The sequence below is a fragment of the Marinobacter aromaticivorans genome (genome assembly GCF_002806975.1).
Lineage (GTDB): Bacteria > Pseudomonadota > Gammaproteobacteria > Pseudomonadales > Oleiphilaceae > Marinobacter > Marinobacter aromaticivorans.
Genome location: NZ_NIHD01000018.1, coordinates 1 through 53,417, shown reverse-complemented (window position 1 = coordinate 53,417; position 53,417 = coordinate 1). Strand labels below are relative to the sequence as shown.

42 protein-coding genes and 6 pseudogenes are annotated in these 53,417 nt (G+C 57.9%); 20 read left to right on the top strand and 28 right to left on the bottom strand.

Translation table 11 applies throughout. From position 1 onward, the window contains the following. Positions 1 to 87 precede the first annotated feature (87 nt). Genes CDH48_RS17645 through CDH48_RS17625 form a run of 5 tightly spaced genes read left to right on the top strand, consistent with a single transcriptional unit; the run spans position 88 to position 7,258 of the window. Positions 88 to 1,248, top strand: coding sequence for an acyl-CoA dehydrogenase family protein (locus CDH48_RS17645; RefSeq protein WP_062363169.1), 1,161 nt, complete (start codon positions 88 to 90; stop codon positions 1,246 to 1,248). Positions 1,249 to 1,281: 33 nt separating this feature from the next. After that, entirely contained in the window at positions 1,282 to 2,673 is a 1,392-nt protein-coding gene (locus tag CDH48_RS17640) for a phenylacetate--CoA ligase family protein (protein WP_100690035.1), read from the top strand. Next, positions 2,670 to 4,277 (top strand): acyl-CoA carboxylase subunit beta, encoded by a 1,608-nt coding sequence (locus tag CDH48_RS17635; protein ID WP_100690034.1) that lies wholly within the window; start codon positions 2,670 to 2,672, stop codon positions 4,275 to 4,277. Before CDH48_RS17640 ends, CDH48_RS17635 begins: the two co-directional genes overlap by 4 nt. A gap of 10 nt (positions 4,278 to 4,287) precedes the next feature. Further along, positions 4,288 to 6,294: an acetyl/propionyl/methylcrotonyl-CoA carboxylase subunit alpha gene (locus CDH48_RS17630; RefSeq protein ID WP_100690033.1), complete on the top strand. Its 2,007-nt coding sequence runs from the start codon at positions 4,288 to 4,290 to the stop codon at positions 6,292 to 6,294. 4 nt (positions 6,295 to 6,298) lie between these two features. After that, on the top strand, positions 6,299 to 7,258 hold the full coding sequence (locus CDH48_RS17625) for a hydroxymethylglutaryl-CoA lyase (RefSeq protein WP_062363157.1): 960 nt from the start codon (positions 6,299 to 6,301) through the stop codon (positions 7,256 to 7,258). A gap of 130 nt (positions 7,259 to 7,388) precedes the next feature. Here CDH48_RS17625 and CDH48_RS17620 read toward each other — a convergent pair whose 3' ends face one another. Genes CDH48_RS17620 through CDH48_RS17605 form a run of 4 tightly spaced genes read right to left on the bottom strand, consistent with a single transcriptional unit; the run spans position 7,389 to position 11,479 of the window. After that, the gene (locus CDH48_RS17620) at positions 7,389 to 8,219 is read right to left on the bottom strand and encodes an HpcH/HpaI aldolase/citrate lyase family protein (RefSeq protein WP_062363156.1); all 831 of its coding nucleotides are present in this window, start codon (positions 8,217 to 8,219) and stop codon (positions 7,389 to 7,391) included. Between the two features lie 33 nt (positions 8,220 to 8,252). Next, positions 8,253 to 9,452: a CaiB/BaiF CoA transferase family protein gene (locus CDH48_RS17615; RefSeq protein WP_100690032.1), complete on the bottom strand. Its 1,200-nt coding sequence runs from the start codon at positions 9,450 to 9,452 to the stop codon at positions 8,253 to 8,255. Positions 9,453 to 9,478: 26 nt separating this feature from the next. Further along, positions 9,479 to 10,642 (bottom strand): acyl-CoA dehydrogenase family protein, encoded by a 1,164-nt coding sequence (locus CDH48_RS17610; protein WP_062363137.1) that lies wholly within the window; start codon positions 10,640 to 10,642, stop codon positions 9,479 to 9,481. Further along, complete coding sequence (locus tag CDH48_RS17605) at positions 10,643 to 11,479, bottom strand: FAS1-like dehydratase domain-containing protein (RefSeq protein WP_100690037.1); 837 nt, start codon at positions 11,477 to 11,479, stop codon at positions 10,643 to 10,645. A gap of 163 nt (positions 11,480 to 11,642) precedes the next feature. On the opposite strand from CDH48_RS17605, the gene CDH48_RS17600 reads away from it, so the two are divergent. After that, a complete protein-coding gene (locus tag CDH48_RS17600) occupies positions 11,643 to 12,551 on the top strand; it encodes a LysR family transcriptional regulator (RefSeq protein WP_100690031.1) in 909 nt (302 codons plus the stop codon). Positions 12,552 to 12,891: 340 nt separating this feature from the next. After that, positions 12,892 to 13,575, top strand: coding sequence for a nitroreductase (locus CDH48_RS17595; protein WP_100690030.1), 684 nt, complete (start codon positions 12,892 to 12,894; stop codon positions 13,573 to 13,575). Between the two features lie 109 nt (positions 13,576 to 13,684). On the opposite strand, the gene CDH48_RS17590 is transcribed toward CDH48_RS17595, so the two are convergent. The 10 genes from CDH48_RS17590 to CDH48_RS17545 form a co-directional block, all read right to left on the bottom strand. After that, a complete protein-coding gene (locus CDH48_RS17590; RefSeq protein ID WP_100690029.1) occupies positions 13,685 to 14,467 on the bottom strand; it encodes an enoyl-CoA hydratase/isomerase family protein in 783 nt (260 codons plus the stop codon). A 17-nt stretch (positions 14,468 to 14,484) separates the two neighbouring features. Next, positions 14,485 to 15,576 carry an acyl-CoA dehydrogenase family protein gene (locus tag CDH48_RS17585; protein ID WP_062362674.1) on the bottom strand — a complete coding sequence of 364 codons (1,092 nt, stop codon included), beginning with the start codon at positions 15,574 to 15,576 and terminating at the stop codon, positions 14,485 to 14,487. A gap of 36 nt (positions 15,577 to 15,612) precedes the next feature. Beyond that, the gene (locus tag CDH48_RS17580; RefSeq protein ID WP_062362671.1) at positions 15,613 to 16,773 is read right to left on the bottom strand and encodes an acyl-CoA dehydrogenase family protein; all 1,161 of its coding nucleotides are present in this window, start codon (positions 16,771 to 16,773) and stop codon (positions 15,613 to 15,615) included. Between the two features lie 33 nt (positions 16,774 to 16,806). Beyond that, positions 16,807 to 18,033 carry a CoA transferase gene (locus CDH48_RS17575; RefSeq protein ID WP_062362668.1) on the bottom strand — a complete coding sequence of 409 codons (1,227 nt, stop codon included), beginning with the start codon at positions 18,031 to 18,033 and terminating at the stop codon, positions 16,807 to 16,809. Positions 18,034 to 18,101: 68 nt separating this feature from the next. After that, positions 18,102 to 18,959 carry a MaoC/PaaZ C-terminal domain-containing protein gene (locus CDH48_RS17570; RefSeq protein WP_062362665.1) on the bottom strand — a complete coding sequence of 286 codons (858 nt, stop codon included), beginning with the start codon at positions 18,957 to 18,959 and terminating at the stop codon, positions 18,102 to 18,104. 86 nt (positions 18,960 to 19,045) lie between these two features. After that, positions 19,046 to 19,966, bottom strand: a complete 921-nt coding sequence (locus tag CDH48_RS17565) for an SDR family NAD(P)-dependent oxidoreductase (protein ID WP_100690027.1) — start codon at positions 19,964 to 19,966, stop codon at positions 19,046 to 19,048. A 92-nt stretch (positions 19,967 to 20,058) separates the two neighbouring features. Next, positions 20,059 to 21,726, bottom strand: coding sequence for an acyl-CoA dehydrogenase family protein (locus tag CDH48_RS17560; protein WP_062362658.1), 1,668 nt, complete (start codon positions 21,724 to 21,726; stop codon positions 20,059 to 20,061). Positions 21,727 to 21,803: 77 nt separating this feature from the next. Next, positions 21,804 to 23,003 (bottom strand): acetyl-CoA acetyltransferase, encoded by a 1,200-nt coding sequence (locus tag CDH48_RS17555; protein ID WP_062362653.1) that lies wholly within the window; start codon positions 23,001 to 23,003, stop codon positions 21,804 to 21,806. Between the two features lie 28 nt (positions 23,004 to 23,031). Further along, entirely contained in the window at positions 23,032 to 24,477 is a 1,446-nt protein-coding gene (locus CDH48_RS17550) for a 3-oxoacyl-[acyl-carrier-protein] synthase III C-terminal domain-containing protein (protein WP_100690026.1), read from the bottom strand. A 73-nt stretch (positions 24,478 to 24,550) separates the two neighbouring features. Continuing rightward, complete coding sequence (locus CDH48_RS17545; protein WP_100690025.1) at positions 24,551 to 25,690, bottom strand: acyl-CoA dehydrogenase family protein; 1,140 nt, start codon at positions 25,688 to 25,690, stop codon at positions 24,551 to 24,553. A gap of 532 nt (positions 25,691 to 26,222) precedes the next feature. Here CDH48_RS17545 and CDH48_RS17540 point away from each other — a divergent pair. The 4 genes from CDH48_RS17540 (at position 26,223) to CDH48_RS17520 (ending at position 31,358) form a co-directional block, all read left to right on the top strand. Continuing rightward, entirely contained in the window at positions 26,223 to 27,227 is a 1,005-nt protein-coding gene (locus CDH48_RS17540) for a LysR family transcriptional regulator (RefSeq protein ID WP_100690024.1), read from the top strand. A 912-nt stretch (positions 27,228 to 28,139) separates the two neighbouring features. Then, positions 28,140 to 29,375 (top strand): site-specific integrase, encoded by a 1,236-nt coding sequence (locus CDH48_RS17530; protein ID WP_100690023.1) that lies wholly within the window; start codon positions 28,140 to 28,142, stop codon positions 29,373 to 29,375. Next, positions 29,372 to 30,361 (top strand): tyrosine-type recombinase/integrase, encoded by a 990-nt coding sequence (locus CDH48_RS17525; RefSeq protein ID WP_100690022.1) that lies wholly within the window; start codon positions 29,372 to 29,374, stop codon positions 30,359 to 30,361. The genes CDH48_RS17530 and CDH48_RS17525 overlap by 4 nt, the downstream gene beginning before the upstream one ends. Next, positions 30,348 to 31,358 carry a site-specific integrase gene (locus CDH48_RS17520; RefSeq protein WP_100690021.1) on the top strand — a complete coding sequence of 337 codons (1,011 nt, stop codon included), beginning with the start codon at positions 30,348 to 30,350 and terminating at the stop codon, positions 31,356 to 31,358. The genes CDH48_RS17525 and CDH48_RS17520 overlap by 14 nt, the downstream gene beginning before the upstream one ends. A 421-nt stretch (positions 31,359 to 31,779) precedes the next feature. Here CDH48_RS17520 and CDH48_RS17515 read toward each other — a convergent pair. Next, positions 31,780 to 32,973, bottom strand: a pseudogene (locus CDH48_RS17515) (IS110 family RNA-guided transposase). Positions 32,974 to 33,386: 413 nt separating this feature from the next. On the opposite strand from CDH48_RS17515, the gene CDH48_RS19750 reads away from it, so the two are divergent. After that, positions 33,387 to 33,845, top strand: coding sequence for a group II intron maturase-specific domain-containing protein (locus CDH48_RS19750; RefSeq protein ID WP_100690020.1), 459 nt, complete (start codon positions 33,387 to 33,389; stop codon positions 33,843 to 33,845). 233 nt (positions 33,846 to 34,078) lie between these two features. Here CDH48_RS19750 and CDH48_RS17505 read toward each other — a convergent pair whose 3' ends face one another. From CDH48_RS17505 to CDH48_RS17480, 8 genes and pseudogenes are all read right to left on the bottom strand, one after another. Continuing rightward, the gene (locus CDH48_RS17505; protein ID WP_100690019.1) at positions 34,079 to 34,405 is read right to left on the bottom strand and encodes a histidine triad nucleotide-binding protein; all 327 of its coding nucleotides are present in this window, start codon (positions 34,403 to 34,405) and stop codon (positions 34,079 to 34,081) included. Between the two features lie 449 nt (positions 34,406 to 34,854). Then, positions 34,855 to 35,141 (bottom strand): annotated as a pseudogene (locus CDH48_RS19270) (IS3 family transposase); the annotation flags it as partial. 158 nt (positions 35,142 to 35,299) lie between these two features. Continuing rightward, positions 35,300 to 35,440: a hypothetical protein gene (locus CDH48_RS19265; RefSeq protein WP_198515526.1), complete on the bottom strand. Its 141-nt coding sequence runs from the start codon at positions 35,438 to 35,440 to the stop codon at positions 35,300 to 35,302. Then, positions 35,437 to 35,646, bottom strand: a complete 210-nt coding sequence (locus tag CDH48_RS19745) for a TRIC cation channel family protein (protein WP_198515525.1) — start codon at positions 35,644 to 35,646, stop codon at positions 35,437 to 35,439. The genes CDH48_RS19265 and CDH48_RS19745 overlap by 4 nt, the downstream gene beginning before the upstream one ends. Before the next feature lie 101 nt (positions 35,647 to 35,747). After that, positions 35,748 to 36,929, bottom strand: coding sequence for an acyl-CoA dehydrogenase (locus CDH48_RS17495; RefSeq protein ID WP_100690018.1), 1,182 nt, complete (start codon positions 36,927 to 36,929; stop codon positions 35,748 to 35,750). A gap of 43 nt (positions 36,930 to 36,972) precedes the next feature. Continuing rightward, the gene (locus CDH48_RS17490; RefSeq protein ID WP_100690017.1) at positions 36,973 to 38,127 is read right to left on the bottom strand and encodes an acyl-CoA dehydrogenase family protein; all 1,155 of its coding nucleotides are present in this window, start codon (positions 38,125 to 38,127) and stop codon (positions 36,973 to 36,975) included. A 9-nt stretch (positions 38,128 to 38,136) separates the two neighbouring features. Beyond that, on the bottom strand, positions 38,137 to 39,333 hold the full coding sequence (locus CDH48_RS17485; RefSeq protein ID WP_100690016.1) for an acyl-CoA dehydrogenase family protein: 1,197 nt from the start codon (positions 39,331 to 39,333) through the stop codon (positions 38,137 to 38,139). A gap of 23 nt (positions 39,334 to 39,356) precedes the next feature. Next, positions 39,357 to 40,133: an enoyl-CoA hydratase gene (locus tag CDH48_RS17480; protein ID WP_100690036.1), complete on the bottom strand. Its 777-nt coding sequence runs from the start codon at positions 40,131 to 40,133 to the stop codon at positions 39,357 to 39,359. A gap of 219 nt (positions 40,134 to 40,352) precedes the next feature. Between CDH48_RS17480 and CDH48_RS17475 the strand changes: the two genes are divergently transcribed. The 5 genes from CDH48_RS17475 to CDH48_RS17455 all read left to right on the top strand — a co-directional run bounded on the left by CDH48_RS17475 (position 40,353) and on the right by CDH48_RS17455 (position 45,394). Further along, positions 40,353 to 42,017: an AMP-binding protein gene (locus tag CDH48_RS17475; RefSeq protein ID WP_100690015.1), complete on the top strand. Its 1,665-nt coding sequence runs from the start codon at positions 40,353 to 40,355 to the stop codon at positions 42,015 to 42,017. A 36-nt stretch (positions 42,018 to 42,053) separates the two neighbouring features. After that, on the top strand, positions 42,054 to 42,821 hold the full coding sequence (locus CDH48_RS17470; protein ID WP_100690014.1) for an SDR family NAD(P)-dependent oxidoreductase: 768 nt from the start codon (positions 42,054 to 42,056) through the stop codon (positions 42,819 to 42,821). Between the two features lie 45 nt (positions 42,822 to 42,866). Continuing rightward, on the top strand, positions 42,867 to 43,649 hold the full coding sequence (locus CDH48_RS17465) for an enoyl-CoA hydratase-related protein (protein ID WP_100690013.1): 783 nt from the start codon (positions 42,867 to 42,869) through the stop codon (positions 43,647 to 43,649). Positions 43,650 to 43,673: 24 nt separating this feature from the next. Further along, positions 43,674 to 44,813, top strand: coding sequence for a cyclohexanecarboxyl-CoA dehydrogenase (aliB, locus tag CDH48_RS17460; protein WP_100690012.1), 1,140 nt, complete (start codon positions 43,674 to 43,676; stop codon positions 44,811 to 44,813). An 83-nt stretch (positions 44,814 to 44,896) separates the two neighbouring features. After that, entirely contained in the window at positions 44,897 to 45,394 is a 498-nt protein-coding gene (locus tag CDH48_RS17455) for a MarR family winged helix-turn-helix transcriptional regulator (RefSeq protein ID WP_084354671.1), read from the top strand. A 145-nt stretch (positions 45,395 to 45,539) separates the two neighbouring features. Here the strand turns inward: CDH48_RS17455 and CDH48_RS19740 are convergent, their stop codons facing one another. The 5 genes and pseudogenes from CDH48_RS19740 to pcaF all read right to left on the bottom strand — a co-directional run bounded on the left by CDH48_RS19740 (position 45,540) and on the right by pcaF (position 50,239). Further along, the gene (locus CDH48_RS19740) at positions 45,540 to 45,758 is read right to left on the bottom strand and encodes a GGDEF domain-containing protein (RefSeq protein WP_100690011.1); all 219 of its coding nucleotides are present in this window, start codon (positions 45,756 to 45,758) and stop codon (positions 45,540 to 45,542) included. Positions 45,759 to 46,887: 1,129 nt separating this feature from the next. Continuing rightward, positions 46,888 to 47,013: a hypothetical protein gene (locus tag CDH48_RS19620; protein WP_264754779.1), complete on the bottom strand. Its 126-nt coding sequence runs from the start codon at positions 47,011 to 47,013 to the stop codon at positions 46,888 to 46,890. A gap of 330 nt (positions 47,014 to 47,343) precedes the next feature. After that, the gene (locus CDH48_RS17430; protein WP_100690009.1) at positions 47,344 to 48,273 is read right to left on the bottom strand and encodes an electron transfer flavoprotein subunit alpha/FixB family protein; all 930 of its coding nucleotides are present in this window, start codon (positions 48,271 to 48,273) and stop codon (positions 47,344 to 47,346) included. After that, entirely contained in the window at positions 48,274 to 49,023 is a 750-nt protein-coding gene (locus CDH48_RS17425; protein ID WP_100690008.1) for an electron transfer flavoprotein subunit beta/FixA family protein, read from the bottom strand. Positions 49,024 to 49,053: 30 nt separating this feature from the next. Further along, a pseudogene (pcaF, locus tag CDH48_RS17420) lies at positions 49,054 to 50,239 on the bottom strand (3-oxoadipyl-CoA thiolase). 500 nt (positions 50,240 to 50,739) lie between these two features. Between pcaF and CDH48_RS17415 the strand changes: the two are divergent. From CDH48_RS17415 to CDH48_RS17410, 3 pseudogenes are all read left to right on the top strand, one after another. Further along, positions 50,740 to 51,720, top strand: a pseudogene (locus CDH48_RS17415) (ABC transporter permease). Between the two features lie 181 nt (positions 51,721 to 51,901). Beyond that, positions 51,902 to 52,023, top strand: a pseudogene (locus tag CDH48_RS19735) (IS21 family transposase); the annotation flags it as partial. Between the two features lie 186 nt (positions 52,024 to 52,209). Next, positions 52,210 to 53,148 (top strand): annotated as a pseudogene (locus tag CDH48_RS17410) (IS5 family transposase); the annotation flags it as partial. Positions 53,149 to 53,417: the final 269 nt, after the last annotated feature.

Genomic DNA, 53,417 nt, shown 5'->3' with positions numbered 1-53,417 from the left:
CGCGCCCTACCCGGCAACGACGTTGCCGAAGGACTTGATGCTTTCGAGGACCGGCGCAAGCCGGCTTTTAAGTGCTGAGGAAGAACCATGGATTTCATACTGAACGACGAACAACGCTTGATTTACGAATACGGCGGCCAGTTGGCGCAAAAATTTGACAACGCTTACTGGCTACGGCACGCGCGCAAGCATGAATTCCCCAAGGACATGTTCCAACAAATTGCCGATGATGGATTTCTCGGCATCATGGTGCCCGAAGAATATGGCGGCGCCGGGCTTGGCATGACCGAAATGGCCCTGTTCATGGAAGGCACTGCCAATCACGGCATACCGCTTTTGATGATGGTGGTCGGCCCGACCATGTCGCTAGCCCATATCGCCCATCACGGAACCGAGTTTCAAAAGAAAGAGCTTCTTCCGGCTGCCTGCCGTGGCGATATCCAGTTCTGTTTTGCGATCACCGAGCCGGGCGCCGGATCCAACACGATGAAAACCACGACACTCGCAAAGCGCCGGGGCAACCGGTTCAGCCTGTCGGGGGAAAAGACCTTCATTACTGGCGCCGAGGTGTCGGACTACTGTCTGGTGGTAGCTCGGACCAAACCGCACACAGAGGTCAGCCGCAAGACCGACGGATTCACCCTGTTTGCTGTGGACATGAAGAAAAAGGGCGTTGAAAAACAGCGGGTGAAGATCTCGATCCCTCTCCCTGAAGAACAGTGGACCTTGTTTTTCGATGAGGTGGATCTGGGCCCCGAGGATGTGGTCGGCGAGGTGGACGAAGGGTTCTCGATCCTGTTCGATAGCCTCAACCCCGAGCGCATCATTCTGGCCGCACTGTGCTGCGGAATCGGCCGTTTTGCGCTGAACAAGGGTGTGGCCTACGCGTCCGAGCGCAATGTCTTCGGCCAGCCCATCGGCGCGCATCAGGGCGTTCAGCACCCGATGGCTAAGGCGCACACAGCGGTCGAGATGGCCAGCCTGATGACCCATCGGGCGGCATGGGAGTTTGATAACAAACTGTCTGCTGGTGCCTCGTCGAACATGGCGAAATACGCAGCGGCCGAAGCGGGGATCGAGGCTGTGGACGCCGCGCTCCAGGCGCATGGCGGATCGGGCTTTACCGAGGATACGGGGCTTTACGAGATGTATCCGTTGGTGCGGCTACTGCGCACCGCGCCCGTAAACCGCGAGCTGTGCCTTAGTTTCATCGGCGAAAAGGTCATGGGCTTGCCACGATCTTATTGATATTGATCGCCGACTTAGCATGGAGGACAGTATATGCTATTTGGAATGCGCTTCCGGCGGCAAGATGCGGCCGCCAAGGTGAACGACCCCTTCTGGCACGAGATTGAGGGCACGCCTCTCGACGAAGTGCACCGCATTCAGGAGGAGCGGCTGCGCGAGCAGATGGACTATCTCAAGGCGAACTCGACGTTCTACCAGGATAAATTTGCTGCAGCAGGTGTGAGGTTCGAGGAAATCCGCACGATCGAAGATCTGCAGAAACTGCCCTTTACCCATAAGACCGAGATCCGCGAAAGCCTCGCTGCGGAACCACCCTTTGGCAAGCATCGGGCCGCGCCGGTGGCGGACATCATCCAAATGCAGGCCTCATCAGGCACGACGGGTAGCCCGTCCTATGTCGCGCTCACCGAACCCGACGCCGAAATGTGGCACGAGATGACAGCGCGCTGCTTTTTCGCCAACGGCGTGCGGCCGGGCGACATGGTGCTGCACGCATTTTCGCTGGCAAAGGGATTCGTCGGCGGCATCCCGGTGATGCAGGGGCTGCAATACATGGGCGGGATCGACGTGCCAGTCGGGGCAGATGGTGGCGCGGAACGGCTGCTCAGGGCCTGTGCCGACACTCGCCCGCGCTGCGTGGTCGGCGCACCCAACTTCGTTCTACATCTGGCCGAAAAGGCACCCGAAGTGCTTGGTTGCAAGGCCAGTGAACTGGGCATTGAGCGAGTGATTGTCGGTGGCGAACCGGGTGGTGGCATTCCGGCGATCCGCGCCAAGATCGAAGAGGCCTGGGGCGCAAAATGCGCCGAGATGATGGGTGGCACCGATCTGGGCGTGACCTACTGGGCCGAATGCGACGCACGGTCGGGGATGCATATGGTCAACATGGACTATATCATCACCGAGCTGCTCGACCCCGAAAGCGGCCGGATCATTCCCTGGGAGAAAGGCGCCGAGGGCGAGATGGTCTACACCGCGATCGGCCGGCAGGCGAGCCCGCTCGTGCGGTTCCAATCGGGCGATTATATCGAGGTCATCGACACCGAGTGCTCCTGCGGGCGCACCGGTCCCAAGATCCGTTGCACGGGGCGGACTGACGACATGCTGATCGTGCGCGGGGCCAATGTCTTCCCTTCCGCGATAAACAGCGTGATCACCGAAATGGTACCCGAAACAAATGGTGTCATGCGAATCGTGGCGGATTTCGAAGGCCACACCACGCAAGGCGCGTTGAAGGTGATCGTCGAACGCGGTCCTGGTCGCGATCCGGCGGATGATAACACCCTAAAGAAGAGGATCGAGCAGCGCTTACGCGACTCCCTAGTGTTCAAGGCCGATGTTCATCTGGTGGCCCCCGACACCTTCGAGAAACCCGGCGCCGCCAAGGTTGCCTTCGTCCTCAGAGAGTACCCCGACCTGCCATGACTAGAATGAAATCCCTACTCGACACCGGATCCGACGACTTCCGGGAAAACGACACATGTTACCGGGAAAAAGTCGGCGAACTGCATGCCCTTCGGCGACAGCAACGCCTCGGCGGCCCCGAGAGGGCGCGGAAACGCCACGAGAAGAATAACAAGATTCTTCCGCGCGAGCGGGTCGAGAGGCTAATCGATCCGGGCACACCGTTCCTGGAGCTCGGCGAGCTTGCCGGGCTCAACAAATATGATAGCGTTCCGCCGGGTGCCGGCATCATCACCGGAATCGGTGTGATCGAGGGGCGCCAGTGCATGATCATCGCCAATGACGCCACGGTCAAAGGCGGCACCTATTTTGGCATGACCTGCCGCAAGCACGTTCGGGCGCAGAAAGTCGCCTGGAAGAACAGGCTGCCGGTGATAACCCTAGTCGATTCCGGGGGCGCTTTTTTGCCGGATCAGGAGAATATCTTCCCGGACGAAGGTCAGTTCGGCTCGATCTTCCACCACCAGGTCGGCATGTCCGGCGATGGCGTGCCGCAGATCGCCGTGGTCATGGGCCCCTGCACTGCAGGTGGTGCCTATATTCCCGCGCTCTGCGACGAGGTGGTAATCGTGCGCGGTCAGGGCTTCATGTATCTGGGCGGGCCGGAACTGACCTTCGCGGCGACCGGCGAAAAAGTCGATGCCGAGACGCTGGGCGGCGGCAAGATGCACTCCTCGGTTTCGGGTGTGACCGACCACCTCGCCGAGGATGACGCGCACGCGCTGGCCATCACCCGCGAAATCGTCAGACACCTGGGCGAAAAGCCTCTGCCTCGCAAGACGCCGAAGCCACCACTCCCCCCGGCCTACCCGGTGGAAGAGATCTACGGCATCGTCAGCCGTGACCCCAAGGTGCCGACTGACAACCGCGAGATCGTCGCACGTCTGCTGGACGACAGCGATTTTCACGAGTTCAAGCCGCTTTACGGCGACACCATGATGACCGGCTGGGGCCGCATCCATGGCCATGAAGTTGGCATTCTCGCCAATACCGGCGTGCTCTTCGTCGAGGCCGCGCTGAAGGCCACGCATTTCATCAATCTCTGCGTCCAGCGCGATATCCCGCTGCTGTTCCTGGCGGATGTGAACGGTTTCATGGTCGGCCGGGAGGTCGAGCAGATGGGCATCGCCAAGGCCGGCGCGAAAATGATCACCGCCATGTCCTCGGCACGAGTGCCGAAGTTCACGATCATCACCGGCGGCTCCTACGGCGCGGGGTACCTGGCCATGCTCGGCCGTCCGTTCCAACCGGACGCAATGTTCGCCTGGCCTACGGGGCGATCGGCAATCATGGGACCCGAACAGGCCGCCAGCGTGCTGGCCCAGGTCCGTGCCCAGATCAATGAACGCGACGGCAAAAGCTGGACGCCCGAGGAGGAGGAAGCCTTCAAGGCCCCCATCCGTAAGGAATACGAGAATTTCCAGGGCGCCTACAATTTCGCCTCGAACCTTTGGATCGATAGTGTGATCGAACCATGCGAAACCCGCGATGTCATGGCGCTCCTGCTGGACGTGACTTCACGCAGGCCCAGAGACAAAACCCATTTCGGCGTGTTCAGGATGTGAGGGGCCAGCCATGAAAATAAAAACACTTCTCATCGCCAATCGCGGCGAAATCGCCTGCCGGATTGCGCGCACCGCGCGGGCCTGCGGCATCACACCCATCGGGGTCCATTCCGATGCCGACAGCAACGCCTTGCATGTCCGGGAGATCGGCCAATCTATCCGCCTGGGTGCTGGTCCCGCATCCGAGAGTTACCTGAAGGTCGATGCCGTCATCGCTGCCGCCAGATCCGTCGGCGCCGATGCGATCCATCCTGGCTACGGCTTTCTGGCCGAAAACCCCAATTTTGCCCGTGCGGTCGAGGCTTCCGGGATGATCTTCATGGGGCCGACGCCCGAAACGCTGGAGCGCTTCGGCGACAAGGCCAGCGCTAAGGCGGCAGCGGTTACCGCCAGCGTTCCAGTGATCCCGGGCACGGAAGGTGCGCAGTCCGACCCTCAGAAAATTGCCGCCGCAGTACGCGAAATGGGTCTGCCGGTGCTGCTCAAGGCGGTCGGTGGCGGCGGCGGGCGCGGGCAGCGGCTTGTGACAGAGGCGGCCACGCTGGAGGAGGACATCGAAGGTGCGCTGCGCGAGGCGAAATCCACCTTCGGCTCGGAGGGCGTTCTGCTGGAACGTTTCCTGCCAGAGGCGCGCCATGTCGAAGTGCAGATCGCGGGCGACGGCAAGGGGCATGTGGTACACTTGTTCGAACGCGACTGTACGCTCCAGCGCCGGCACCAAAAGGTCATCGAAGAGGCCCCTGCCTGGGGTCTGCCGCGTGCGCTTCTGGACAAAATCGGGCAAGACGCGGTGCGACTGGGCGAGACGCTCGACTATCGCGGCCTGGGCACGGTGGAGTTCCTGGTTGCGGGGGACGAATATTACTTTCTCGAGGTTAACCCCCGGATCCAGGTGGAACACCCCGTCACCGAGGCGATCACCGGCCTGGACCTAGTCTCGCTTCACCTGCGCATTGCCGAAGGTGCGGGCCTTGGTTTCACGCAGGGGAATCTGAAGATCACCGGTCACGCGGTCGAGGCACGGCTTTACGCCGAAGACCCGGCGATGCAATTCGCCCCCTCGACGGGCACGCTGACCACACTGAGCCTGCCCGATGGGTTACGCATCGACAGCGGCGTTAAAGAAGGCGACACGGTCACGCCCTATTACGATCCCATGATCGCCAAGCTGGTCGTTCACGCGCCCGACCGCGAAACGGCATTGGCACGGCTGGCGACGGCTCTGGACCATGTTGCGGTGGAGGGCGTGCAAACCAACCGTGCCTTCCTGTCGGCGCTGGCGCGGAACCCGGAATTCGCGCAGATGCAGGTTCATACGCGCTGGATCGACGGTCGTATCGACGTGTTGACGCAGCCACGCACCCTGTCCCGTCCCGAGCTCTGGAAGGCGGCCGCCGCCATTCTCTTCGTGGCAACGCCACGCCGCGATACAGATGCCGACCCCTGGACCAATCGCAACACCTTCACTGGCTGGCGCCTCGGTCTCGGGGACGACGTGCTCGAAGCGGGACAACGCGTGTCGCTCACGGACTCTGCAGGCATATCCGAGGAATTATGCGTCGGCCCCGTCAAACCCGGAGACCGGTACACCGTCCTGTCGGAAAACTACGATGCAATGACACTGGCGGCGCGTGAAATCACGGCGGGCCGCTGGTGCCTGAGCGAGGGCGATACTGTCCTTTTGATCGACGCACGGCGGCACGCCGGGGTGATCGAGATGGATACACCCGAGGGCCGCCTGATCTTCCATCCGGCCGCTCCGCTGGATTTCGTCGGCGGCGATGCTGCGGCGGATCGCGCTGTGGCCTCTCCGCTGACCGGGGTGATCGTCGAGATCAACGTGACTGAGGGTCAGTCCGTGGCCGAAGGCGACGTGGTCGCGGTCATGGAATCCATGAAACTTGAAATCTCGATCCGCACTGCCGCAGCCGGTATCGCCAGCAATATATCCGTCTCGAAAGGGGACATGGTCGATCGCGGCCAGGTCATAGCCGAGATCCTGCAATACGAGGAGTGATGAAATGAGCGACTTTCCAAAATTCGTCGAATTTCGTGAGGAAGGCCCGCGCGAGGGTTTTCAGATCGAAAAGAAGATTTATCCTATCGAACAGCGAGTCGAACTGATCGACATGCTCAGCGAGACCGGGTTGAAACGCATTCAGGTCGGCAGCTTTGTCAGCCCGAAATACGTGCCTCAGATGGCCGACACCGGGGAGCTGTTCCAGCGTATCAACCGTAAACCCGGCGTCAAATACACCTCGCTCTGGCTGAACGACAAGGGCTTCCGAAAAGCGATGGCCGCGCATGAGGTCGATATCGACCCGCGTCTGCTGTTCTACCCTTCCGAGGCTTTTGCCCGATCAAATAACAACTGTTCATCCGCCGAAATGCGCGAGAGACAGCGCGACTGGGTCCGGCTTTACAAGGAAGAAGGCTACACGGTTGACGCCGCCTATGTGATGACGGCTTTTGGCTGTAACCTGGACGGCCCCATTCCGCAAGAACGCATCCTCGACGATTTCCGCTTTATCCTGCAACTTTGCGAGGAAGAGCAGATTCCTGTTCCCGTCCTCGTGATGGCCGACACAATGGGCTGGGGCAATCCTGAAGCGGTCAAACGCATGATCGGCGCCCTGCGCGAAATGGCCCCCGACGCGCGGATCGGCATGCACATTCATGACACGCGCGGGCTTGGCGTCGCTAATCTGTATGCCGCGCTGTCGATGGGAGTGGATATGTTCGAGGGCTCTGTCGCCGGGCTTGGCGGCTGTCCGTTCGCGGGTCACGGCCATGCCCGCGCCGCCGGCAATGTCTGCACCGAAGACGCGGTTTTTCTGTGCCACGAGCTTGGCATCGATACCGGGATTGACCTGGACAAGCTGATCGAAGCGGCGCTAAAGGCCGAAGAGATCATCGGCGCACCGCTTATGGGACGGGTCATGCATACCGGCGGTCTCGACAAATTCCGCAAGACAAAATGAGGCGCATTAATAACGCGGGGCAGCGTCTCCTGCCAGACGGGCGGGGCGGCAGGACTGGCCACCAGCGTCCTGTCGCCACCCTCGTCCTGTCTGTCGATAGGTAAGCAATGGCCGGCTTGTCGGGGTCCGGTTATTTGTCGAAACCCCATTCAGCTCGTTCGAGGATGGTTCTAGCCATTGCAATGACCGGGGCATCGACCATCTGGCCATCTACCTTGAACGCCCCGCCACCAGATCGGGCGACCTCCATGACCTTGCGGGCCCATTCAACCTGATCGGGGTCCGGCGAAAATCCGGCTTGCACCGGAGCAATCTGCTGGGGGTGGATGCACAGCATGCCGCCAAACCCCATATTACGGGCCCGGCGCGCACGGGAGAGCACTGCTTCCTCGTCATCGAAAACCGGGAAAACAGTGTCAATGGGTGCCAGCAATCCAGCTGCGCGGGAACTGACCAGCAGCTGATAACGGCACTGATCCATAACCATCTCTGCGGCGCCGGTATTAACTTCGAGGCCGAGGTCATCGCTGAGGTCCAGACCACCGTAGCTCAGTCGCTCAACCTCTGGCACCGCGGCGATTTCGTTGAGGGCAACCAGACCACGTGCTGATTCGATCAGAGGGATGATGCTCTTCCCGGCCCCAGCGACAACCCGGACATCCTCCGCTGATTCGGCCTTTGGCAACATAATGCCGACGACATTGGCGTGGCGTGCACACAGTGCCAGATCCGCCTCGAAGCCCGCAGTGCCCCGGGCATTGATACGCACGAAGATCAGTGCCCCATCGTGGCCACGAAGGAACGCATCCAGAGAGTCGCGCGCGGAGTCCTTGGCAGCCGCAGGAACCGCGTCCTCCAGGTCCACAATGACCGCACCGGCATCGCTTGCGATCGCCTTGGGGATGCGCTCCGGTCGGGAGGCCGGCACGAAGAGCATGGTTTTCAAATCTCTGCCTATCATGGTCAGGTTCCTGTTTTCAGTGTTGCGTTGGCGTCAGATCACGCCATCACGTTCAAATTGGTCGATTCGGTCGGGAGAGTAGCCAAGCTGCTGGAGAATGGCGGCCTTGTGCTCGCCGACGGCTGGCACGCCGGAGACCGCTTCCGGAAAATAGAGTCCAGGGGCCTTCAGTGCAGGTATCGACCCCACCGGAGTTGCCACATCGAGCCAACGATCTCGGGCCGTCAGCTGCGGATGGTGCCAGACATGGGCCATGTCGTTGACTACAGCATTGGCAATACCCGCCTTATCCAGACGGCAGATCACCTCCTCCAGCGTCATTCCCGCAAAGACTTCGGCGATACGTGCGGCAAGCTCCTCCCGGTTTTCCGACCGTCGGGGGTTATCGCGGTAACGCGGGTCCTGCGCCAGCTCCGGGTATTTCAGCACCTGTTCACAGAACGCCCGCCACTCGCGGTCGTTCTGCAACCCCAACATCACCGTTTTGCCATCCCCGACTGGAAACGAGCCGTAGGGGTAAATGGTGGCATGGGAAGCACCCGCTCTCGCCGGGGGTTGTGCCCCATCATAACTGTAATACAGGGGGTAGCCCATCCACTCCACCAGACTCTCCAGCATGGAAACGTCAATGTGAGCTCCTTCTTCCGTCCGCGCGCGCAGTAACAACGCCGACAGAATGGCGTTGCTGGCATACATCCCGGCAGCAATGTCCGCCACCGAGCAACCCGCTTTCACCATGCCACCGGCATCCGGCGTTCCGGTTACTGAGAGGAAGCCGCTCTCGCTCTGGATCAGCAAGTCATAGGCCTTCTTGTCCTGATAGGGGCCACCCTCACCATAACCGGAAATGTCGCAGACAATCAGCTGGGGGTATTGTTGGTGCAGCTGTTCAAATGACAGCCCCATACGAGCAGTGGCGCCGGGCGCGAGGTTTTGCACCAGGATGTCGGCTTCAGCCAGCAACCGGTGAAGAATTTCCTGAGCCGCTGCGCTTTTCAGGTTCAGTGTCAGGCTTTCCTTGGAGCGGTTCACCCACACAAAATGGGAGGACAGTCCGTTGACCCGGTCATCGTAAGCCCGGGCGAAATCACCAGTGCCAGGACGCTCAACCTTGATCACCCGCGCACCCTGCTCCGCCAACTGGCGGGTACACAAAGGCGCGGCAATAGCCTGCTCCAGCGCAATGACCGTTACCCCTTTCAACGGAAGGGGTTTATCATTTTTTTCTGTCACAGCAAGGTTCCCAGAGCTGTCAGATGTCAGAACGACCGGGGCAGCTCCAGCAGATGCTCGGCCACGTAGGACAGGATCAGGTTAGTGGAAATGGGCGCCACCTGGTACAGACGGGTTTCCCGGAACTTCCGCTCCACATCGTATTCATTGGCGAAACCAAACCCGCCATGAGTCTGCAAACACACGTTAGCAGCTTCCCAGGATGCCTCCGCCGCGAGATACTTGGCCATATTGGCGCTGGCACCGGCGTTGCGGCCACTGTCGTATTCCTCACAGGCACGCCAGCGCATCAGATCGGCCGCCTCGACATTGATGTGGGCCTTGGCGATGGGGAACTGAATGCCCTGATTCTTGCCGATTGGTCGGCCGAACACCTCCCGTTCACTGGCGTACTTGCGCGCCTTGTCAATGAACCAGCGACCGTCACCGATGCACTCGGCGGCAATCAGTGCACGTTCGGCATTGAGGCCATCCAGAATATAACGAAAGCCTTTACCTTCCTCTCCAATCAGGTTCTCGGCAGGGATTTCCAGGTTATCGAAGAACAGCTCATTGGTTTCGTGGTTCACCATGTTGGCAATCGGCTGAACCGTCAGCCCATTACCGATAGCATCATGCAGATCCACAATAAAGATCGACATGCCATCGGCCTTACGCTGAACCTCTGCCAGCGGTGTGGTGCGGGCCAGCAGGATCATCAGGTCAGAATGCTGGATGCGGGAGATCCAGACTTTCTGGCCATTCACCACGTACTTGTCGCCCTGACGCACTGCTGTAGTCTTTATTTTGGTGGTATCAGTACCGGTGGTCGGCTCTGTTACCCCCATGGACTGCAGACGCAATTCGCCCGCCGCAATTCTTGGCAGATACTCCTGCTTTTGTGCCTCGCTACCGTGACGCAGCAGCGTAAACATGTTGTACATCTGACCATGGACTGTACCGGAGTTGCCGCCAGCCAGATTGATCTCTTCCAGAATGACTGAAGCCTCAGACACACCAAGACCGGACCCTCCATATTCCTCGGGAATCATCGCGGCCAACCAGCCTGCCCGAGTCATTGCCTCAACAAACTCCTCAGGAAAGGCTTTGCGCTCATCCACGCCACGCCAATAGGCCGCATCGAACTCGGCACACAGGCCACGGACACCCTCACGAATATCCTCATACTTCTGCAGGGATGGACTATTCATCTACCTCTTCTCCTCGAATTCAAGTTCTGCTTCGTGACCCGGGCCGTCTTCGTTAGCGGCCCAGAGTAGTGCCTTGCCTTCATCGGCCAGTCGCCCTTCAACCCGGAACGATTTGTTAACGGTTAAGGGCCGCAACCCTCTATATGAGAGGCGCACTGGCCGCAGATCCGGATTAGAATCGACAAAGGCCTGTACCATTAGCGTCGCAATTAGTGGGCCATGGACAACCAGGTCCAGATAGCCCTCTTCCCTGGTGGTATAGGGGTGATCGTAATGGATCCGGTGGCCATTGAAGGTGACTGCGGAATAGCGGAACAACAACAACGGAGATGGCTTTACCGGCTGACTCCACTGGGCTTCAGCAACCGGCTTGTCCAGCGACAGCCTAGGCGCTGCCGGCGCCTTATAGACAATATCCTGCTCCTCGCTCAAGCACAGCTCACCATTCTGGCGGTACTCATGCTCCACCGTGACGAACAGCAACTTGCCGGAGCGACCATTTTTTTCATTGACCGCCTTGATGCGGGACTCGCGCTGCGCCGGCTGACCGATGATCAGTGGCTGATGGAACTGAACGCGGCCACCGGCCCACATCCGGGTATTACCCTCAGATTTCGGCAGAAAGCCGCCCGGAGCAATATGACCATCCGGCCCTGTCTCGGAAGGTGGTACCGGAATCTGGAAAAACGCCCAGTGCCATAATGGCTCAAGGATATCACCTTCCTGAGACAAAGGGCGGTCCAACATCGCCGCAATACGACCCGCATGCGAGGGATCAAGGCGATCCCGGCAGGACTCCTTCTTGCCAATCCAGTCTTCGGGAGAGCGCGACATCATGGATCCTCTATCAATCTTTATTCTGGTTTTTGAACAATAGTAAGAATGCCGGTATATAAGACTGAAGAGAATTCGTTTTTCCACAAGGGTGCGTTTGGTTTCCATGAACACCCCCATGGTTTAGACTGAGCGTCTCTTTGTTAGCCTGCTGACTATCCAAACCATGCACTTTGACATTCCTGATCTTCGCCTGTTTATTCATGTTGCCGAAGCCAATAGCCTGACCGGTGGTGCTCGTCGAGTAAGCCTTTCCACCGCGGCGGCCAGCATGCGAATCAAATCTTTGGAAGGACAGCTTGGCAGCCGACTGTTCTACCGGGACAGTCAGGGCGTTGAACTGACCCCTGCCGGCCATGATCTGCTGGTCCATGCCCGCGCCATCATGCGCCAGGTGGATTACATCAGGGATGAGTTTTCCCGGTATGCGGAAGGGAAATCAGGCCATTTACGCATCTTCGCCAACACCACGGCGGTGAGTGACTTCATGCCGGACGTGCTGGCCCGTTTTCTGGTCAACCGCCCGGGTGTGACCATTGACCTGCAGGAACGGCTGACCCACGACATCATTCGCGGGGTGGTGGACGGCTCAACCGACCTCGGCGTTGTCGCCGGCCCGGTGAACGCGAACAAAAAGCTCGAGATCATTCCATTCAGCGTTGACCGACTGGTGGTGGTCGCCCCGAAAGGCCACGAGCTGGCTACACGCCAGACCCTCTCCTTCCGGGAAACCCTGGAATACCCCCATATCGGTTTGCGAGAAGGCAGCACCCTGTTCGATTTCCTCAAGGACCAGGCCAGCGAAACCGGCTCGACCCTGCAGATGCGGATCCAGGTGTTCGGCTTCGAGTCGGCCTGCCGGATGGTCAGCCGCGGTGTCGGAATCGGCATCCTGCCCCGCTCCATCGCCCGCCGCTATACCGATTTTCTCGACATCGTAACCATCTACCTGGAAGACGACTGGGCGGAACGGGAGCGCAGCCTGATCGTCCGCGAACTGGATGCCTTGCCCAGATGTGGTAAGGAGCTGGTGGAGGAAATACGTTCGCAGATCAGCCTGACGACCCCAGACTGATCATCAGGGAAGTACACCGTCTACACCGTAGCAATCAAGTCTTCAACCGAAACCTGTCTTAGTCCCTTGCCAAATGCTCCCACACCGGTGCGCACCGGAGTAACAATAGCTGCTCGTCGTTGTTGCATGATGGCACCTCTAGAGTTCTGTTCGTCAGGTAAAGAGTCCGCGCTTCAGCCTCACTCAGTGCGCTTGGATTCAGATTATCTGCTCTGCAACTCTTGGCGAATAAGAAATACATTTCCGGCATACTTTTAATAGAAAATATGCTTTTCCCACGCAGTTCTTAAATTGTTATCGTCACTGTAATAACGACTTCAAGAGCACCCCGGAGAACTTTATGGTCATAACCAAACCCAGTGTGCCTGTGATCGATGCCATCACCTCTCGGCGCTCAGTCAGAGGTTATCTGCCCGATCCGGTACCTGCCGGGACGCTTGAACAGGTATTTGAAATAGCCCAGCAGGCACCTTCAAACTGCAACACTCAGCCGTGGAAGGTGTATGTTGCCTCCGGCGAGGTGAAAGACCGGCTGCGGGACCAGTTCCTGGAACGGCTGGACCAGGGCGTGGCAGGCCAACCGGATTTTTCCTACGTATCTACCTTCGAGGGAGAATACCGCCAACGTCAAGTGGATTGTGCGGTCGCGCTTTATAACGAGATGGGGATTGCCCGGAATGACAAACCCGGCAGACTCCGGGCCGTCCGCCGCAATTTCGAGCTGTTCGATGCCCCGCACATCGCCTTCCTGGGCATGGATCGCAACTTCGGTGCAACCATCTCGCTGGACGTGGGCATCTATGCCCAGACCCTCATGCTGACCATGCATGCCTTTGGCATCAGCAGCTGCGCCATGGGCAGCATGCGAACCTATCCGGATCTGGTGCGGGAAGCGTTCGGGCTCGACGACAGCACCGGCATTCTGCTGGGTATCAGTTTTGGTTATGAAGACCCCGACGTGGATGCCAATCGTACGCGGACCGTGCGCGAGCCGCTGGCCAACTCGGTCGTTTTCCGGGGCTGACAAGCTGCTGCATAGCCCGCCACTGCAGGACCCGGCCCCCGCCGGGCTATTTCTGGGAAAACCAACAAGCAGGCTGTTTTGGGACCGTGCTCCGGGCATCACCAATTCTTCAGGACCGGGAAAACTGCCCCGGACGCCGCTCTCTGACCGCCGCCAGGCCCTCTCTGTGGTCAGCCGTTTCAGCCAACCACGCCTGTTCGGCGAATTCGTGCTCAAGCCTGGCCTGCAACTCTTCCGCCAGACCCTGACGCAGCGTCGCCCGGGTCGACTCCACCGCCAGGGGCGCACACCGGGCAATTTCGGTGGCTAGCGCTATCGCCTCGTCACGAACCCTGTCCGACGGGACCAGCTTGTCACCAAGGCCATACTCCAGAGCTTCCTCGCCTTTGATCCGCCGACCGGTGAGCAGCATTAACTGCGCCTGCTGCTGGCCGATAAGCCGCGGAAGGGCCAGGCTGATTCCAAACCCCGGATGGATACCAAGCTGGACAAAGTTGGCGGCAAAGCGTGTTTCGGGGCAGACGATCCGGAAATCCGGTACCAGTGACAACCCCAGGCCTCCACCGATGGCTGCACCTTGAATAGCACCCACCACCGGTTTTCGACAATGGAACAATCTCGCAGCGGCCCTATACAGAGTGATCGCGCTGTTATCGCTTTCAGGCTTGAACAGGTCACCCCCGCTGGAAGAAAAATCCGCACCCGCACAGAAAGCCTTACCTCTCGCAGCCAACACAATGGCACGGCAATGATCCTTTTGGTCCAGAGTCTCAAAAGTCTCAGCGAGATGCTCAATCAGCGTTACATTAAAAAAGTTCAGCGGCGGACGGCAAATCTCCACAAGCGCTACATGCTCATGCCACTCAACAATCACATCCTCAAAGGTTTTCATGGTCTCTCCCGATCATGTTATTGGGACACAAGATCCCAGGTACCGCCATCGCCGTGGTTGCTGCCATGGGAGCTGATCCCGGAGGCAACCGCCATTCCCAGACGCCCGGACCAGTAAAATTCCGGGCCAAACTCCTCTCGCCAGCTCCAGACTCTCCGGCTGTATTGCTGCAGCGGGTATTCAAAGCTGAACCCCATGGCACCATGCGCCTGATGCGCATTCCGGGTTACCCTGCCTGCCGCCTCGGAAGCCACTATCTTGGCAGTTGCCAACGGCAGCAGCATATCGGAATCCCCGCTGAACGGAACAGGGTGAGCGGATAGTTTCCGCACAGCCTGCTCCACCGCCGCACCGGTCAGGGCACTCTCCCCGACAATATCGGCTATCTTGTGCTGAATAGCCTGAAACTTGCCCAGGGGGCGGCCAAACTGGTGACGCTCCCTGACATAGCCCACCGTCAAATCCGTAATCTTTTCCAGTGCCCCGGCAATCTGGCAGGCACGGACCAAAGCACAGAACTGCTTCAGACCATCCACCGTCATGCCATCAACAGGTGCGGACAGCTGGCTCGGAATTGCCGAATCGAAAATAATCCGGGATCTCGCCTCACCGGCGAGGCTTTCATGATGCTCCATGTCGATCGCAGAAGGGGCAAAGGTGGCGATCCTGACCACTTCCTTTTCCAGTACCGGCACTACAACCACCGTGGCTCCCGGGGCACCGGAGGCTGCCTCCACCACCCCGCTGACTTCCCCCTGTAACAAAGACGGCACCTCATGCCCATCGAAAGCCATTGCTGCCCAGCAGCCGGCGCTGACCGAAAGCCCGCTTTTTGCCAGCAACAGGTTGGCTACCAGGGTATCAGCCAGTGGCACCGGCAAGGCAAAGCTGGCGGCCTGGCGGATCAGGTTGAAGCCAAGAGCCAACGAACCACCAACACCACCGGCGGCCTCTGGTACCCAGGCCAGGGTCAGACCTGACTCAAAAATGGCCTGCCACAGCCGATCGGGTGTTTCGCAATTTTCCGCGCGATTAACAGTCTCTGCGTCGCACTGATCCGCAAACAGGCGATGGGCGGTATCAAGAATAAGCTGATCTGTCTGTTCCATATCGCCTCCGGTGATGACTCCCTTTGGGCCACGCAATCAGTTCAGTCCCACACCTCGGGCGATGATGCCCCGGAGTACCTCGTTGGTGCCCCCCCGCAGGGTAAAGGAGGGCTGGCGCAGCAGGCTATCCGACATCAGGGACTGGAACTCGTCACCATAGCCCTGTTTCATCTGTATCGGCCAAAACTCCCGAAGGCGCTCGATAATGTCCTGCTCCAGCCGGGTGCCCAGGTCCTTGACCAGTGCCGCCTCTATTTCCGGGGAATGTCCCTGGTCGAGTAGTGCCGCGACACCGAGGGACATAGCGCGCAATGCACGGATGCGGGCGAGAATGCTGCCGAAAACTGCAGCCTGGTGTCCGTTCATTCCGGCAGCGCTATGCTGCATCGCCTTTTCCAGTACAATAAAGGTGCTCAGAAAACGCTCCGGTCCCGAACGCTCCAGCGCAAGTTCGCTCGTGACCTGCTTCCAGCCTTCGCCAACCGCGCCCAGTACGGCATCGTCCGGGACGAAGGCACTTTCGAAGTGAGTCTCGTTGAAATGCTCGACCCCGCTCATGTCACGAATTCCCCGCACCGTCACCCCCGGCGAATCCAGCGGGACGAGAAACTGCGTCAGGCCTGCATGGCGCTTGTCCGGGTCGCGCTCACCGGTGCGAGCCAGTACCGTCATGTATTGACAGTGCCGGGCCCCCGATGACCACAACTTGGTGCCCGTGATTTCCCATCCACCCTCTACTCTGGCGGCACGGGTACGCACGGACGCAAGGTCGGAGCCGGATTCCGGTTCACTGAGGCCAAGCGCTATAAAACATTTTCCGGCAGCAATCTGCGGTAAAATGTTGCGTTTCATGTCTTCTGTACCTTTCGCCAGAATAAGCGGCCCGCTCTGGCGATCTGCAATCCAGTGAGCGTGCACGGGAGCGCCTGCCACTAACAGCTCTTCGGTGATCGCATAGCGATGGAGAGCGCTCAGGTCACGCCCGCCATACTGCCGGGGCCACGTAACTCCGATCCAGCCCTTCTGGCCCAGCTTCCGACTGAAGTCCGGGTCTACACCGGCACACCAGCAGTCTGTAACCGGAATAAAGCCACCACTGCGAACTTCCTCCTTCAGAAAAGCGCGCACTTCCTTACGAAGCTCATCGACACTTTCATCGATTTCAGGAGCAGGAAAACTGAACCGGACACTTTCCACAATGAGCCCCCTTTTAAATGGTTAGCCTGATTATCATTTGTTTGAACTGGCCACGATTTTCTCATCGAAAAGCCGGGCTATCTCGCCTGAAGACAGGCCGAGAGTGTCTGCCAGGATTTCCTCGGTGTGTTCACCAAGTTCTGGCGCGGGCCGTACCGAATCCCGGTCCACGGAGGTAAAGCGCAATGGATGGCCAGGCATCAGGTATTCCCCGATTCCGGGCTGCCCGACCATCTGGAACAATGGGTTATCCACGGAGCAGTCGATATCCTTCTCAACAACTTCCCGGACAGTCTGATACTTACCCCAGCAGGCACCGGCATTGTCCAGTTCCGTGGCCACCTGCTCGAACCGGCGAGCGGCAAACCAGGGGCGGAATATGTCAGTGATACCATCCCGGCCTTTGTAACGGTCGCCCTCTTTTCGGAAGTCGAGGCTCAGGCGCTGCTCCAAGGCCGCAATCTCTGGCCCGGTACCTGTCACGTCTACCAGCGCCCGCCACTGGTTCGGACTCACACCGACAACCATCACGCGCTCACCATCCTGGCACTCAAAGTCATGACCGTAGGTGCCGAAGATGTTATTGCCGATCGCTTCCCTCTCCTCGTCATTGATCATCACCTCGGCGATATAACCGAGGTTACCGAGAGTGGCCAGTGCAACATCCGCCAGCGCTATCCGCACCAGTTGCCCTTGCCCGGTCCGGCTACGATGACGCTCAGCCGCCAGCAGCCCCAGGGCGATCTGTTGCCCCGTGATCACATCCCAGGCGGGCAACGGATTGTTCAGCGGAGGAATCTTCCCACTCTTACCGTTGCCGGTCAGTGACGGGAAACCCACCTTACAGTTAACCGTATAATCAAGTGCCCCGCGACCGTGACGGTCCCCCACAAGATTCAGATAAATCAGGTCTTCCCGGTACTCCTTCAAGCGTTCGTAAGCCATCCACCCCCTGGCCGGGAAATTGGTCAGGAACAGTCCGGCCTCGTCCCCCGGCTGGGTAATCAGCCGTGTCAGCAGTTCCTGGCCTTCAGGCCGCCGGAAGTCCACAGCAATGGAGCGTTTGCCCTTGTTAAGGCTGTGCCAGTACAGGCTCTTGTTATCCGCGGTCACCGGCCAGCGCCGGTAATCGATGCCGCCACCGATGGGGTCAAAACGAATAACGTCCGCACCCAGTTGCGCCAGCGTCATCCCACCGGAAGGCGCGGCCACAAAAGCACTTCCCTCAACGACTCGAAGGCCTGAAAGAATATTCTGCATGAAGCTTGAATCCTGGCTGTAGAAAAATTGCAGTCACCGGGCCACTTTCCTGGCGACCGGACAAATCATCAGCTGACCTCAGCGTAACCGTTATTGACCACCACCAGGTCGCGCCCGGTCACCCGGCAACGGAATGCCACTTCATTACCATTACGCCAGATTTCCGTGCGAATGGTCTCACCCGGATATACAGGCGCGGAGAACCGCAAACGAATCCGCTGTAAGCGGGCCGGATCGTAATCACATTGTGTTTTCAGAATGGCGTGCGTGGCCACACCGAAAGTGCACAGCCCGTGCAGAATCGGAGCTTTGAACCCGGCGGCTCGCGCCACTGCCGGGGAGGCGTGCAGCGGGTTATAGTCGCCGGAAAGTCGGTAGATCAGTGCCGACATGGGCAAGGTCGGGAGGTCGCAGACCAGATCCGGCTCACGCTCCGGAATGGGGTCCGGCTTCGGAGACGCAACTGAAGGGCCACCAAAGCCCCCGTCGCCCCGGGCCATGGTGGTGGTGATCAGGGTACAGAGGTCTTCACCCGTTGCAGTGTCCCTGACGGTACGCTCAGACAGAATCAGCGCCCCTTTGCCCTCACCCTTGTCAATGATTTCGTTGATTTTAGTGGTAGCTTCAACCGTGCCGGATACGGGCAGCGGTTTGTGCATGATCATTTCCTGGCCGGCATGCAGAATCTTCACCCAGTCGATCCCGGTATCCGGCTCCTTCGCCCAGAAACCGGGATAGGCCAGTACGTTGGCCATGCTGGGCATCGCCTTCAGGCCATCTTCGTAGACGAATTTCAGGCAGTCTTCATCGAGGGGATCGATACCCATGCCCACACCAAGCGCGTAAAGGATGGTGTCCTTTTCGGTGTAGGTGTGTTCGAGACGCTCGAACTTGCGATTCATCAGCTTATCGTAATCGATGGCCACCGGGGCGCTCCTTTATTGTGACTGTCCGGGCGGTACAGGTGTCCGGCCCTGCAGGGCCGGATCAATTCTGCAGTGTCAGAGCGGGATCAGAACGGGTCCCAGCTGAATACGTCTGCAGAGCGGCTCAGCGGATAGAAGTCCGCTTCGAAGGCCGGCAGTACGCGGCTCAGTACCGTCTCCGGAGTCCAGCCCTCGGATGTGTGGGCAGAACGGAACGGACGCGGCTGGCTGAACAGGAAGATTTCGTTGTTACGCACGCCGAAGATCTGCCCGCTAACGTTCTTTGCCTGGTCGCTGCACAGGGACACCGCCAGGGTGGCTATTTTGTCCGGGGTCATCTTCTGGATCTTTGCAACCCGGGCTTTCTGTTCCTCACTGTCAGTAGGAATGCTGCCGATCAGCCGGCTCCAGGCGAATGGTGCGATGCAGTTGGAGGTTACTCCGAAGCGCTGCATATCCAGGGCCATGGACTTGGACAGACCAACGATACCCATCTTTGCCGCCGCGTAGTTGGCCTGGCCGAAGTTACCAATCAGGCCGGAAGTGGAGGTCATGTTGACAAAGGTGCCGCTGCCCTGCTCCCGGAAGATGGGAGCTGCAGCACGGCTGACATTGAAAGTACCTTTCAGGTGCACTGCCAGTACTGCGTCAAAATCTTCCTCGGTCATTTTGTGGAAGATCACATCACGCAGATTACCCGCGTTGTTGATGACACCATCGATGCGGCCGAAATGATCAATGGCAGACTGCACGATCTTCTGACCGCCTTCCCAGGAAGTCACGCTGTCAAAGCTGGCGACCGCATCGCCCCCAGCCGCCTTGATCTCATCGACCACTTCCTGTGCGGGGGTGGCATCAGTGCCAGAGCCGTCTGCGCTGCCACCAATGTCGTTAACCACAACCCTGGCGCCACTTTCTGCCAGCATCAGTGCGGTGGCACGGCCGATACCACGACCGGCACCGGTAACTATGATGACCTTGCCTGCCAGCAGTTTTTTATCGCTCATGACACCCTCCTACAGGTCTCTTGTTGTCCGCTCTCTGTCTGGCTTTTGGCAGTCCAGAACTGCCGTTCATTCGATTCTGGCGTGACCACCGTTCAGGCATTGGCCACCAGGTTTCTTGCAATCACTTTGAGTGCCAGGGTTTCCTCGGCACCTTCGAAAATCGACAGCACACGGGCATCGACGAAATAACGACTCACTGCAGTTTCTTCGGCATACCCCATACCGCCATGAATCTGCATGGCTTCGCGGGTTACCCACTCCGCTGCGCGACAACTGAACAGCTTGACCAGGCTCGCTTCCATCTGGCCGGCGCCCTCGTCCATCATCCGTGCAACGGCATAGCTGAACTGTCGGGATGCGGTCAGCGTGGCCATGATGCGGCCAAGCTTCACCTGGGTAAGCTGGTAGTCACCGACCGGGTTGCCAAAGACTTTGCGCTCACGGGAGTAGCTCAACGCCTTCTCGAAGGCCGCCTGCATGACACCCGTGGCCCGGGCCGCAGTCTGGATACGACCACCCGCAAAACCTGCCATGGTGAAATAGAAACCCTTGCCACGGCCGTTCTCCTCTCCAATCAGGCAATCGGCGGGCACAAAGTAGTCCTCGAAAAACACGTCATAGGAATGCATGCCACGGTAGCCCAGGGTGGCAATTGCCTTGCCCTGAATCACCCCGCCCTCGGGTTGCTGATGACGGAACTCATGACCCGTGGCAGCCGGTTTCTCGACCAGAAACAGACTCAGCCCTTTATGTCCCAGTGCAGGGTCCTTTTCGGTACGGGCCATTGCCAACAGCAGGCTGGCCTTGCCAGCGAACGTGCACCACGTCTTGCTGCCGTTAAGCACCCAGCCGCCTTCGACTGGAGTCGCTTTCAACCCCAGTGATGCCACGTCCGACCCGAAGTTCGGTTCGGTAATTGCAATGGCGCACAACTTCTCGCCGGAGGCGATCTGCGGCAGCCAGGTTTCCTGCTGGGCAACAGTGCCCCCCTGCAACAACGCCTTGGCCGCGATTTCCGGACGGGTAATCAATGAACCTGCGGCGCCCAATGACGCCTTGGAGAGTTCTTCGGTCACCACGATCATGCCCAGGCTGTCGTCTCGATCATCCGGTTGCAGGCCACCAAAGCGCTCCGGAATACTGATTCCGAAACATCCCAGCTCCGCCGCCTGCTTTAGGATTTCATCCGGGATATCCAGATCGTGGCGGTGTATCTTCTCCGCAAGCGGGTCGACAACATCGGCACCGAAGCGAGCAAACATGTCGCGAACCATTTCCTTGTCGTCACTGAGCAGGGTAGGCAGGCGACTGCTACCACGGTCGGCTACAGCCGAGCCGATGCCAGCCAGAAACTCCGCGCTGCCGTACTGGGCACGCAGGACGCTGATGGCACTGTCGTCAAACAGGGCAGACAGTTCCACAACATCCAGACCCAGATCTGTGGCACGGGCCAGCAAACGCTGGAGTGCCGAGGTGACGGCTTCTGAGCTAAAGCCAAGTGCAGCGTCCGTGGCAAGGCTATCGTCATCGCCGACTTTTCGGGCGTAAACGCAGACCTCCCTTGCCGCGGCCAGTTCAGCTGTGCAGAAGGCCAATTCGTAACAACTCAATTGATGCTTATCCAGCAAGTCGCCATCAAGCTTGCCATCGACGATACTGAAGGTTTTGAGATTCTTCAGTCCACGACGGACAAACTGATCAACTGTGTTGATACTGCTGTCTGCAAGTCCCAGGGCTACGGCTCGTTCACCGACACTCATGCGAAACCTTCCTGACTCAATGTATTAGGGCAAACTACCCGGGACAGCCAACTCTGGACTGTCCCGGCTGAACCACCTTACTCGTAGCGACCGATGATCGAGATACTGCAAATATTCTGGTGCGGGAAACCGCCCAGGTTGTGGTTCAGTGCCAACCTCGGATCCTTCAGCTGACGGTCCCCGGCGCGGCCATGGAACTGCAGATAGTTCTCGTAGATCATCCGGAGACCTGAAGCGCCAATTGGGTGGCCAAAGCACTTCAGGCCGCCATCGATCTGGCAGGGAATGCGGCCATCGGCGTCGAAATCACCATTAAGCACATCCCACACCGCTTGACCTTCGTCCGAAAGCTGCAGGTCTTCCATGGTGACCAGCTCGGTGATCGAGAAGCAGTCATGCACTTCGGTCATACTGACTTCGTCCCGGGGCTTGGTGATACCCGCCTCGTCGTAGGCCCGCTGAGCCGCGATGCGGGTGGTCTTCAGGTACGATCCATCCCACTTGCTGAAGCCGGCTTCTTCACCGTTGGAGGCCGCAAGCTGCAGCGCTTTGACAGATACCAGGTCTGCCTTTCCAAGGGCACGGGCAATTTCTGGAGTGCAGACAATCGCACAAGCTGCGCCGTCACTCACACCACAACAGTCAAACAGCCCGATCGGCTCAGCAATGTAAGGAGCATTCATGGCCTGCTCTTCGGTGATCTCGCGCTGCAGGTGGGCCTTGGGGTTCTTGGCCCCATTCGCATGACTCTTCACGGAGACATGGGCCATGGCGCGTTTCAGGTCTCCCTGGTCGACACCGTGCTTGGCACGGTAACCACTGGCGAGCTGCGCGAAAGCGCCTGGCGCAGAAAGGTTGGGCCAGTACATGTCATTCTCAACGCCCCGGGTACGCTGCGGCAGACCGCCGTACCCCACGTCCTTGAGCTTCTCCACACCCAGTGCCAGGGCAATATCACAAGCACCAGAGGCAACGGCGTAAACCGCGCCCCGGAAGGCTTCGGTACCGGTGGCACACATATTCTCAACCTTGGTCACTGGAATATTGGGCAGTCGCAGCGCGATGGACAGCGGCATGGCGCTGGCGCCTACGTTGAAGGCATCGATACCAGCACCGAACCAGGCCATCTCGATCTGGTTCTTGTCGATACCCGCATCCGCCAGACTCTCCTCAAACGCTTCGGACATCAGGTCCGCAGGACTGGCATCCCAGCGCTCACCAAACTTGCTGCAGCCCATTCCAAGGATCACTGCTTTATCTTTGATTCCACTAGCCATTGTTAGTCACCTGTAGTCACTGCGTGAGTTATTGCTGAGCCGGAGTGGCCTTCCAGAAGTACTTCCGGAAGCCACGCTGATTATCGAACTGCCGGATACGGAAGTGCACGGAAACCTCAACACCGGTATCCATGGTGCCCGACTCAACTTCCGTGAAGTCCATCATCAGGCGACCACCACCCTCAAACTCCACCAGGCCAAAGTACGCCGGCGGATTCCAGTCAAAGGTCAGGCGGTCGGCAGTCCAGGTCATCACGCGACCCTTGACGGCAGACATCGGGTGATCGTCCTGGCTATCTAGGGCACCACACTCAGGGTTAACGCAATATTTTTCCTTGGGAATCTGCACGGTGCCGCAGCTGCGGCACTTGCCACCGATGAATCCGGTGAGCAGGTCCTTGCGACGGTACATGGCCGCCAGATAACTCTGCTTGTCCAGCTCGCCACGCTTGCCGACCTCACGGTCCACGAGATTGTTGAAGTTCAGGAACTTGTTATAATTGGCATCCTCGCGGCGACGAGCCAGAGCACCAGTGAAGCCCGTTTCCGGACGCTTGCCGGCGAGCGCATCAGTTGCACGCAGCAGCACGGCGTCAGCACCCTGCCCGAAACCAGTCAACAGGATCAGGTCACCCGTTTTGGCTTTCTCCAGTGCTTCCGTGAGCAACAGGATCGGATGAGCAACGCCGGTGACGCCCAGATCCTCAATGTGGTTGTCGATCACCGCGTCGGCGGAAATGCCAATCTTTCTGGCGACGGCGCCAGGAGTACGGGCCTGATCGCAGGCCAGAACAAAGTGGGCAATGTCGGATGGCTTCACACCAGCCTTATCCAGGAGCCGTGATACCACCAGCGGAACACTCTTCATGTAACCTTCCTCGCGAATCCAACGCTCTTCCCACTCGTAGTCAATGGTGGAATCTTCACCACGGTAATGGTCTACAAAGTCAGTAACGTAAGTTTCACTACCCAAGTAGTCCGCAATCACACCCTCATTTCCCACCGAAACAGCCGCAGCTCCATCGCCCCAAAGCATTTCCGCCCGAGAGCCACACTTGCTGCGACGGTGCTCGGAGGCCACCAGCAGGGCATTTCCCGGGGTCGATCCGGACTCAAGCATGGCGATCAGAGCCGATGTGCCGGCGCGCTGGGAAGCCGCGACATCCATCGTGCGAAGATCGTCGCCCAAATTAAGTGCCTGGCTTACGACCACCGAGTTCTGACGATCCAGAAATGGCAGAGTGGTTGAAGCCAGATACAGAGTATTCACGGAACCAGCATCGAGAACGGACAAACAGTCCTGGCCAGCTTCCACAGCCATGGTGAGAGTGTCTTCATCCCAGTTGCAGACACTACGCTCGCCCTTGGCCAGGCCACGCAGGCTGGCATCAAACCAGTCGTTGGCATCAGCAATAGCAGACTTCTGCAGGCGAGTCCGGGGAATGTAGGCACCGTAAGCGGTAATACCAGACATGTGAATTCCTTCCTTATCTTGTTGTGCGACCCCGGCCGCCGAAGGCAGCCGGATTGCCAGATGAATAGTCGAATTACAGGGAGCGGGCGATGACCAGCTTCATGACTTCAGAGGCGCCACCGTAGATACGGCGAACCCGAGCATCGACGAACATGCGTGAGATCGGATACTCACACATGTAACCGTAACCACCAAACAGCTGCAGACACTTGTCGACCACCACACCTTCGTTCTCGGTAGTCCACAGCTTGGCCATGGCGCCCTCTTCCGGGGTCAGCGTGCCGTCAGAACACTTCTTGATGCACTGATCGAGGAAGGCCCAACCCACGTCCAGGTTTGTCTTGATTTCTGCGAGGGTGAACTGCGTATTCTGGAAATCGGCCAAGGCCTGGCCGAACATCTTGCGTTCTTTAACATACTCATTGGTCAGATCAAAGGCGCGCTGCGCTTCCGCCTGAGCACGACAGGCAATAGTGATCCGCTCGCGGGGCAGCTCGCGCATCATCATGGCAAACCCCTCACCTTCCTGGCCAACCAGGTTGGTAACCGGGACACGCACATCCTGGAAGAACATTTCCGAGGTGTCTGCCGCCTTCTGGCCTATCTTGTCCAGGTTACGACCACGCTCAAAACCAGGGCGGTCCGTCTCGACAATAATCATGCTAATTCCTCGAGCGCCCTTGCCAGGATCAGTAACACATGCAAGAAGCACAAAATCAGAATTCTGACCGTTAGTAATGTAGGTCTTCTGGCCATTGATAACGTACTCGTCGCCATCACGAACGGCGGAGGTGCGGATGGCCTTAAGATCACTGCCAGCACCCGGCTCGGTCATTCCAATAGAGGCAATCGTTTCACCAGTAACCATGTTCGGCAGCCACTGCCGCTTCTGATCTTCAGTACCAGCGTTCATGAGGTAGTAAGCAACGATATCGGCACTTACAGAGAACCCCACGCTGGCGCCACCGATGGCATAACCAGTCTCCTCAGAGAGCACCATGTTGTAGAGGAAATCCGCACCCGGTCCGCCATACTCCTCAGGCACACCACAACACAAAAAACCGTTCTCACCCGCTTTGCGCCAAAACGACTTTGGGACAATGCCATCTTTCTCCCACCGCTCGATATTAGGTTCGAGTTCCGTTCGAAAAAAGCGGCGGGCATTTTCACGGAACAGCTCGTGCTCACTGCTAAAGATAGAACGGTTTTGCATAGTTTTCACCCTCCTTATGATTTTTGCCAGAGGTGATCCCGAAGCTTTATCGCCTCTTTCAAGGTTCGGCAAAGCCGCACTTTGCGGAAAACCAGATGCAATCAACTGTATCAGTGAGGAAAAACCACAACAATTATATACTTTTTATATGAATCATCGTTTTTGGGCATACCAAAAGAATGTACTACCAACCAGGCAGCCTCTGATTAACTCCGGATCACCTCTGGCTTGCAGAGCGGTTTACAATCAAGGCCCGACCTTGCAGGAAGGCTGGTTGCCTTTCAAAAGTCGCAACGCAGAGTGTTGATCGCTCTGCAAGCCCCGAAGGGCGATCCCTGAGAGCTGCACCTGCTGCGTTGCCGCTCTTGCCAAGGGCTACGGCCATTGGCTGCGAACCGTGCCTTGCACCTGCAGCTCTCAGGGCTCGCAGAAGCGATTCGGAGTTAATTAGAGTCTCTTTAGGTTTCGCTTGCACAGATGGTATAGAGTAGAGCAAACCAATAATTAATTGTTATAGAAGAGGCCTCCCTCGATGCCCTTCAACCTGAACATAGATTTGCGTCAGCTAAACACCTTTCTGACGGTAGCCGACACCGGCAGCTTCAGCCGCGCATCGGAAAAGCTGTTCGTAGCGCAGCCAGCACTCAGTCGTCAGATTCGCATGCTTGAGGAAGCTCTGAACGTGGAGGTCTTTGTACGCCACGGTAGAGGAGTCGTACTCACCGCCGCGGGAGAACTGCTGTATGAAAGGGCCCGAATCCTGTTGCAAAGCCTTGAGCGAACCCAGGCAGATGTCACGGCAGTTGCCGGTGAAGTGACGGGCCAGGTAATACTCGGCTTGCTCCCAACAGTCACCCATCGTTTTTCTGGCACAATTATTGAGCAGTACCGAAAACGATTTCCTCAGGTGCACCTGGCTGTCAAATCTGCCATGAGTGGCACCTTGCAGCAGATGGTAATGCAGCACCGACTGAACCTAGCAATCAGCTACAACCACAGCAACCATAAGAATCTCCGTTACCGGCCTCTGATTGAAGAACAGCTCTATCTGATCTCGCCAACCGATACACGTATCTCAAAACGCTCGGAGATTACGCTGGATGAAGTGGTTGAATTACTACTGGTAATACCTGAAGAAAAGCATGGGCTCCGAATCTCTATGGAAAAGGAAGCTGCCGAACGCAACAAAACACTTAATCTGGCCATGGAGGTAAGTGCCTGGCCCATGCTGACCGACATGGTTCGTCGGGGTCTGGGCTATACCATTCTCTCCTCAGCTGCGGTTCATGACATGGTTCAGAGAAACGAGGTGGTCGCCATTCCTATTACGTCACCGGAAATAAAGCGAACGCTCTCTATCGTAACCCCAACGGACCTTCCCGCCTCCGTTGCCACCATGAAACTGGCAGAAATCATCATGCAGCAAGTGGCAGAACAGGTCGAAGCCGGTAAATGGAAAGGCAAGTTATTGTTTAACCCGAAAAAAATCAGCCAGGCGGCTCGCAAAGACGGCGAGATCACAGGAATAAACGAGTAACTTTCGAGCGATCTTCCAAATCGATTTCAGAAGGAAAACATGCCAAAACGGGATATTTATTTTTATTAGTGCACCAGGCATGGCGCGTAGCGCCTTGACGGGCGTTGTTCCGGTTCAGATGGTGCTGGCCGGATGACTTGGGGGTGCAGTCCTCTTTGGGGCCCGCAAGGGTGTCCATCGCGAGGTGGAATCTGAAGGAAGCTGCAGGCAAAGCACTGGCCCGACGAACAGGAACCGCATGAGGCGGTAACACCGGGCAAGGGGCCATTATTGTAAAACCCAGTATTTGAACGGAAGGTGTGGACGTAGATGCAGCTGGTATAAGTGTGAAGGTCACGCGCCTTCTCAGCCGGTACGCCAGGCCAGCATTCCCAAGCCGCAGGGCGGTGAACGGATGTTTGGCATCCCGACGGTACAGGATCGGCTGATCCAACAGGCCCTTCACCAAGTGCTGAGCCCGATGCTGGAACCGACCCTCGGATAACAGCTATGGGCTCTGGCCCGGTCGAAGTGCCCATCAGGCGGTCACGGCGACGCAGCGGCACATCGACGACGGCTACGGCTGGGTGGTCGATCTGGATCTGGCTCAGTTCGTTGACCGGGTCAATCACACGGTGTGCTGATGGACCTGCTGGCCTGTCGCATCACCGATCGCCAGGACAGATGGTATCTACCTGCAAGCCGAATGCTCGAAGGTGGGCTGGTCAGCCCGAAACGGGTAGGCACGCCGCAAGGCGGCTTATGTAAAGCTTTACATAAGCCGCCTTATGTCCAGTAAATGATTATGCAAAGTTAACTGCCACAGCGTGGGCGTGGCGTCCCTGAGGGACAAATATACTTTACATAATATTCCTCCTAGAACAGGTAGTGAGAGGTCATGTGGCCTCGCGAAACCCTTTGGGAGGAACTGTGATGAATCAACAACCCTTTTCTGAACTCACAGCGGAGCTTGAACAAGAACTAATACGGCTGCATTACACCGCCTCAACCATCCGCTTCTATCACAACATATGGAACAAGATTGGCCTGTTTCTGGAAGCCGAAGATAGCGCTTGCTTCACGGAAAAGCTGGGATTGCGTTTTCTGGAATCACGATACAACTTCCTGGAACGAGAGCAAAACGGCAGCCTGACACAAAGCGTGATCAATGTCGGGCGCGTCGTTCGTATGCTGGGCGATTTCCAGCAACACGGTTGTATTCTGCGCCGATACTACAAACACCGGGAGTTGTTGCAGACCGATGCCTTCAAGCGCACCTTATCTTTGTATACGGCCGACTGCCAACAAAGACAGTTTTCTCCGGTGACCCAAGATCACTATCGTAAGGGGGCCGAGAAATTTCTCAGCTTTCTGGAGTCCCAAAGTGTAACGGAGTGCGCCCACATTGCCGCTGGGCATTGTGCCTCCTATACGCTGACGTGGCGTGGCTATCAGGCCAAAACGATTGAGCTGCAGTGTTGTGCCCTACGTTCTTTTTTGCGCTACCTCCATGCCACGAAGCAGCATGCCCAGAACCTGGCGGACAAGGTTCCCAGCGTTTTGGTGCACAAACACGCGCGCATCCCGTCGGCGTGGACGGCAGAACAAGTCACCCAGGTGCTGAACGCAATTGATCGGGGCAATCCCTCGGGCAAACGGGACTATGCCATGATCCTGCTGGTTGCACGGTTGGGTTTGCGCACCATGGATGTCAAGCACTTGCAGATGGCCGATCTGCACTGGAGCGAACGTCGGATCGAGTTCGTGGTTTCAAAGACCGGTCAGGTGCTCAGTCTTCCTCTGTTACCCGATGTCGGCTGGGCAATTATTGACTACCTGCAGCACGGTCGTCCCCAAGTGGAATCATCCTATGTCTTTTTACGGCATCTTGCGCCACTGGAGCCCTTTGCCGACGATGATCATCTATATCAGATCCTGGAGAAGTACCGTAAGTTGGCGCACATTTCACTGCCTGTTAACAGGAAACGCGGCATGCATTCGCTACGGCATACGTTGGCCAGCCTCTTGCTGGAGCATCAAACGCCCTTGGCCGTCATCTCCGACATCCTCGGCCATGCCAATACCGATTCGACAGCCGTGTATCTTAAAATCGACGTGGAGCGGCTGCGCGAATGCGCCCTTGACCCGGACAAGGAGCTGCGCCAATGAATACTGTAAGCTATCAGGGTCCATTGGCGGAATACATGGAAGGCCTGCTCCAGCACAAGCGGGCGCTGGGCTTCCACTACGATACGCCGGCACGGACACTCCGGCATTTCGACCAATTCTGCATCACTTCACACTGGACCAGACCCAGCTTGGATGAATCCCTCGTAGAGGGATGGAATCAAAAGCGTCCGCACGAAGCGCATGCCACATGGAAAGGGCGTATTCAGGTGGTCCGGCAATTGGCGCTGTATATGGCACGGCTGGGCTTGCCGGCTTATGTGACGCCTGTCGGGCGCTTGCCCAAGGGGCCTCGCTATGTTCCCCATATTTTCAGTGCGGCGGAACTCAGGGCTTTTTTTTGCCAAGTGGACGCCTGCGCTTACTGCCCTGAGGTGCCTTACCGCCACCTGACCATGCCTCTGCTGTTTCGCCTCCTGTACGGTTGCGGCTTGCGGGTGTCCGAGATATTGCACCTGCGGATCGCTGACGTGGATCCTGACGCAGGCGTGTTGACGATCCGGGATACCAAGTTTCACAAGGATCGTCTGGTTCCTGTTACAGAGGGGCTCCAGGAGCGCCTACTGCGCTATTTTCAGCAGGTACATCGATTTTCAGGAACGAATGAATGCGTCTTCTGGCTTGCGGATCACCATCCGCTCTCCGTGGGCAATGTCTATAAAAACTTCCGTCGATTTCTCTGGCACGCCGGGATCTCTCATGGCGGCTGGGGCAAGGGTCCCCGCGTGCACGACTTTCGGCATACCTTCGCGGTTCACTGCCTGAAGGGCTGGGTGCGTGACAGCAAGGATCTGGCGGCCTATTTGCCCTTGCTTAAAACCTATTTGGGCCACTACTCCTTTCAGGATTCCGCATACTATTTACGGCTGACCGCTGATCTCTATCCGGATATCACTGTTCGGGTAGAGCAGAGCGTTGGTTATGTCGTGCCCGACATCGAGGGAGGCAGCAGTGATGAAACCGACTGATTTTGCCCAAGCACTGACCACTTACTTATCCAGCTACTTGCCTGGCCAGAAAAACGCCAGCCTTCACACAGTCCAGTCCTATCGCGATACCTTCAAGCTGCTCCTCCGTTACTGTCAATGTGTCCGAGGCTTAGCGATTGAACGACTGTCGCTCAGTGATATCGATGACCAGCTTATTATTGGCTTTCTTGAATGGCTGGAAACAAAGCGCCATAACCAGATCGCCACTCGCAACCAAAGATTGGCCTGTATCCATGCGTTCTATCGCTATTTGCAAACCGAAGACCCGGCCGGCTTATGGTTGTATCAGAAGATCCTGGCCCTGCCCATGAAAAAGACACCCCGCCCGGTGATCGCGCATCTGACGCCGGCCGCTTTGCAAGTACTCCTAGCACAGCCCGACCGGGCCACACGAAGCGGCCGACGTGACGCGACCCTGCTCGCCGTGCTGTATGATACCGGTGCACGGGTACAGGAACTGCTGGATTTACGGGTCCGTGACATTCGTCTAGCACCACCTCCACTTCTGACCTTGACGGGCAAGGGGAACAAAGCCCGCCAAGTCCCGTTAATGTCCCCAACCACCAAATTACTCGGGCGGTATCTGGACGAATGGCACTTGGAGCGGAACGGAACACAGGACTGCCCCGTGTTTTTCAATCGCCGACGACAGAAGATGACCCGCGCCGGGGTGGCGTTTATTCTGGAGAAATATGCCACTCAAGCCCGACGACACTCGACAGACATTCCCGAGCACGTCACACCACATGCGCTACGCCATTCGAAAGCCATGCACCTGCTGCAGTCTGGCGTAAACTTAATCTATATCCGCGACCTCATGGGTCACACAGATATCGCAACGACGGAAATCTATGCTCGGGCAGATACCGAGTTAAAGCGAAAGGCCCTTGAGCAGGTCTACCCATCACTTATTTCCGACGAGTTACCCGATTGGACAACAGATGACGCGCTACTTGAGTGGTTGAGCAGATTTTGACTGAGTTGACGGAATTATGCGAAGTAAATCCACTGATCGTTCCTTTCTTCTCTACGCTGTGACGGTTTACTTTGCATAATCATTTACTGGACATAAGGGGGCCCCCTGTCACCCGTGCTCTCCAACGTGCTCTTGACCGAACTGGATCGGGACACTGATATGTTTTGACCTGTCAAATGGTTGCACCTCCGGTTAAGCACGTTGGATCAGAGTAGGGCCAGACAGTTTGCGACGGTGGATCATACTGATATACGTGGATTGGTTACCGACCTGACTTCACTACGTCGCGGAGCTGGCCTTTCTCTAGTAGCAGGGATCAGCGACCGGAACCGCCTTTGGGCGGATTCCCGGCCACTGCCGGTTTAGTGTCCTCAAGGGTTCTCCACACCGGTCTGGCCCTGCTCTGACTCAACGTGCCTCTTTACCTCATCCTATGCCTGTTGATGGATTGGCGTTTACCCGACGTTCGCGGCCCGCGAACCCTCGGTATTTCTTCCCGGACGATCGCCCAGATAAAACCTGCCAATTCCCTCGCAATCGCCACACACACCAGTTTGCTGTTCTTGCCCGCCTGAATGAGATCCCGGTAGCGACCGCAAAGCCGTTTTTGGGCTTGCCAGGCGATACCCTTCGCGGCCTCTGACGCTGGGGCGGCCTTACGCTTGAGGTATTTCGTCTGGCGTGCCGGGAAGCGGTAACTCCAGGCTGACTCGACCAGCATCCGCCGGGCATGCCCATTGCCCGTGAGCGTGATGCCGCCCTGACGACGCCTCCCGCCACTGCTGTGTTCGCTCGGCACCAGCCCCAAAAATGCCATTAACTGGCGGGGCGAGTCGAAGCGGGAGATATCCCCCAACTCGGCCAGCAACACCATGGCGGCCAGTGTGTCGATCCCCCGCAGCGCGACTAGGGCTTCCACCACCGGTGCCAGGGACCACTGCGCCAACGCCCGTTCCATCTGTGTCCGCAAATCGGCCACCCGCTGTGTCGCCGCCTTCACCGCATCGACATACTCCTGCAGTACCACCTACTGCCAGTCGTGCGTAAATTTCAGCGACTCCAGCCATGTGTAGTGGGCTTCCGTCCAGCGCTTCTTGCCCGCAGGCCAGGCGTGACCGTGACGCAGCACGAAAGCGCTCAGCTGCTGGCGGGCCTTGCGTTCCTGCGACTTCATATCGCCACGAGCACGGGTCAGATCCCGCATCGCTTCCTGCTCCGGGCCGGGCACCCAGACCGGCGTCAGATCGCCGCTGCGCGCAAGGCGGGCCAGCTTCAATGCATCCCGGCGGTCCGTCTTGATCCGCTCCGCCGGTGCCTTGGGAATGCGCGATGGCGCCACCACCTCACAGGTATGCCCGGTACCGACGAGCTGGTGATACAGACCATAGCCGCACGGCCCCGCCTCATACACAAACTGTAAAACACCACCACCAAACCGCTCACTCAGACGCCGCACGAGCTTCTCAATCGTCGGGCGGTTGGCAATCTCACCTTCGGAGCAGGGTTCCTGCCGACCGGGTTCGGCCACCGCCACCGCCACCGCCACCGCAATCGTTTCCTTGTGGACATCCAGGCCCACATACGCGGCGTAACATTCCTGCCCGGGTAGTTCCAGCCTCCCTGCAACAGTATCGATTCGGGACGCTTCTGGTTTAAACTCATTCATGACCTGTCCTCCTCAAGGTGACTCTGCTGTTGGTTTCTTTCCGTCCTCAACAATAACCCACGATCGTTGAGGACGGGCAGGTCAAAACATCATGTCTCGAGCGCCGGGGATACCGGTTCTGCCGCTACGCGGACCATGGTGTGCCACGAAGGCGCGCAGCCGAGCGCAAGCTTGCTGCGTAGCCATGCTGCACACGAGATGAGGGAGGGGCCTCGGAACCACTGTACAGGCGGAGGCTCCAAACCGCCCACTACTGCTGCCTTTAAGAGAGGTGGTGGGAAGCGAGCTGGGGATAAGGCAGCCCCCCCGGGGCGACTCGACGCAACCTCTATGTCCGAAGCGAACGAGCCGGCCATCGGGTTATGACCAGCATTACCCCCTTCCTGGAAGCTCATCTGCGCCTGACGGTGAACACGGCGAAAAGCGCCGTGGATCTTCCTTGGCGACGGGCCTTCGTGGCCAAGCTGAGTCCTCTGCTCAAGCGATCTCACGAGCAATCGCTAACGACGACCATCCGGAAGCTGAACCCGGTACTCAGGAGCTGGGTGAAGTACTATCGTATGACGGCGTCGAAGCGACCGTTTGAAGCACGGAATGGCTGGCTACGGCGGCGACTCCGGTTGATCCTTTGGCTACACTGGAAACGAGCCCGCACACGGCGGCCCCGCGACCTGATGCGGTTAAACCTGACCGAGCCGAGGGCCTGGATGGGTGCCACGAATGGTCGTGGACCCTGGTGGAACAGTGGCGCACCCCACATGAACTTAGCACTGCCAAAGAAGGTGTTCAACGGCCTGTCTTTGGTAAGCTTGCTAATGTAGTTGGCCGCATAACCGGAGTCGTTGGGTAAAGCTGACATACTGCTCGCGGAGACCGGGTATTTCAGTGCCACAAATGTCGCCGCTAGCGAAAAGGCCTGCATGGATCCATTCATTGCCATCAAACGGGAAAATGCCAACAGCCGCCGTTGGAGCGATTCGCCGAACTGATGCCTATAGCCAAGGAAAGCACGTCAGTCGAGCGCATTATGATGGGGTAGGTCAATCCAGCATGTCTAGTCTGATGGCCAGCCTAGCAAGTGCATATGAAGATGAAACACCAGTTGGCCACCGTCCCTGCCGCAGTTGATCGTGGTGCGAAAATTTCCCGACACCCCTTCCCTCTCAGCGACCTTACGCGCCGCCAGAGATAGGTCCCCCATCAACCGGACATCTTCTGGCTCCAGATCGTTCATGGTCGGAATATGTTGCTTTGGAATGATCAAAACATGGGTGGGCGCTTGCGGATTACTGTCGTGAAAAGCTAAAACGCTGTCCGTTTCGAGTACGATATCAGGCTTAATCTCGCCGTCGATCATCTTACAGAAGATACAGTCGCTCATAAGTTTCTTTCCTCCTAAAAGCTGCCTATAAGTACACCACAGAGGGGGAATCGGTTGACTCCGGCTCCAGAGACAAGGATAGCATAAACGTGAAAACTACGCTCCCTATCGCACAATCGCCATCGTAAACAGGATTATAGCGAACAGAAAAACATCTGCCTGGGAATGGACTATGGCGCTAATGGTTGTGATCCTGTATTCAATGACCCATGGTCAGCCCAACGTCCAGCCAATCACGTGAGATCTTGAACGCTGCAAACGATAGAGCTTCAGCCCGTGAGCCCGCCAAATCCGGCGGACCGTGTCCGGACTTGTGTTTGTCATTGCTCTGCCATCGAACGGGTGCTCCAATGCATCACATTGACCGGACAGGATTGTGCCGTCAAACGCACAATCTCCTCGGTAGCAACTCGTACTTTGCGATCGCCACGAGGACGGTCCTGGCGCAGCGGGTAGCTGCGGTTATAGTCCTCGTTCCATTCCGCTAACTTCGCCATTACAGTGGTTGCATCAGGAAGATCGATCAGGTAAGGATGGTCCCATTTGAATCTCTCATGAAAGTCTCAGCCATGCCGTTGTCCGTCAGCCATTCCAGCGGTTGCGGAACACGCTTAGACTGGCCGAAGCAATATTCCAGACTTTTCAACAGTAAGTCCCGAACCTTCTCGACGGTGATGCAAATGGTCATCGCCACGTATCGCCTCAGTTCACGATTACAGCAGTCCAGGCTGAACGCGGCAAGAAGGGTTACGTTCTCGGCCACGCTCTGACGAAACAAGGTCAGGTGCATAAAAGCAACTACCAGTGAAACGCTGGTATAAAGTTCGCGACGTAGCACCTGCAGAGTCCGGTTACTTGGGATATCCTTGATGGTACCGCTAAAAAAGCTGGTGGTTATGTGCCTGCCATCACCGCCATGTTGTCATAGCCCAGTTTGGGCGCGACATTGCAGCCAATAATCATAAACGCCCCCTGACCTATGGCATCCAAAACAAGAAATAACTGGTGCAGATGCCGCACGAAGAGAGCAATCACGATGGTGACCGGGCCACGGTAATGGTCAGATAGATATTGCGAGGGCGCTGGGTCCAGGTGACCGGGAAGTTACCCAGAAGAAGGTGCCGGACAGTTCCGCCACCAAGGGCCTGGCTGCAATGGCCGGGGAGATTGTGCTGTGCTGATTCGGTTCGGCAGCCTGCAGGAAACAGACGGCTCCGCTGATTCTGGAAGGCATTGGCCACGTGCCATGGGTCGAGTGTCCGACGCTACTTGCCGAGTTATTGCTCAAACGTCCGGGCTGACTAAAAGGGGCCAATGCCTATATTGGCCCCTGCACAAAAGATCAGAAGAACGCCTGAAGCCCGGTCTGGGCTCGACCAAGAATCAGGGCGTGCACGTCGTGGGTGCCTTCATAGGTGTTCACCACTTCCAGATTCACCAGGTGTCGCGCCACCCCGAATTCATCACTTATGCCGTTACCCCCGAGCATATCCCTGGCCAGGCGGGCAACATCCAGAGCCTTGCCACAGGAATTGCGCTTCATGATGGAAGTGATCTCGACAGCCGCCGTGCCCTCATCCTTCATCCGACCAAGACGCAGGCAGCCTTGCAGGGCCAGGGTGATGTCGGTCTGCATATCTGCCAGCTTTTTCTGGATCAGTTGATTGGCGGCCAGAGGTCGATTGAACTGTTTTCGATCAAGCACGTATTTACGTGCGGTGTGCCAGCAGTCTTCGGCAGCGCCGAGGGCACCCCAGGAAATACCGTAACGGGCGGAGTTCAGGCAGGTGAACGGCCCCTTCAGCCCCCGCACGTCCGGGAAGGCGTTTTCTTCCGGCACAAAGACGCCGTCCATCACGATTTCACCGGTGATCGAGGCCCGCAACCCTACCTTGCCGTGAATCGCCGGGGCAGTCAGGCCCTCCCAGCCCTTCTCCAGCACAAAGCCGCGAATCGCGCCGTCGTCGTCCTTGGCCCAGACCACGAACACATCAGCGATCGGGCTGTTAGTGATCCACATCTTGCTGCCGGTCAGGCGGTAACCGCCGTCCACCTTGCGGGCGCGTGTCGCCATGTTGCCGGGATCGGAGCCATGGTCTGGTTCGGTCAACCCGAAACACCCGATCCATTCTCCGGAAGCGAGTTTGGGCAGATACTTCTGGCGGGTTTCCTCATTACCGAATTCGTAGATGGGCACCATCACCAGGGATGACTGTACACTCATCATGGACCGGTAACCGGAGTCCACCCGCTCCACCTCGCGAGCGATCAGGCCATAACACACGTAGTTCAGCCCGCTACCGCCGTATTGCTCGGGAATGGTACACCCCAGCAGGCCTGTCTCGCCCATTTCCCGGAATATCTCCGGGTCGGTCTGTTCGTTGCGGAAGGCTTCCAGCACCCGGGGCCGGAGCTTACTTTCGGCAAACTGGCGAGCACTCTCGCGCACCATACGCTCGTCTTCGGTCAGTTGCTGGTCCAGCAACAGCGGGTCTTCCCAGTTGAAACTTGCTTGGTTGGCCATGTCGGTTGTCTCCGATTGTTGATCTTGTCTTGATGGCGGGTGGTCAGGCCACCTGCTGTGAAGCCTGCCGGGGTATCTCCAGCAGGGCCGAATACTGTCCGAGGTGGAAGTCGTCATCCCCGAACTGATGAGTCAGCATCACCAGGCGCTTGGCGTGGTGGGCCAATGAATATTCCCAGGTCATACCAATACCGCCGTGCAACTGGACAGACTGCTCGGCAATCAGCTGTGACGCCCGGGCCACGGTGAACTTGGCAGCGGCAAGCCGTCGGCTGCGACTTTCCGAATCCGGGTCGTCTGCCACACAGGCTGCAAGAATGGTCATGGAGCGCGCCAGCTCGAGTTCGCCGCGCATTTCCGCCATCCGGTGCTGAAGCGCCTGGAAGCGGCCAATCGGTGAGCCGAACTGCTGGCGCGTTTTCAGGTAGTCCAGAGTCAGCCGGAAGGCCTCCTCCATACTGCCTACCGCCTCGGCGCACTGCGCGGCAACCGCACGGCCACGCTGATAGGCCAGCGCCGGCGCGGCCTTACCCGCCGGTCCGAGCAGGCTGTCCGCCTCGACGTAGACATCCGCCAGTGCAAGATCACAGGCCCTTGGGCCGTCTATGCAGGGGTAGCTGGTGCGCGAAACACCCTCAGCCGCCGGGTCCAGCAGAAACAGGCTTACACCTTCACCATCACTCATCCGGGCAGTGACCAGGATGGTGTGGGCAAGCTCGCCGCCGATCACTACCCGTTTGCGGCCGCTCAGACGCCAGCCCCGTTCACAGGGCACCGCCTGGCATTCAATCGCCTCTGGATGGTAGTGGCTACCTGCTTCCTCGTCGGCCACCGTCAACAGACGCTCGCCTGCCGCCACCGCTGGCAGAATCGACTGCCGCTGTTCGGCGGAACCCAGTTGCTCAACCAGGCCGACAGCATAGATCTGGGAATGCAGGTACGGCTCAAGACACAGGCCCCGGCCGAGCTCCTTCATCACCAGCATGTTTTCCACGCCTGTGCCGCCGAAGCCTTCGTACTCGGCAGCGATTGGCACCGAGGTAATGCCCAGCTCCGACAACTGGCGCCAGAACTCCGGGCTGTAACCCCGGGAGCTCTGGTAAAATACTTCCCGCTGCTCAAAACTGTAGGTGTTGCGGACCAGACGCTCGACCGTATCCGCCAGCATCTGTTGCTCTTCGTTCAGTTCAAAATTCATGGTCTCCTCCTACAGTTCCAGAACCAGCTTGGCGATGATGTTCTTCTGAATTTCGTTGGACCCGCCGTAGATCGACAGCTTGCGCAGATTGAAGTACTGGCTGGCCGGCGACGCGCCGTAATCCTGATACAACGGCTCGCCATGGAAGTCGGGTTCCAGCTCCGGCTCCAGGAACGGCAGCGCGTTCGGCCCGAGCGCCTTGCGCATCAGGTCTGTAATCGCCTGGCGAATCTCCGAACCCTGAATCTTCAGCAACGAGCTCTCCGCCCCTGGCACCCCACCATCGCGGGTGGCAGCCAGAATGCGAAGGGTGCTCATCTCCACCGCCATCAGGCGCATTTCCAACTCGGCGATCCGGGCGCGAAACAGGGGATCGTCAATCCGTGGTTGGCCGGCCACCGTCTCGGCCCTGGCAATCTGCTTGAGGTGTGCCAGCGCCGCTTTTGACTGGCCGATACCGGCCTGGCCAGTACGCTCGTGGGTGAGCAGATACTTGGCACAGGTCCAGCCCTTGTTCTCCTCGCCAACCAGGTTTTCCACCGGCACCCGAACGTTGTCAAAGAACACCTCGTTGACCTCGTGCTCACCATCGAGGGTGATGATCGGGCGCACAGTAATGCCTGGCGTATCCATGTCGATCAGCAGGAAGGAGATGCCCTCCTGCTTCTTGGCGGAAGGATCGGTGCGAACCAGGCAGAAGATCCGGTTGGCATGTTGGCCCAGGGTGGTCCAGGTCTTTTGACCGTTGACTAGGTAATGATCGCCATCCCGCTCGGCGCGGGTTTTCAGGCTGGCCAGGTCGGAGCCGGCGCCGGGCTCGGAATAGCCCTGGCACCACCAGTCCTCGCTGCGCAGTATCCGCGGCAGGTAAAAGTCCTTCTGGGCCTGGGTGCCGAACTTGATGATTACCGGCGCCACCATGTTGACGCCGAACGCCACCAATCTGGGCGCTCCAGCGGCGGCGCACTCCTCGTCAAAAATGTGCTTCTGCACCACAGACCAGCCGGTACCGCCATACTCTTCCGGCCAGTTCACTGCATACCAACCCTTCTGGTTGAGAATCCTCTGCCAGCGCTGATGATCCTCTTTGGCAAGCCGACGGCCCAAACGGACCTTCTCTGCAATGTCGGTCGGAAGGTTCTGTTCCAGAAACGCCCGCACCTCACTGCGGAAAGTCAGCTCTTCGGGGGTAAAATGAATATCCATAATCGCTCCTGAGCTTTTAAAGGTTACCGGTGCTTCCACTGGGGCTGACGTTTCTCGAGAAAAGCAGTCATACCCTCGTTGCGATCCTCGCTGGAAAAACTGGACCACAGCAGCCGGCGTTCGTAATCAACGCCCGCTCTCAAAGAGGTCTCGAACGCCTGGTTCACCGCGTCCTTATTGATCATGGCGGCCATCTGCGAGTAGCTGGCAATTTCTGCCGCCACCACCAAGGCCTTCTCTAGCAGATCGGCGGCTGGCACCACCCGGCTGACCAGACCACTGCGCTCGGCTTCATGCGCATCCATCATCCGACCGGTCAGGCACAGGTCCATGGTCTTGGCCTTGCCAATGGCCCGGGCCAGACGCTGGGTGCCCCCGGCCCCGGGCAGTGTGCCGATCTTCACTTCCGGCTGCCCGAATCGGGCGTTATCGGCGGCAATCAAGAGGTCACACATCATCGCCAGCTCACAGCCACCGCCGAGTGCCAGGCCGGCCACCGCAGCAATCACCGGCTTTCGGCATCGGGTAACAGTTTCCCAATTGGCGGAGATGAAGCCCTCACGGTAGGCCCGGGAAAAGTCCAGGGCATGGACTTCGGCAATATCCGCGCCGGCGGCAAAGGCTTTCTCGTTGCCGGTAATGACAACGGCGCGGATGGCCTCATCCGCTTCCAGGACTTCCAGAGCGGAAGTCAGTTCGTTCATCAGCGCGTTGTTCAACGCGTTGTAGACCTTTGGTCGATTGAGTCTGACCAGGGCCACAGCCTCGTGCTTTTCAAGCAATATGTTGCTGTACTCCATAACCATCTCCACTAACAGTATTTTTCTTATTACTTCCTTATGAAAGTCATAGAAGCTTATTTGTCCGATTTCCAGAGGCTACACCTGAATATTTTTTAAGGCAACATGTTGACATTTTATTTTGAGAGGGCGTATGTTGAAACTGACAAGGCAACGACCTGCTTCTTTTTGCGGTCAGGCCACCCAACAAAAACAAACCGGACATAACAGGTGAATCAGATGGATACAGGCATTACTCTCAATCTGGAACGCCGTGCCGCCATGCTGGAAAGCGGCGCCTGGAACGACAAGCTCATTACCGACTACCTGGATCAGGCAGTCGCCAGCACCCCGGATCGGGAAGCCATCGTCGGCTACCAGGTCACCAGCGACACCCGCACCGCCCTCACTTATCGGGAACTCAATGACAAAGTCACCCGCATGGCAGCGGGCCTGGTGGCCCTGGGCATCGGGAAAGGTGAGGTGGTGGCCTGCCAGCTACCGAACTGGTGGCAGACCACCGTCCTGCATCTGGCCTGCGTCCGAGTCGGTGCCATTCTCAACCCGCTGATGCCCATCTTCCGGGCGCGAGAACTGCGCTTCATGCTCAAGCATGGCGAGACCAAACTGCTGGTAATTCCAAAGATCTTTCGTGGCTTTGATTACGAGGCCATGATTGACGGCATTCGCGGGGAGCTGCCGGATCTCGAAACCCTGCTGGTCATCGGCGGAGAGGGCGAGCGCAGCTTTGAACAACGTTTGCTGGAGACGCCATGGGAGGAACAATTCGATACCAAAGCCCTGTTTGCCGAATACCAACCCACCGCCGATGACCCCACCCAACTCCTTTACACTTCTGGCACCACTGGCGAGCCCAAGGGGGTGATGCACACCTCCAATACACTGTTATCCAACGTACGACCCTATTCTGATCGGCTGCATCTGACTTCCGATGACAAGGTTCTGATGGCCTCTCCGGTCGCGCACCAGACCGGCTTCATGTACGGCATCATGATGCCGGTTTACCTGGGGACCACCGCTATCCTTCAGGACATCTGGGACGCCGAGTACGTCTGCAAGGTGATTGCCGCCGAGAAACCGGCCTTCACCATGGCCGCCACGCCGTTCCTGGCAGATCTGGTGAAAACCGCACCCAAGCACGAGGGCGAACTGGACTCTCTGAGGATCTTCGTCTCCGCCGGCGCGCCGATCCCCAGTGCCGTGGTTGAACAAGCTGGCAAGGTGCTGAAGGCAAAGATTGTCTCAGCCTGGGGCATGACCGAAAACGGCGCAGTCACCACGACCTGTCCGGAAGATCCCCCTGAGCGAGCCAGCCAATCCGACGGTAAGCCCCTACCCTACACGGAAGTAAAAGTAACCGACTTTCAGGACAACGAACTGCCGACCGGAGAAGAAGGTAATCTGCTCTTTCGAGGCTGCAGCCTGTTTGTCGGCTATCTCAAGCGACCGGAACTCTATGGCGTGGACGATGAGGGCTGGTTCAGCACCGGCGACCTCGCACGCATCGACAAGGACGGCTACATCCGCATCACCGGTCGCACCAAGGACGTGGTGATTCGCGGTGGCGAGAACATCCCCGTGGTTGAGGTAGAGAACCTGCTCTACAAGTTCCCCGGCATTACCGATGTGGCTTTGGTGGGTTGCCCGGACGAGCGCCTGGGTGAGCGCCTGTGCGCCTATGTCACCCTCGACGAGAACGCCACCGACCTGACCCTCGACGAGCTCAAGAGCTACCTGATCAAACAGCAACTGTCCAAGAACTACCTGCCGGAATACCTGGAAGTGATCGAGGCCATGCCTCGCACCGCCTCCGGCAAGATCCAGAAATTCAAACTGCGGGAACAGGCGAAAGAAGTGCGCCTGGAACCGGCCAAACGCGCCTGACCCGACCCATTACTCTGAGCAACAGGAGAACAACCCATGAAAGGCCTTAACGGAAAAACAGTCATTGTTACCGGTGGTGGTGGCGGCATCGGCCGCGCCGTATCCCGGCGCTTTGCCGAGGAAGGCAGCCTGGTGGCCGTCCTGGACCGTGACGAAGCCACAGCCCAGGCCACGGTGGATCTGATCACCGAGGCCGGTGGCAAGGCCAAAGCCTACGCCGCCGACATCACCGATTATGCGGCCATTTCCGAGACGGTGGCGGCCATCGAAAACGATCTGGGCGTGCCCACGGTGCTGGTGAACAACGCCGGCTTCGACCGCTTCATGCCGTTCCTGAAGACCGAGCCCAAACTCTGGGACCAGCTGATTGCAGTGAATCTCACCGGTGCGCTGAACATGCACCACGTGGTGCTGCCGAAGATGATCGCCTCCGGCGGTGGCAAGGTCATCAACGTGGCCTCCGACGCGGCCCGGGTGGGCTCCTCCGGCGAATCCGTCTACGCCGCCTGCAAGGCCGGCCTGGTGGGCTTCAGCAAGACCGTGGCGCGGGAACTGGCCACCAAGAACGTGTGCCTGAACGTGGTCTGCCCCGGCCCCACCGACACCGCGCTGCTCAAGGGCGTGGCGGAAACCGCCCCGAACCCGGAGAAGCTGCTGGAAGCCTTCCGTAACGCCGTGCCCATGAAGCGCCTGGCCCAGCCGGAAGACTACCCCGGCATCATCGCCCTGCTCGCCAGTGACGACGCCAACTTCATTACCGGCCAGGTGATCAGCGTGTCCGGTGGCCTGACCATGGCCGGCTAAGCGGCCCTTTCCACATATCAAGAGAACGAATCAGGAGCACGCATCATGAACTACGAAGACATTCTTTACGACGAAACCAACGGTGTCGCCACCATCACCATCAATCGCCCGGACCGTTACAACGCCTTCCGAGGCCAGACCTGCATGGAACTGCTGGACGCCTTCAACCGCGCCGGCTGGAACAAGGACATCGGCGTCATCGTGTTCACCGGCGCCGGTGAAAAAGCCTTCTGCACCGGCGGTGACCAGGGCGCCCACGAAGGCCAGTACGACGGCCGCGGTCTGATTGGCCTGCCGGTGGAAGAGCTGCAACGCACCATCCGCGAAGTACCCAAGCCGGTGATCGCCCGGGTCAACGGTTTCGCCATCGGCGGCGGCCAGGTGCTGCACGTGATCTGTGATCTGAGCATTGCCTCGGAAACCGCCGTCTTTGGTCAGGTCGGCCCGAAAGTCGGCTCGGTGGATCCCGGCTTCGGCACCGCCTACCTGGCGCGGGTCGTCGGTGAGAAGCGCGCCCGGGAAATCTGGTACCTGTGCCGCAAGTACAGCGCCCAGCAGGCGCTGGAATGGGGCCTGGTCAACGCCGTGGTGCCGCCGGAGCAGCTGGACGAGGAAGTGCAGAAGTGGTGCGAGGAAATCCTCGAGAAAAGCCCCACCGCCCTGACCATCGCCAAGCGTTCGTTCAATGCCGACAGCGACAACATTGCCGGCATCGGCGCCCTCGGCATGCAGGCCCTGAGCCTTTACTACGACACCGAGGAATCCAAAGAAGGCGTGAAGGCCTTCAAGGAAAAGCGTAAGCCAGAATTTCGCAAGTACTACAAGTAACGGCCAGATCGCCCGGAGATCACCATGAATTTCGCATTTAATGAAGAACAGAACGCGATACGCGACGTTGTGGCCCGCTTCAGCGCCGAGGTGTTGGCTCCGGGTTATCGCAAGCGCGACCAGGAAGGGGTTATCGAAAAGGATGTCATCCGCCAGCTCGGCGAGATGGGCCTGCTCGGCGGCGAGCTGCCCGAGGAATTCGGGGGCAGCGGCATGGACTGCGTTACCAGTGGCCTGATCATTGAGGAAATCTCCAAAGGGGATTTCAATGTCGGTTATATCCCGCTGCTGACTTCCCTGAACGGTCAGATCATTGCCAGCCACGCTGCACCGGACCTGGCGAAGGAGTGGCTGCACGGCATGACCAGCGGCCAGAAAGTGGCCTGCATCGCCCTGACCGAACCCCACGGTGGCTCCGACGCCGCCAACCTGCGCCTCAAAGCAGAGAAGAAGGGCGACGTTTACGTGCTCAACGGCGAGAAAACCTCCATCTCTATGGCCGACCAGGCCGACGTGGCGGTGGTCTTTGCCCGTACCGGCACGGTGGAACAACGCGCCTCCGGCATCAGCGCGTTCCTGGTGCCCATGAACACGCCGGGCATCACCACGACCCGTTTTGAGGACAACGGCCAGCGTGCTATCGGTCGCGGCTCGATTTTCTTCGATAACGTGGAAGTGCCCGCCGTCAACATGATGGGCGACGAGGGTAAAGGCTTCAAACAGGTCATGCAGGGCTTTGATTATAGCCGCGCCCTGATTGGCCTGCAGTGCCTGGCCGTCGCGCAACAATCCCTGGAGGAAGCCTGGCAATGGCTGACCGAGCGAACCGCCTTCGGCCAGAACCTGTCCGCGTTCCAGGGTCTGACTCATCCGCTGGCTGAATACCAGACCTATGTTCATGCTGCGCGCATGCAGTGCTACCACGCACTATGGCTCAAGGACAACAACCAGCCCCATAACGCCGAAGCCGCCATGAATAAATGGTGGGGGCCAAAATTGGCCTTTGATGTGGTGAAACAGTGCCTGCTGGCCCACGGTCATACCGGCTGGGGTGAGGACCTGCCGTTTGCCCAAAGGTTACGGGACGTCCTTGGCCTGCAGATTGGTGACGGTACTGCGCAGATCATGAAAAATATCATTGTGCGCGAATACCTTCCCAGGTGATGCGCCCCATGTCCTCCGCGATTCGGGGTGCCGGAGATAGTCTGCCCTGGCCGGAAAACCAGGACAGCTCTAAAGGAGCACAAATGATCGTCAACGAATCCGGAGGCATACCCAACCGGCTGTTTTTTCGCCTGTTCCAGACTGGAAACATTTTGCAGCGCCAGGTTCAGAATGAGATGGGCATCAGTGCTGTGCAATGGGCGGTACTGGGTGCATTGTCTCGAGAAGGATTCGAAGACGGCACCTCATTCCATCAACTGAAAGAGTACCTTTACGTCAGTCGCCAAAGCCTCGATGGCGTCCTCAAACGAATGGAAAGGGATGGGCATGTCACTCGGATACCGGACCCCCAAGACCGCCGGGCTCGACTGGTAGTACTGACCGAATCTGGTCGGACTTTCTGGTACCGACTGCAAGATACTATTGCGGAGTTTTACCGACAGGCCATGCGAGGGATGAGTTTTGACGACGGCGTCAGCCTGCTTCACCTTCTGAAAAAACTTCAGCACGAACTTATTGACGTTTCGCTGGAATCGACCGTCCCAGAACATAATGATACTGAGAATCTCGAAGCCGAATAACGCCTCACTCAGCCCGCTTGACCAAATCATCTTGTTCTCCAAGGTCTCGACCAGTCGCGGTATGAACTTCCTGGCCGCGTCGAAATCCGTATCAGGGAGCAACACCGCAAATTCATCGCCATCGATGTGTGCCGGGAAGTCGCCGCTACGAAGGCCGGACCTGAGAGTACCCCCACGACTTTGAGCACTTTGCCCCCTCTGCGTGGCCGTAGTCATCGTTAATCGGCTTGAAATTTTCCAGATCAATACTGATTAGCGTGAAATGCTGATCGTATCGAGAAAGACGTTTGATGGAGCGTTCAAGCCCTGCCCGAAAGCTCTGGATGTTAGCAATGGACGTGAGAGGATCTGTCCGGGCGGGCAATCACTCCTGATCCAGTGCGTTCCGTAGCCCGACCACAAGGTATCGCTGCTCAGACAATTCCTGATAAATCGCCAGAGTGTAACTTCCGCAGGCCAACCTAATCTGCCGCAGGATAATAACGATGGCGGAAATCTGGCTCCGGATTCCTCTTATAATCGGGATAGGGGGGGGCCATGAGGCTACCCCCTTCCCACATCGCCCGGCAAGCGGGGCCGCACCGAACGGTTCGGGGAGTTGAGGTGTCATGAGAGACGCAGCACACTCAACCGGTTGAAATAGGCAATCGTTAGCACACTATGGATCGCAGACGGGCTATTATGCCACCAGCGGCGACTCAAGGCCGCCACCAATTCCGCAAACCCAGGGGCTTGCGCTTACGCAAAAGCTCCCGGTAGGTGGTCTCGACCGAACACGCAGGGTAACTGTGCTTTTAGAGTCGTTGATCTTCAGGCGCAGTTTTCCGTAACAATGTCGCAACAGCCACATCAAACGCTCACCGGCTTTCGGACTGCGAACGTAAACGTTGCGTCGAGTCTCCCTGGGTTACTCCCCCCCCCCCCCCGAGGCGCTCACAGAACCGTATGTGAACCTCTCAGCTGATACGGCTCCTCTTATCCAACCCTATCCATACAACAGCGGCCAGTGCGCAAACAGCCGAGGGTTCTGCCGGGCAATTACGTCCAGCCAATGGCTGGCCCGCCGGCGATGCCCCCTGATTCGCGCATTGAACATATTCGCCAGATCGCGCAATGACTTGTCACTCCGAGGGCGGAAGGTATAGCCCAGGAAGTCAAAACTCTGCACCGGGTAGTTTCCTCGCCATCCGGTATCATCACGGGGGCCGTCAGCCAGCGCTCCAGATAGAGCAAAATCCAGCGCTTCCGGGTCTGTGCCGGTGCCTGGTGCGCGGACTTGTTTGGCCGATACCCATAGGAATTCGGGTGGAAGTGTCTCTCCAACCTCGGCTCCAGGGCCTGCTTGACCGCCATCTGGGCGATACGATCCGACACTGCGGCGATACCCAGAGGCAGGGTCTTGCCATCGCTCTTCGGGATAACGACCCGCTTGGCAGGTGGCGGTAGGTAGCTGCCCGACGCCAGACGATTCCAGAGCTTGTAGAGGTTGTTGATCAGACCCTTTCAAAGTCCTCGATCGACTGACTGTCAACACCTGCCCCGCCTTTGTAGGCCTTGGCTCGCTTGTATGCTTCCCACACCTGACGCTTGGTGATGGGAAAGGGTTTGGCCTGGTTCATGAGCGTCCTCCCCCGCAGGGTTGCGCCCACGTCACAGGCGGGATAAGTCAACCCTTTCGCTCCCGTCCCATTACAGGACGTTCTTCACTACCGCTCGCCCTGCTCGGCAGCGCCACATATCCGATTCTTGTTCATCGGCTCACGGTTTACGATCTACGCTTCCTCCCCACGGTCGGTCACCCTTCCGCAGTTGCGCTTCATTTCGCTCGCTGTGGCCTGCTCACGGGAGGACTTGCACTCCCAGGAGTGCGCCCATGCCGTGCGCACCGAAAAGCCCCCCCAAGGAGGGGCACAAAACTAGGCTTTCGCCCATCACCCAACAATAAGGCTTTACAATGCTCGCTGCAGTTCAGGAATCGCTTCGAATAGATCTGCGACTAAGCCATAGTCGGCCACTTGGAAGATCGGAGCTTCCTCGTCCTTGTTGATCGCAACGATCACCTTGGAATCCGACATGCCGGCCAGGTGCTGGATGGCACCGGAGATACCAACGGCGATGTACAGCTGTGGCGCAACGATCTTGCCGGTCTGCCCGACCTGCATGTCGTTGGGTACGAAGCCGGCGTCGACCGCGGCGCGGGACGCACCAACAGCGGCACCCATCAGATCAGCTACCTGCTCCAGCATCTTGAAGTTTTCGCCGTTCTGCATACCACGGCCACCGGAAACCACGATACCGGCACTTGCCAGATCCGGACGGTCAGACTTGGCCAGCTCTTCGTTCACGAACTGGGACAGGCCTGCGTCTTTGACGATGTCCAGGGTTTCGACGGTGGCAGAACCACCTTCACCGGCAACCGGATCAAAGGCCGTCGGGCGAACCGTGATGACCTTGATACTGTCAGTGGATTTAACAGTGGCAATGGCGTTACCGGCGTAGATCGGACGAACGAAGGTGTCTTCGGACTCCACACGCATGATGTCGGATACCTGGGCAACGCCCAGCAGCGCGGCTACGCGCGGCATGAAGTCCTTGCCAATGGTACCGGCGGCGGCCAGGATGTGGCTGTAACCCTTGCCTACTTCGGCAACCAGCTCGCCCAGGTTCTCACCCAGGAAGTGGCCATACACGGCGTTGTCCGCAACCAGTACCTTGCTAACGCCTTCGGCCTTCGCCGCTGCTTCGCCTACGGCACCGCAGTTTTCGCCGGCAACCAGTACGTCGATGTCGCCACCGATGGCCTTGGCAGCAGCCAGAACGTTCAGGGTGGCCTGCTTCAGCTCGCTGTTGTCATGTTCAGCAATTACAAGGATGCTCATTCAGATCACCTTCGCTTCGTTCTTCAGTTTGTCGACCAGCTCAGCTACGTCAGCAACCTTCACACCTGCCTGGCGAGAGGCCGGAGCCTCTACCTTCAGGGTAGAAAGACGCGGAGCAAGCTCAACACCCAGGTCTGCCGGGGTCATGGAGTCCAGCGGCTTCTTCTTGGCCTTCATGATATTCGGCAGAGAAGCATAACGCGGCTCGTTCAGGCGCAGATCGGTGGTGACTACCGCTGGCAGGTTCAGGGCGACGGTCATCAGGCCGCCGTCAACCTCACGGGTCACGTTTACCTTGTCGCCTTCAACAACCATTTCGGAGGCGAACGTACCCTGCCCCATGCCGGTCAGCGCAGCCAGCATCTGGCCGGTCTGGTTGTTGTCGGAATCGATGGACTGTTTGCCGAGAATGACCAGTTTGGGCTCTTCCTTCTCGACCACAGACTTCAGCAGCTTGGCCGCTTCGAGAGACTGAACCTCTTCGTCTGTTTCGATGTGGATACCACGGTCGGCTCCCAGAGCCAGAGCGGTACGGATTTGCTCCTGGCAGGCCTTGGGGCCGATGGAAACCACCACGATTTCACTGGCAACACCCTTCTCTTTCAGGCGAACCGCTTCTTCAACAGCGATTTCACAGAAAGGGTTCATTGCCATTTTGACGTTGGCGAGATCAACACCGGTATTGTCCGGCTTGACGCGCACCTTTACGTTGTAGTCGATTACTCGTTTTACAGCGACCAGAACCTTCATCTCTCACCCTTTTATTTTCTTCAAACACTTTCAATCAGAAGCAATATCCTGACCCACACCCACACACCATTGTGCACAGGGCATATCCTCCGCTGCGCTGCAGCTGGTGAGCGGCAGTCATCAGCAGGCGGGCGCCCGACATGCCTAACGGGTGGCCGAGGGCAATGGCGCCTCCGTTCAGGTTACTCCGGGGGCGTCATCGGCGATCCCTAGCTCACGCAAAATCGCCAGGCCTTGAGCGGCAAAGGCTTCGTTTAGCTCGATCACGTCGATGTCGGCGATGGTGATATTCTGTTTCTCCATCAGTTTTTGTACTGCAGGCACAGGCCCAATAGCCATAGTGCGAGGATCCACACCAGCGGCTGCCATGCCGAGGATCTTCTCCATGGGCTCGAGTCTGTGTTTGCTTTACAGCTGCCTTACTTACGACTAGCATCGCCGCTGCGTCGTCGTTGACGCCGGAGGCGTTGCCGGCGGTCACACAACCGTTTTCTCGAAATGGTGTGGATAGCGAAGCGAGCTTCTCCAGCATGGTGCTGCGGGGATACTCGTCGGTATCAAAGACCAGCGGGTCCTGCTTTCGGCGCGGGATGGACCCCGGTACGATTTCTTGGGCGAACACACCTTGTTGTTGCTCTCGAGTAGCCTTCTGCTGGGAGCGAAAGGTGAACAGATTCTGGTCTTCTCGGGAAATGTTGAATTGTTCGGCAACGCTCTCGGCCGTTTCCGGCATAGAATCGATGCCGTACTGTTCCTTCATCTGGGGGTTTACGAAGCGCCAACCGATGTTGGTGTCTTCGATTTTTTGATCCCGAGAGAAGCCTGAGTCCGCCTTGCCTAGGACATAGGGGGCTCGATACATAGATTCCACGCCGCCTGCTAAAACCAGGTCCAACTCACGAGCGCGGACGGCGCGGAAAGCAGTGCCCACAGCGTCCATGCCGGAACCGCATAGCCAGTTGAGGGTGGTACCGGGTACGGAAATGGGCAAAACAGCAAGCAACGCGGACATGCGGGCCACGTTGCGGTTGTCTTCGCCAGTCTGGTTGACGCTGCCCATCATGACTTCGTCGATGGCTACCCAATCCAACTCCGGCGCTTCCTGAAGCACGGCCCTAAGAATATGGGCGGCTAAGTCGTCCGGGCGCACACCGGCAAGAGTGCTGCTGAAGCGGCCGATAGCCGAACGGCGCGGATGGCAAAGAAAGACATTCATTACTTTAAAACCTCATTTAAGCCTGAAATCAGCAGCGCGCGTGTTTTAGAATAAAATGAAGAATAGAAAATAGCAGGGGAGGGAATAACCCTGCAATTAGATAATTTCGATAAAATCTATGCCTTTATTGCATAGATTGGTTGGCAATCGGAAAGTGGCCACTATTTGTCGGAGTCAAACAGAACCTTGTCGAGACTGATCGAGTTTCGCTTGAAAATTCCTGTGTCCGGCGGTGCAACCAAAAAAATTGTTCATCGGCCAATGGAGAGTACCGTAAGTGCCTGTTCTTTTTATTGATCATAGGTGATTGCGAGGTCAAGCTTTTACTGAGAAATCATCTGCTAGAGCGTGCCACTCACTGGCTGACCTTACCGCGTGAGGTTACATGTGGGTAGAGTCAACTTCTCCGACGTGCACGCCGCCTTTCTCCCGCTGGCCTTGGCCCCGCCGATCCTGATCGGGCTTGCCTGGGCGCTGCTCAAGAAGCAGGAGCGTTAGCCATGCATCTTGCCAACGTTGATTATCTTGGTGTCAAGGAGTTCCGCAGCCTGTTGCGCGACCCGATCATGCTGCTGATTGTCTACACCGCGGCCACAGCCATGCCGGAGACTCTCAACAAGGCACCGATCGCAGTCGTGAACGAGGATCGTTCGCCGCTGTCCTGGCGCATCGTCAGCGCCTTATTTCATGCCTGTCAACGGACATCATCAATCAGGCTGAGATGGACACCCGCATGGATGCCGGGCTCGACACCTTTGCCCTGGATATCCCGCCGGAATTCCAGCGCGACCTGCTGATAGGGAGGCGGCCCACGATTCAGCTCAACGTCGATGAGTCAGGCGTTCGCCCGCAGCGGCTATATCCAGACCATCGTGAACGATGAGGTGCGCACCTTCGTTCAGCGCTACCGCGAGGTTCCGGAGCTGCCGGTGGACCTGGCGCTGCGGGCGCGCTTCAATCCCCAGCTCAATAAATCCTGGTTCGGTGCTGTCATGCAGGTCACGCCGTTCGAGATCATGAGCAGCAAGGTGTGCGCCATGGCCCTGGTGGTCCTTGCCGCCACCGCCTTCGCACTGACCGCGGTGGTGCAGGGTTGGCGGTCCGTACCGATCCAGGGCTCGCTTTCGCTTTTCCTGGTCGGGGCGGCGTTGCATCTTTTCGCCACCACATCCATGGGGATATTCCTGGGCACCGTCGCCCGCTCCATGCCCCAGTTCACATTGCTACTCATGCTGGTGCTACTGCCGCTGCAGATGTTTTCGGGCGGTTCGACACCGCGGGAGAGCATGCCGGATGCCGTCCAGTACATCATGCTGGCCACGCCCAACACGCATTTCGTGATGTTGGCCCAGGCGATTCTCTACCGTGGCGCGGGCCTCACAACCGTCTGGCCGCAGTTCCTGGCCATCGCTGTTATCGGGGCCACCCTTTTTGGCTTTACTCTGACCCGCTTTCGGAGGACGCTTAGCACAATGGGCTGAAGCACGTAACAAAAGCCAGCGTTGACTCGCTGGCGCCACCAGGCTCGTTTTCAAGGAGGTGGTTTCGCCTTCAAGGGGAAACAGGGCTAGTGTCACCGGACATAGGAAACTGACCCTTTACGGTCAAAATTACTGACCCACCTTTGTTTTAATAAGGGCCGACTCGACAGGAGGGCGGCCCATGCTGACAAAGGAAGCCATTATGGAAATCAAGATTTTATCCCGGCAGGGTATGAGTATTCGAGCCATTAGCCGGAAGCTGGGGGGGGGGGGGCACGGAATACCGCGCGCAAATACTTGCGGGGAGAGGCTCTGAAGCCCCCGGATCGAAAAGGTCCGGAGCGGCCATTCAAAGCGCCCTGGAGGGGTATGACCAGTGGCGGGAGAAAAGGGCCGCTTGAAATATATAGATGCCTAAGGAGACTCTCAATAAGTCTCAAAATCAGCGATAATATGGCCATCGCCAACTGCAGAGGATTCGTTGCCACCATGGATCAGATCACCTTCTCCGAAGCCGAGTACCAGAACAAAAAGCGCAAGACCCGTCGCGAGATCTTTCTGGAACGGATGGACAAGCTGATTCCCTGGAAGCAGTTGGAAAAGAAGTTAGCCCGTTATTACCCCAAGGGCCAGAACGGTCGGTCTCCGTATCCGCTGCCTGCCATGCTTCGAGTTCACTGCACGCAACTGTTCTATAACCTGAGCGATCCGGAGATGGAAGACGCTCTTTACGAGATCGAATCCATGCGTCACTTCGCTGGCCTGAAGCTGGATCGCTTGCCGGACGAGACGACCATTCTCAACTTCCGGCATTTCCTGGAGCAGCATGGTCTTGGCAAGGCGCTGTTTAAAGAGGTGAACAAACACCTGGAGAAAAACGGCCTGATGCTGCGTGAAGGTAGCATTGTAGATGCCACCATTATCTCTGCTCCCAGCTCCACCAAAAACAGCACCGGCAAGCGCGACCCGGAGATGCACCAGACCAGAAAGGGCAACGAATGGCACTTCGGTATGAAGATGCACATCGGTGTCGATGACACGCTGGGCCTGATTCACAGCATCGATACCACCGCTGCCAATGTTCACGACATCGTGCCCACCGACAAGCTGTTGCATGGTGAGGAGCAACGAGTCTTCGGCGATGCCGGTTACCTTGGCGTTCAAAAGCGGGATGAGCATAAGCACCGCGAGAACGTCTCCTGGTTCATTGCCAAAAGGCCTGGTACTCGGAAGAAGCTGGATGCCGACAAGCTAAAAGCCGAGAAAATCAAAGCCAGTGTTCGTGCCAAAGTTGAACATCCCTTCCGTTACATCAAGCAGGTCTTCGGCTACAACAAAGTCCGCTATCGGGGCCTTGCCAAGCACAACAACCGGCTTCATTTGCTGGCTGCGTTCAGCAACCTGCTGATCGGTGAAAAATACATGCTGGCGGAAGGCGAGTGCACCTGTTTTCCGTCAAAATGGCGGGGAACAGGCAAGAAACATACAAATAACGGGGAAAAAACGTCTGCAATTCCCGATTTTTGCTGTTTTGAAACAACATCGGCAAAAATCACCGGTTATTCAGACCTTCCCTAATGTGCCTTAACAAAAGTTCGTCTTATTATTCAGCTTATCGGAAAGACGAGCGATTGATGCAATGATTTGATCCGCTGTTTTGCGCCAGATAAAAGGTTTGGGATCGTCGTTGTATCTTG

What these genes read in the sequence shown, in the direction of transcription:
- CDH48_RS17595 (WP_100690030.1), top strand. Translation starts at nt 12,892, where the DNA reads ATGGTCATAACCAAACCCAGTGTGCCTGTGATCGATGCCATCACCTCT.
- CDH48_RS17425 (WP_100690008.1), bottom strand. Translation starts at nt 49,023, where the DNA reads ATGAAGGTTCTGGTCGCTGTAAAACGAGTAATCGACTACAACGTAAAG.
- CDH48_RS17545 (WP_100690025.1), bottom strand. Translation starts at nt 25,690, where the DNA reads ATGCAAAACCGTTCTATCTTTAGCAGTGAGCACGAGCTGTTCCGTGAA.
- CDH48_RS17520 (WP_100690021.1), top strand. Translation starts at nt 30,348, where the DNA reads ATGAAACCGACTGATTTTGCCCAAGCACTGACCACTTACTTATCCAGC.
- CDH48_RS17620 (WP_062363156.1), bottom strand. Translation starts at nt 8,219, where the DNA reads ATGATAGGCAGAGATTTGAAAACCATGCTCTTCGTGCCGGCCTCCCGA.
- aliB (WP_100690012.1), top strand. Translation starts at nt 43,674, where the DNA reads ATGAATTTCGCATTTAATGAAGAACAGAACGCGATACGCGACGTTGTG.
- CDH48_RS19620 (WP_264754779.1), bottom strand. Translation starts at nt 47,013, where the DNA reads ATGAACCAGGCCAAACCCTTTCCCATCACCAAGCGTCAGGTGTGGGAA.
- CDH48_RS17495 (WP_100690018.1), bottom strand. Translation starts at nt 36,929, where the DNA reads ATGGCCAACCAAGCAAGTTTCAACTGGGAAGACCCGCTGTTGCTGGAC.
- CDH48_RS17575 (WP_062362668.1), bottom strand. Translation starts at nt 18,033, where the DNA reads ATGCAGAATATTCTTTCAGGCCTTCGAGTCGTTGAGGGAAGTGCTTTT.
- CDH48_RS17555 (WP_062362653.1), bottom strand. Translation starts at nt 23,003, where the DNA reads ATGGCTAGTGGAATCAAAGATAAAGCAGTGATCCTTGGAATGGGCTGC.
- CDH48_RS17480 (WP_100690036.1), bottom strand. Translation starts at nt 40,133, where the DNA reads ATGGAGTACAGCAACATATTGCTTGAAAAGCACGAGGCTGTGGCCCTG.
- CDH48_RS17605 (WP_100690037.1), bottom strand. Translation starts at nt 11,479, where the DNA reads ATGATGTCGCGCTCTCCCGAAGACTGGATTGGCAAGAAGGAGTCCTGC.
- CDH48_RS17600 (WP_100690031.1), top strand. Translation starts at nt 11,643, where the DNA reads ATGCACTTTGACATTCCTGATCTTCGCCTGTTTATTCATGTTGCCGAA.
- CDH48_RS17590 (WP_100690029.1), bottom strand. Translation starts at nt 14,467, where the DNA reads ATGAAAACCTTTGAGGATGTGATTGTTGAGTGGCATGAGCATGTAGCG.
- CDH48_RS17550 (WP_100690026.1), bottom strand. Translation starts at nt 24,477, where the DNA reads ATGTCTGGTATTACCGCTTACGGTGCCTACATTCCCCGGACTCGCCTG.
- CDH48_RS17625 (WP_062363157.1), top strand. Translation starts at nt 6,299, where the DNA reads ATGAGCGACTTTCCAAAATTCGTCGAATTTCGTGAGGAAGGCCCGCGC.
- CDH48_RS17470 (WP_100690014.1), top strand. Translation starts at nt 42,054, where the DNA reads ATGAAAGGCCTTAACGGAAAAACAGTCATTGTTACCGGTGGTGGTGGC.
- CDH48_RS17490 (WP_100690017.1), bottom strand. Translation starts at nt 38,127, where the DNA reads ATGAATTTTGAACTGAACGAAGAGCAACAGATGCTGGCGGATACGGTC.
- CDH48_RS17530 (WP_100690023.1), top strand. Translation starts at nt 28,140, where the DNA reads ATGAATCAACAACCCTTTTCTGAACTCACAGCGGAGCTTGAACAAGAA.
- CDH48_RS17455 (WP_084354671.1), top strand. Translation starts at nt 44,897, where the DNA reads ATGATCGTCAACGAATCCGGAGGCATACCCAACCGGCTGTTTTTTCGC.
- CDH48_RS17630 (WP_100690033.1), top strand. Translation starts at nt 4,288, where the DNA reads ATGAAAATAAAAACACTTCTCATCGCCAATCGCGGCGAAATCGCCTGC.
- CDH48_RS17585 (WP_062362674.1), bottom strand. Translation starts at nt 15,576, where the DNA reads ATGGAACAGACAGATCAGCTTATTCTTGATACCGCCCATCGCCTGTTT.
- CDH48_RS17540 (WP_100690024.1), top strand. Translation starts at nt 26,223, where the DNA reads ATGCCCTTCAACCTGAACATAGATTTGCGTCAGCTAAACACCTTTCTG.
- CDH48_RS17505 (WP_100690019.1), bottom strand. Translation starts at nt 34,405, where the DNA reads ATGAGCGACTGTATCTTCTGTAAGATGATCGACGGCGAGATTAAGCCT.
- CDH48_RS17465 (WP_100690013.1), top strand. Translation starts at nt 42,867, where the DNA reads ATGAACTACGAAGACATTCTTTACGACGAAACCAACGGTGTCGCCACC.
- CDH48_RS17640 (WP_100690035.1), top strand. Translation starts at nt 1,282, where the DNA reads ATGCTATTTGGAATGCGCTTCCGGCGGCAAGATGCGGCCGCCAAGGTG.
- CDH48_RS19750 (WP_100690020.1), top strand. Translation starts at nt 33,387, where the DNA reads ATGACCAGCATTACCCCCTTCCTGGAAGCTCATCTGCGCCTGACGGTG.
- CDH48_RS17645 (WP_062363169.1), top strand. Translation starts at nt 88, where the DNA reads ATGGATTTCATACTGAACGACGAACAACGCTTGATTTACGAATACGGC.
- CDH48_RS17565 (WP_100690027.1), bottom strand. Translation starts at nt 19,966, where the DNA reads ATGAGCGATAAAAAACTGCTGGCAGGCAAGGTCATCATAGTTACCGGT.
- CDH48_RS17635 (WP_100690034.1), top strand. Translation starts at nt 2,670, where the DNA reads ATGACTAGAATGAAATCCCTACTCGACACCGGATCCGACGACTTCCGG.
- CDH48_RS17610 (WP_062363137.1), bottom strand. Translation starts at nt 10,642, where the DNA reads ATGAATAGTCCATCCCTGCAGAAGTATGAGGATATTCGTGAGGGTGTC.
- CDH48_RS17525 (WP_100690022.1), top strand. Translation starts at nt 29,372, where the DNA reads ATGAATACTGTAAGCTATCAGGGTCCATTGGCGGAATACATGGAAGGC.
- CDH48_RS17560 (WP_062362658.1), bottom strand. Translation starts at nt 21,726, where the DNA reads ATGAGTGTCGGTGAACGAGCCGTAGCCCTGGGACTTGCAGACAGCAGT.
- CDH48_RS17475 (WP_100690015.1), top strand. Translation starts at nt 40,353, where the DNA reads ATGGATACAGGCATTACTCTCAATCTGGAACGCCGTGCCGCCATGCTG.
- CDH48_RS17485 (WP_100690016.1), bottom strand. Translation starts at nt 39,333, where the DNA reads ATGGATATTCATTTTACCCCCGAAGAGCTGACTTTCCGCAGTGAGGTG.
- CDH48_RS17430 (WP_100690009.1), bottom strand. Translation starts at nt 48,273, where the DNA reads ATGAGCATCCTTGTAATTGCTGAACATGACAACAGCGAGCTGAAGCAG.